37 protein-coding genes and 2 pseudogenes are annotated in these 43055 nt (G+C 63.6%); 23 read left to right on the plus strand and 16 right to left on the minus strand.

Annotation, left to right across the window (positions count from 1 at the left end; genetic code table 11):
- Nucleotides 1-282: 282 nt before the first annotated feature.
- Nucleotides 283-462 (plus strand): annotated as a pseudogene (locus tag ACIQ3Q_RS15890) (TOBE domain-containing protein); the annotation flags it as partial.
- Nucleotides 463-513: 51 nt separating this feature from the next.
- Here ACIQ3Q_RS15890 and ACIQ3Q_RS15895 read toward each other — a convergent pair.
- Nucleotides 514-1782 carry a methyltransferase gene (locus tag ACIQ3Q_RS15895; protein WP_396270148.1) on the minus strand — a complete coding sequence of 423 codons (1269 nt, stop codon included), beginning with the start codon at nt 1780-1782 and terminating at the stop codon, nt 514-516.
- Between the two features lie 388 nt (nt 1783-2170).
- Between ACIQ3Q_RS15895 and ACIQ3Q_RS15900 the strand changes: the two genes are divergently transcribed.
- The 5 genes from ACIQ3Q_RS15900 (at nt 2171) to ACIQ3Q_RS15920 (ending at nt 7401) form a co-directional block, all read left to right on the plus strand.
- Nucleotides 2171-3607 carry a S41 family peptidase gene (locus ACIQ3Q_RS15900; RefSeq protein ID WP_396270149.1) on the plus strand — a complete coding sequence of 479 codons (1437 nt, stop codon included), beginning with the start codon at nt 2171-2173 and terminating at the stop codon, nt 3605-3607.
- Nucleotides 3608-3627: 20 nt separating this feature from the next.
- Nucleotides 3628-4380 (plus strand): HesA/MoeB/ThiF family protein, encoded by a 753-nt coding sequence (locus tag ACIQ3Q_RS15905; protein ID WP_396270150.1) that lies wholly within the window; start codon nt 3628-3630, stop codon nt 4378-4380.
- Nucleotides 4381-4434: 54 nt separating this feature from the next.
- Nucleotides 4435-5334: an LOG family protein gene (locus ACIQ3Q_RS15910; RefSeq protein WP_396270151.1), complete on the plus strand. Its 900-nt coding sequence runs from the start codon at nt 4435-4437 to the stop codon at nt 5332-5334.
- A gap of 62 nt (nt 5335-5396) precedes the next feature.
- Nucleotides 5397-6311, plus strand: a complete 915-nt coding sequence (gene rocF, locus ACIQ3Q_RS15915) for an arginase (protein WP_396270152.1) — start codon at nt 5397-5399, stop codon at nt 6309-6311.
- Between the two features lie 121 nt (nt 6312-6432).
- Entirely contained in the window at nt 6433-7401 is a 969-nt protein-coding gene (locus ACIQ3Q_RS15920) for an alpha/beta hydrolase fold domain-containing protein (RefSeq protein WP_396270153.1), read from the plus strand.
- Here the strand turns inward: ACIQ3Q_RS15920 and ACIQ3Q_RS15925 are convergent, their stop codons facing one another.
- Together ACIQ3Q_RS15925 and ACIQ3Q_RS15930 are read right to left on the minus strand one after the other, a co-directional pair.
- A complete protein-coding gene (locus tag ACIQ3Q_RS15925) occupies nt 7402-7941 on the minus strand; it encodes a thermonuclease family protein (RefSeq protein WP_396270155.1) in 540 nt (179 codons plus the stop codon).
- Nucleotides 7938-8339 (minus strand): YkvA family protein, encoded by a 402-nt coding sequence (locus ACIQ3Q_RS15930; protein WP_396270156.1) that lies wholly within the window; start codon nt 8337-8339, stop codon nt 7938-7940. Before ACIQ3Q_RS15930 ends, ACIQ3Q_RS15925 begins: the two co-directional genes overlap by 4 nt.
- Before the next feature lie 160 nt (nt 8340-8499).
- Between ACIQ3Q_RS15930 and ACIQ3Q_RS15935 the strand changes: the two genes are divergently transcribed.
- Nucleotides 8500-8811: a c-type cytochrome gene (locus ACIQ3Q_RS15935; RefSeq protein WP_396270157.1), complete on the plus strand. Its 312-nt coding sequence runs from the start codon at nt 8500-8502 to the stop codon at nt 8809-8811.
- Between the two features lie 13 nt (nt 8812-8824).
- Here the strand turns inward: ACIQ3Q_RS15935 and ACIQ3Q_RS15940 are convergent, their stop codons facing one another.
- Nucleotides 8825-9676: a DUF429 domain-containing protein gene (locus ACIQ3Q_RS15940; protein ID WP_396270158.1), complete on the minus strand. Its 852-nt coding sequence runs from the start codon at nt 9674-9676 to the stop codon at nt 8825-8827.
- A 278-nt stretch (nt 9677-9954) separates the two neighbouring features.
- Between ACIQ3Q_RS15940 and ACIQ3Q_RS15945 the strand changes: the two genes are divergently transcribed.
- The 3 genes from ACIQ3Q_RS15945 to ACIQ3Q_RS15955 all read left to right on the plus strand — a co-directional run bounded on the left by ACIQ3Q_RS15945 (nt 9955) and on the right by ACIQ3Q_RS15955 (nt 14701).
- The gene (locus ACIQ3Q_RS15945; RefSeq protein ID WP_396270159.1) at nt 9955-12396 is read left to right on the plus strand and encodes a YgiQ family radical SAM protein; all 2442 of its coding nucleotides are present in this window, start codon (nt 9955-9957) and stop codon (nt 12394-12396) included.
- A gap of 218 nt (nt 12397-12614) precedes the next feature.
- The gene (locus ACIQ3Q_RS15950) at nt 12615-13424 is read left to right on the plus strand and encodes a S1 family peptidase (protein ID WP_396270160.1); all 810 of its coding nucleotides are present in this window, start codon (nt 12615-12617) and stop codon (nt 13422-13424) included.
- Nucleotides 13425-13801: 377 nt separating this feature from the next.
- Nucleotides 13802-14701 (plus strand): serine protease, encoded by a 900-nt coding sequence (locus ACIQ3Q_RS15955; protein ID WP_396270161.1) that lies wholly within the window; start codon nt 13802-13804, stop codon nt 14699-14701.
- 193 nt (nt 14702-14894) lie between these two features.
- Here ACIQ3Q_RS15955 and ACIQ3Q_RS15960 read toward each other — a convergent pair whose 3' ends face one another.
- The 7 genes from ACIQ3Q_RS15960 to paaG form a co-directional block, all read right to left on the minus strand.
- On the minus strand, nt 14895-16268 hold the full coding sequence (locus ACIQ3Q_RS15960) for a DUF1501 domain-containing protein (protein WP_396270162.1): 1374 nt from the start codon (nt 16266-16268) through the stop codon (nt 14895-14897).
- 8 nt (nt 16269-16276) lie between these two features.
- Complete coding sequence (locus tag ACIQ3Q_RS15965) at nt 16277-17995, minus strand: DUF1800 family protein (protein WP_396270163.1); 1719 nt, start codon at nt 17993-17995, stop codon at nt 16277-16279.
- 396 nt (nt 17996-18391) lie between these two features.
- Nucleotides 18392-19531 (minus strand): ABC transporter substrate-binding protein, encoded by a 1140-nt coding sequence (locus tag ACIQ3Q_RS15970; protein ID WP_396270189.1) that lies wholly within the window; start codon nt 19529-19531, stop codon nt 18392-18394.
- Between the two features lie 5 nt (nt 19532-19536).
- Nucleotides 19537-20175, minus strand: coding sequence for a TetR/AcrR family transcriptional regulator (locus ACIQ3Q_RS15975; RefSeq protein WP_396270164.1), 639 nt, complete (start codon nt 20173-20175; stop codon nt 19537-19539).
- A 40-nt stretch (nt 20176-20215) separates the two neighbouring features.
- Nucleotides 20216-21523: a phenylacetate--CoA ligase PaaK gene (gene paaK / locus ACIQ3Q_RS15980; protein ID WP_396270166.1), complete on the minus strand. Its 1308-nt coding sequence runs from the start codon at nt 21521-21523 to the stop codon at nt 20216-20218.
- Between the two features lie 23 nt (nt 21524-21546).
- A complete protein-coding gene (gene paaI, locus ACIQ3Q_RS15985; RefSeq protein ID WP_396270167.1) occupies nt 21547-21990 on the minus strand; it encodes a hydroxyphenylacetyl-CoA thioesterase PaaI in 444 nt (147 codons plus the stop codon).
- 1 nt (nt 21991) lies between these two features.
- On the minus strand, nt 21992-22786 hold the full coding sequence (paaG, locus tag ACIQ3Q_RS15990) for a 2-(1,2-epoxy-1,2-dihydrophenyl)acetyl-CoA isomerase PaaG (RefSeq protein ID WP_396270168.1): 795 nt from the start codon (nt 22784-22786) through the stop codon (nt 21992-21994).
- A 258-nt stretch (nt 22787-23044) separates the two neighbouring features.
- Between paaG and ACIQ3Q_RS15995 the strand changes: the two genes are divergently transcribed.
- Nucleotides 23045-24448 carry a YdgA family protein gene (locus ACIQ3Q_RS15995; protein ID WP_396270169.1) on the plus strand — a complete coding sequence of 468 codons (1404 nt, stop codon included), beginning with the start codon at nt 23045-23047 and terminating at the stop codon, nt 24446-24448.
- A 62-nt stretch (nt 24449-24510) separates the two neighbouring features.
- On the opposite strand, the gene ACIQ3Q_RS16000 is transcribed toward ACIQ3Q_RS15995, so the two are convergent.
- The gene (locus tag ACIQ3Q_RS16000; RefSeq protein WP_396270171.1) at nt 24511-25167 is read right to left on the minus strand and encodes a response regulator; all 657 of its coding nucleotides are present in this window, start codon (nt 25165-25167) and stop codon (nt 24511-24513) included.
- A gap of 138 nt (nt 25168-25305) precedes the next feature.
- Here ACIQ3Q_RS16000 and ACIQ3Q_RS16005 point away from each other — a divergent pair, with 138 nt between their 5' ends.
- Entirely contained in the window at nt 25306-27627 is a 2322-nt protein-coding gene (locus tag ACIQ3Q_RS16005; protein WP_396270172.1) for a TonB-dependent receptor, read from the plus strand.
- Between the two features lie 134 nt (nt 27628-27761).
- Nucleotides 27762-28874: an HD-GYP domain-containing protein gene (locus ACIQ3Q_RS16010; protein WP_396270174.1), complete on the plus strand. Its 1113-nt coding sequence runs from the start codon at nt 27762-27764 to the stop codon at nt 28872-28874.
- A gap of 17 nt (nt 28875-28891) precedes the next feature.
- Here the strand turns inward: ACIQ3Q_RS16010 and ACIQ3Q_RS16015 are convergent, their stop codons facing one another.
- Together ACIQ3Q_RS16015 and ACIQ3Q_RS16020 are read right to left on the minus strand one after the other, a co-directional pair.
- Entirely contained in the window at nt 28892-30427 is a 1536-nt protein-coding gene (locus tag ACIQ3Q_RS16015; RefSeq protein WP_396270175.1) for a sensor histidine kinase, read from the minus strand.
- Nucleotides 30424-31173 carry a response regulator transcription factor gene (locus ACIQ3Q_RS16020; RefSeq protein WP_396270176.1) on the minus strand — a complete coding sequence of 250 codons (750 nt, stop codon included), beginning with the start codon at nt 31171-31173 and terminating at the stop codon, nt 30424-30426. Before ACIQ3Q_RS16020 ends, ACIQ3Q_RS16015 begins: the two co-directional genes overlap by 4 nt.
- Nucleotides 31174-31484: 311 nt before the next feature.
- Between ACIQ3Q_RS16020 and ACIQ3Q_RS16025 the strand changes: the two genes are divergently transcribed.
- Genes ACIQ3Q_RS16025 through ACIQ3Q_RS16035 form a run of 3 tightly spaced genes read left to right on the plus strand, consistent with a single transcriptional unit; the run spans nt 31485 to nt 33745 of the window.
- On the plus strand, nt 31485-32459 hold the full coding sequence (locus ACIQ3Q_RS16025) for a YncE family protein (protein WP_396270177.1): 975 nt from the start codon (nt 31485-31487) through the stop codon (nt 32457-32459).
- Nucleotides 32460-32465: 6 nt separating this feature from the next.
- Nucleotides 32466-33056: a hypothetical protein gene (locus tag ACIQ3Q_RS16030; protein ID WP_396270178.1), complete on the plus strand. Its 591-nt coding sequence runs from the start codon at nt 32466-32468 to the stop codon at nt 33054-33056.
- Nucleotides 33056-33745 (plus strand): class I SAM-dependent methyltransferase, encoded by a 690-nt coding sequence (locus ACIQ3Q_RS16035; protein ID WP_396270179.1) that lies wholly within the window; start codon nt 33056-33058, stop codon nt 33743-33745. The genes ACIQ3Q_RS16030 and ACIQ3Q_RS16035 overlap by 1 nt, the downstream gene beginning before the upstream one ends.
- Here the strand turns inward: ACIQ3Q_RS16035 and ACIQ3Q_RS16040 are convergent.
- Nucleotides 33732-34592: a sterol desaturase family protein gene (locus ACIQ3Q_RS16040; protein ID WP_396270180.1), complete on the minus strand. Its 861-nt coding sequence runs from the start codon at nt 34590-34592 to the stop codon at nt 33732-33734. The two genes, ACIQ3Q_RS16035 and ACIQ3Q_RS16040, sit on opposite strands and share 14 nt — an antisense overlap.
- A gap of 246 nt (nt 34593-34838) precedes the next feature.
- Between ACIQ3Q_RS16040 and yidD the strand changes: the two genes are divergently transcribed.
- The 3 genes from yidD to ACIQ3Q_RS16055 all read left to right on the plus strand — a co-directional run bounded on the left by yidD (nt 34839) and on the right by ACIQ3Q_RS16055 (nt 37154).
- Entirely contained in the window at nt 34839-35351 is a 513-nt protein-coding gene (gene yidD, locus ACIQ3Q_RS16045) for a membrane protein insertion efficiency factor YidD (protein WP_396270181.1), read from the plus strand.
- 684 nt (nt 35352-36035) lie between these two features.
- Nucleotides 36036-36635, plus strand: coding sequence for a hypothetical protein (locus ACIQ3Q_RS16050; RefSeq protein ID WP_396270182.1), 600 nt, complete (start codon nt 36036-36038; stop codon nt 36633-36635).
- A gap of 126 nt (nt 36636-36761) precedes the next feature.
- On the plus strand, nt 36762-37154 hold the full coding sequence (locus ACIQ3Q_RS16055; RefSeq protein WP_396270183.1) for a VOC family protein: 393 nt from the start codon (nt 36762-36764) through the stop codon (nt 37152-37154).
- A 319-nt stretch (nt 37155-37473) separates the two neighbouring features.
- Here the strand turns inward: ACIQ3Q_RS16055 and ACIQ3Q_RS16060 are convergent, their stop codons facing one another.
- Entirely contained in the window at nt 37474-38328 is an 855-nt protein-coding gene (locus ACIQ3Q_RS16060; protein ID WP_396270185.1) for an endonuclease, read from the minus strand.
- A gap of 46 nt (nt 38329-38374) precedes the next feature.
- Here ACIQ3Q_RS16060 and ACIQ3Q_RS16065 point away from each other — a divergent pair, with 46 nt between their 5' ends.
- From ACIQ3Q_RS16065 to ACIQ3Q_RS16080, 4 genes and pseudogenes are all read left to right on the plus strand, one after another.
- Nucleotides 38375-38887: a hypothetical protein gene (locus tag ACIQ3Q_RS16065; RefSeq protein WP_396270186.1), complete on the plus strand. Its 513-nt coding sequence runs from the start codon at nt 38375-38377 to the stop codon at nt 38885-38887.
- A gap of 129 nt (nt 38888-39016) precedes the next feature.
- Complete coding sequence (locus tag ACIQ3Q_RS16070) at nt 39017-41974, plus strand: HD domain-containing phosphohydrolase (protein ID WP_396270187.1); 2958 nt, start codon at nt 39017-39019, stop codon at nt 41972-41974.
- Between the two features lie 105 nt (nt 41975-42079).
- A complete protein-coding gene (locus ACIQ3Q_RS16075; protein ID WP_396270188.1) occupies nt 42080-42637 on the plus strand; it encodes a GNAT family N-acetyltransferase in 558 nt (185 codons plus the stop codon).
- A gap of 108 nt (nt 42638-42745) precedes the next feature.
- Nucleotides 42746-43055: pseudogene (locus ACIQ3Q_RS16080) on the plus strand (ATP-binding protein); the annotation flags it as partial.

Here is a 43055-nt window from a genome sequence, read left to right on the forward strand (position 1 = left end):
CTACAACCATCGAATTCCTCAACGCGCCCTCAACCACCAGACCCCCATCGAGGCCCTGAAAAAATGGCACGCCTCACACCCCAAGCTCTTCACAAAACGTGTGAATGATCTCCCGGGGCTTGACACCAAAGCCTGAAAGGCCCTACTGGTGATTATTGGAGTCGCAAGTAGAGTGGATTTGATGAGTCCGATGCTTGCTTGGTTTCTCATCAGGAAGGCGGAAGCAAAGGCCTCGATCTTCAAAGTGCGTTGACGCAGTTTGATGCGGTGGCTTCAATTGCAGCCGTGAAGGCCCAGATCGAGCGCAAAGCCTTCCGGGGCTCCGAGTTTCTCTACACCTTGCGCTTGGCCAGCGGCGAGCAAGTGCTGGCCCATGTGCCCTCCCACCACGACCACCAAGTCGGCGAGAGGATCGGCATCCGGCCGCAGGTGGACCATGTGGTGACCTTCGCGCGGCAGTAGGGGCCTTGGGGCGCTGTGTGCGCCTCAGCCTGTGGCCTGGGGCGCCGCGTGCTAAGCCCGGCCCGCGAGCCGCCAGAGCGAGGTGACCTCCACGGAGCGCGCCGCATGCAGGGGGTCCGTGCTGTCTGTGGCCTTGCCATGCACGGGCGGTGTGTCCAGGCGCCCAATCACCTCCAGCCCGGCATCGGCAATGGCCGACAGCAGTTGTGGGCGGGTGCGCAGGCCCAGGTGCTCGGCCAGGTCGGAGAGGATGAGCCAGCCCTCACCCTGAGGGTTCAGGTGCGCGGGCAAGCCTTTCAAAAAGCCCAGCAGCATGGCGCTGCCTTCGTCGTACACCGCGTGCTCAATGGGGGAACTCGGGCGAGCCGGCAGCCAAGGCGGGTTGCAGACGATGAGGTCGGCACGCCCTTCTGGGAACAGGCTGACCTGCGCCAAACGCACACGGTCCGCCACGCCGAGTTGCTGTAGATTTGCCGCCGCGCAGGCCAGGGCGCGGGGGTCTGTATCGGTGGCCGTCACTTGGTGGACGCCACGGCGGGCCAGCACGGCACTGATCACGCCCGTGCCCACGCCGATGTCAAAGGCCGTCAGCGCCGCCGCTGGGCCGGGCAGAGGCGCCGCAGCGACCAAGCCCACGTACTCGCCACGCACAGGCGAAAACACGCCGTAGTGCGGGTAGATTCGGTTGTGCGGCGCAGCGCCCAGTGCGCTGATTTCCACACCATTTTTGCGCCATTCGTAAGCGCTGATGAGGCCCAGGAGTTCGCGCAGCGAGGCCACGCTTTCACCGTCGCCCGGCTGCGGCTCGCCCCACACTTGAGCGCAGGCGGCCCGCGCGTCGGGGCTGCGGCGCAGGGCCAGGCCATAGTCTTCACTGAACGAGAGCAGCACCATGCTGAGTACGCGAGCGCGTTGGGCTTGGGCCTGACGGTGCAGGTGAAAGCCTTTGAGTGCGGCTGCAGCCGCAGCTTCGGCATCTTGCTCACCCACAGCTGTCGTGGGTGCGGCAGCCGGTGCTTGCTTGCGCCCGCGCTTGCCAGAGCGGCCGCTTTGGTCGATGCGGCGGCCCAGGGCTTGTAGCAACTGGCGGGCGTTTTGAAAGTCCCCGCGCCACAGCAGCGCGGTGCCCTCACACGCCAATCGATAGGCGACATCTGCGCTCAGCGTGTCATCCGCCAGCACCACCTTCTTGGGCGCCGCCGCGCCGCGCTCAGAGCGCCAGCGGGCCTGGCAGTCTTGGCCGCCCTCTTGCCAGCGGATGATGGGGTGGCCATGGGGCGCGTTAGAGGGGGCGGCAGGGGCGGCGGGAGAGGGTGTCATGCAAAGCGGCTGGCTGCCGCACGGTTCGGGTATCGGGTAGAGGCGTAGGTGTGGGGTAGATGCGGCTTTGTCGCATCGCTCAGTTCAAGGGCGAACCGACACCAAGCCCAGACGAGGTTATGCCACAGGCTCGGGCACAGAGCCGCCACACCGTCAGTGAGTGGCGCGTAATTCGGCCCCAGGTGGACCCTGTAGTGACGTTCTCGCGGCAGTCGCAAGGTCGTAAAGATCCGCAAAGCGCACCCGCAGTAAGTGGCCGCTCGCGGCAAAAGCCCGTGTTTCGGGGCTTGCTTTGGGTTTGGCGGGATGGTGAGGGCCTCGGCGCGGTCCTATACTCGCGTGGCGGGCAGGACTGCCCGCGTTCACATGGCGAGAAGGCAGGAAAATCATGGGTGCCAAACTGAAAGTTGCGGGCTTGCTGACCCTAGGGGCAGTGGCCGGTGCGTTGACCACCATCCAGTTTCAAGCCATTGCAAGAGGTTCCCAGACGGCGCTGCCGCTGGAAGAAATGCAGCAGTTGGCGGCGGTGTTCGGCATGGTCAAGAACGACTATGTCGAGCCGGTGGATGAGAAAAAGCTCATCACGGACGCCATCAGCGGCATGGTCTCGGGGCTGGACCCGCACTCACAGTTCTTCGACAAGAAGAGTTTTAAAGAATTCCGCGAAGGCACCTCGGGCAAGTTCGTGGGCGTGGGCATTGAGATCGGCATGGAAGACGGCCTGGTCAAGGTGGTGTCCCCCATCGAAGGCTCACCGGCCTTCCGCGCCGGGCTCAAGAGCGGTGACTTGATCACCAAGATCGACGACACGGCCGTCAAGGGCTTGAGCATGGACCAGGCCGTCAAGCGCATGCGCGGCGACCCGGCCACCAAGGTGGTGCTGACGGTGTTCCGCAAGTCGGAGAGCCGCAGCTTCCCTGTCACCATCGTGCGTGAAGAGATCAAGGTCCAGAGCGTGCGGGCCAAGGTGGTGGAGCCGGGCTATGCCTGGCTGCGCGTGAGCCAGTTCCAAGATCAAACCGTCAACGACTTTGTCCGCAAGCTCGACGAGATCTATAAGCAAGAGCCCAACCTCAAGGGCTTGGTGCTTGATTTGCGCAATGACCCGGGTGGTTTGCTCGAAGGCGCGGTGGCGCTGTCGGCGGCCTTCTTGCCAGCGGGGGTCGAGGTGGTCAGCACCAACGGCCAGTTGGCAGACTCTAAAGCCAGCTACAAGGCGCGTCCTGAAGACTATATGCGCCGGGGCGGCCAAGACCCGCTGCGCAAGCTGCCTTCTGCACTGAAGAGCGTGCCGCTGGTGGTGCTGGTCAACGAAGGCTCGGCCTCGGCCAGCGAGATCGTGGCCGGTGCCTTGCAAGACCACAAGCGGGCCGTCATCATGGGTGCGCAAACTTTTGGCAAGGGCTCGGTGCAGACCGTGCGCCCGCTCTCGCCAGAGACGGCACTCAAGATCACCACCGCGCGCTACTACACGCCCAGCGGCCGCTCTATCCAGGCCAAGGGCATCGTGCCGGACATTTGGTTGGACGAGACTGCCGAGGGCAATGTCTTTGCCGCCCTGCGCACCCGCGAGGCTGACCTCGAAAAGCACCTGGGTAACGGTGCTGAAGAGAAGAAGGACGAAGCCCGCGAAAAGGCCCGCGAAGAAGCCCGCAAAAAGCTGGAAGAGCAACTGGCCAAGTCCAGAGACTCGATCAAGCCGTTGCCTGAGTTTGGCAGTGCGGAAGACTTCCAATTGGCGCAAGCGCTGAACAAGCTGCGCGGCCAGCCGGTGATGGTCAGCAAGTCTGTCACTGAGCGCAAGGCCGAGGCCAAGACCGAGTAAGTGACGCCAGTGCACGCGCTGTGACCGACGACGAACTGCTGCGCTATTCGCGCCACATCCTGCTCGACGAGATTGGCGTTGAAGGCCAGCAGCGCCTGCTGGATTCGCACGCGTTGGTCATTGGCGCTGGGGGCTTGGGCTCGCCCGTGGCCTTGTACCTGGCCACGGCGGGCGTGGGCCATATCACCCTGGTGGACCACGACACGGTGGACCTCACCAACCTGCAGCGCCAGATCGCCCACACCCAAGCCCGCGTGGGCCAGCCCAAGGCTGATTCGGCCCGCGAGAGCATGTTGGCCATCAACCCAGGCGCGAAGGTAGAGGTGGTGCGCCAGCGCGCAGACGCAGCCTTCTTGGACCATGCGGTGGCCCAAGCCGATGTGGTGCTGGACTGCAGCGACAACTTCCAAACCCGACATGCGGTGAATGCGGCCTGCGTGAAGCACCGCAAGCCCTTGGTGTCAGGCGCGGCGATTGGCTTTGACGGGCAGATTTCGGTCTACGACACCCGCACGCCAGGCCAGCCCTGCTATGCCTGCGTTTTCCCGCCCGAGAGCACCTTTGAAGAGGTGCGTTGCGCCACCCTGGGCGTGTTCGCGCCATTGGTCGGCATCATCGGCACCATGCAGGCGGCCGAGGCCCTGAAGCTGCTGATCGGCCTGGGCAGCTCGCTGGCTGGGCGGCTGCAAATGCTGGATGGCCGCCACATGCGCTGGGATGAAATTCGCCTGCCTGCGCAGGCGCGGTGCCCGGTGTGCGGTGGCGCTCACTGAGCCGACATCACCCTTTGATACCGCGCAGATTGGCGGTCAACGCTATAAAGACGCATGAGCAAAAAATCTTCTCTCACCGCGCCCAATTTCACTCCCGCTGGCGAAGAGGCTGCAGCCCTCAAGACCCCGCCGCGCTATGACGGCCCGGAAAGCAGCTACCAACTGGCCTTTACCGACAATGAGTTTTTGTTGCGCCCCGAGCTGCGGCCGGTGCGCATGCAGCTAGAGCTGTTGAAGCCCGAGCTGGTGCAGCAAGAGCAAGGCATTGAGCACACCATCGTGATCTTCGGCAGTGCCCGCATTCCGGCCCCTGAAGACGCGCGTGAACACTTGGCCCAGGCCAAAGCGGCCGGCCACGCGCAAGCGGTGGCACAGGCCGAGCAGCGCTTGGCCATGAGCCGCTATTACGACGAAGCCCGGCGCTTTGCCGCCATCGTCACCGAGCGCTCGCGGGCGCTGGCCACGCCCATTGTGGTGTGCACTGGTGGCGGCCCCGGCATCATGGAGGCGGGCAATCGCGGTGCGTTTGAGCAAGGCGGCAAAAGCCTGGGGCTCAACATCGTGCTGCCGCACGAGCAAGCGCCCAACCCCTACATCACGCCCGAGCTGTGCTTTCAGTTCCACTACTTTGCGCTGCGCAAGATGCACTTCTTGATGCGCTCGGTGGCGCTGGTGTGCTTCCCTGGAGGGTTCGGCACCCTCGATGAGCTGTTCGAGACCATGACGCTCATGCAAACCGGCAAGTGCCGCCGCCGGCCCATCTTGCTCTTCGGGCGCGAGTTCTGGACCAAGCTGATCAACTTCGACTGGCTGGTCGAGACCGGGATGATCAGCCCTGAAGACGTGCACCTGTTCCGCTTTGTCGAAAGTGCTGAAGAGGCTTGGCAGATCCTGGCGACGGACTATGGGCTGGAAGCGGAAACCGCCGAAGGCCAGCACGCCGAGGACATGTGAATAAGGGGGCTAGTGTTTTGCCCCTGACCAAAGCGCTGGGGCAGGCCGCACAATGCCACCCCATGCTGAAAACCGTTTCACTCATTGGCGCACCCACCGACATCGGTGCCGGTGCGCGGGGAGCCAGCATGGGGCCAGAAGCCCTGCGCGTGGCCAATATCGCCGCCATCCTGGAGAGCCACGGCCTGACCGTGCTGGACAGAGGCAATCTTTCCGGCCCGGCCAACCCCTGGCAACCCCCGGTGGAGGGCTACCGTCATCTGCCCGAGGTGGTGGCCTGGAACCGCTTGGTGCACGACGCCGTGTATGCCGAGCTGGGCCAAGGCCATTTGCCCATTTTGCTGGGCGGTGACCACTGCCTGGGGCTGGGCTCCATCAGCGCCGTGGCGCGCCATTGCCGCGATGTGGGCAAGAAGCTGCGCGTGCTGTGGCTGGACGCCCATGCCGACTTCAACACCAGCGCCTTGACGCCCAGCGGCAATGTGCACGGCATGCCGGTGGCTTGCCTGTGCGGGCATGGGCCGCAAGAGCTGATCGAGATCGGTGGCAAGGTTCCGGCCATCAGCCCCAAGTGGGTGCGGCAGATCGGCATTCGCAGTGTGGACCCGGGCGAAAAGCGCTTTGTGCATGAGCAAGGCCTGGAGGTCTTTGACATGCGCTACATCGACGAGATGGGCATGCGCCAAGCCATGGAGCTGGCGCTGGCCACCCTGGACGCCAACACCCACCTGCACGTCAGCTTTGATGTGGACTTCCTGGACCCCGACATCGCGCCGGGCGTGGGCACCACCGTGCCGGGCGGCCCCACCTACCGTGAGGCCCAGCTCTGCATGGAGATGATTGCCGACACCGGCCGCATGGCCAGCTTGGACGTGGTGGAGCTGAACCCCGCGCTGGACCTGCGCAACAAGACGGCCATGGTGGCGGTGGATTTGATCGAGAGCCTGTTCGGCAAGAGCACGTTGATGCGGCGTTGAGGCGCCAGCTGACAGGGCTTTATTGCTCAGTGTTGCTGTGTGTGGGGCAGGCGTAAAACACGCAGCCTTGTGCGCTGAATGCGGGCACACTCGCGCAGGGCAATTTGGCAAGGAAGATCACATGAAGTTCACTCACTCGGCCATCGTGGCGTCTGCCTTGGCGGCGCTCACGGCCTGCGGCGGCGGCGGTGGCGCAGAAAGCCCCACCCCACCGCCTACCGGCTTGCCGAGCACCGGCTTGTATGCCAGCACGCAATACAGCGTGGCCCAACTCAAAGAGTACAAAGACGTCAAGTACTCCACGCGGCCCAATGGCGGCGGGCAATTCACCTCGGATCGCACCCGCAGAGAGGAAAAAACCTCACCGACGCTCACCATGCTGATGGACATTTGGGTACCCCCCAATGCCACCGCCAACAAGCTGCAGCCTGCGGTCATCCTCATTCATGGCGGCGCCTTTGTGGCAGGTTCTAAAGAGGATCACCAAGCCAAGGCGCTCAGCTATGCCCAAGCGGGCTATGTGGCGGCCAGCATCAACTATCGCCTGACGCCAGATAACGAGACGGACGCGGCCACCAGGCTGCGTGCTATCACGCATGCGGCTGAAGACATGGCCAATGCAGTGCGTTATCTCAAGGCCAATGCGGCCACCTACCGCATTGACACCACGCGACTGGCCACCATTGGCAGCTCGGCCGGTGGTGCGCTGTCGCTGACGAACGCTATCACGGGTGATGAATTGGCCGGTACGGTCTCCGATTACCCAGGCGTGTCGGCCAAGGTGGCTGCCGCCGTCTCTACGGGGGCGACATTGATCGACAGCCTGGTAGACACCACACCCCTGCTGCGCTTTGATGCCACTGACAGTCCGGTTCAACTGTTCCACGCCAATCCCACCGATCCCGTGACCGGTGCCACCTGGAGCGGCAACGTGCTGCTGACTCAGCAGCGCATCAATGGCAGTGGCAACAGCTGTGTCGTGGTCGATCAAGGCACGGGGCATACCGTGGACCTCGAACTGGGCGGCACCTGGTGGCCCTCGGTGCAAAGCTTTTTGTGGCCCAAGCTGCGCTTGGACGCCTTGCGCTGATCAACGGCGGTCTGCGCGGCTTTCGTCGTCACAGGGCCCATGGCGGCGCCTGAAGTCGCGCGGGTGCAGGGCGCGGGCGTCGGCATGAACGCCCTTCTTGTCTTGGCGGGCCTGCCGCTCTTGCGCGGCATAAGGCCCTAAGTCTTCGCGGAAGCGGTAGCTCCAGGCTTGGCCCTCACGCACCAAGGCTTCACCCACGTCGGTCGGCCCGCTGTGTAGACGGGCCAGCACGCGGCCGTGTTGGTCGCGGCCTGTGACTGTCATGCTCAAGGGAGCGGCTTGCGTCCAGCGTTGCAGCGCTGCCTGGGCAGTGGGGCCGCCTGCTTGGCACAACTCCGGCGCGTCTATGCCTTGAATGCGGACTTTGGTCCGGCGGCCTTTGTCGGCCAAAGGTTTCACCCATAAGGTGTCGCCGTCGCTGATGCGCAGCACTTGCACCCGCACAGCAGGTTCTGCCGTTGCTTTGTAGGGCGTCGCCCAAGCACCCCAACAGGCGGCCGCCAAAGCGCCACCCAGGGCTAGCGCCCGCAGCGTGTTCATGCGCCCTCCGCCAGCGTGCCCACCAGCCACCAGACAAACAGGCCCAGCAGAGCCAGCCACAGGGCGACGATCAGCACGGCGCCCCACCATAAGCGTGGCAAAGTGAGTGCCTGCTCTTTGGCGGCACGCATGCAGTCTTGCCACAAGGCATCAGGCACCCAGCGAACGATCAGGGTGATGCCCAGCGGAATCAACACCAAGTCATCCAGCTGCCCCAACACTGGGATGAAGTCTGGGATCAGATCGATGGGGCTGAGCGCATAGGCCAGCACAAACACCGTCAGGGCGCGCGCGGCCCAGGGCGTTCGGGGGTCTTTGGCCAAGCGCCACAGTGCAATCAAGTACGTGGTCAGGCGGGCACTACTGGCTAAGCGAAGGATGCGTTTGGTGCGGCTCACGGGTGCAAGTGTCGCAGTGCGGAGCACCCGGTGTGCCGGAGCGCTCGGGTTAACCCAAGCAAAAGGCAGGGGCTGTGCTCGATTTGGAACTATTTCGGGGCAGGCACAGGCTTTGCGTAAGCGGGTCCACTTGATTCACTCACCTCGTTCTGGAGCCCTCATGACCTCGACCCTGCGCACCCTGTCTGCCCTTTCGCTGTTGGCTTTGGCCAGCGTCTCTGCCCAAGCCACGCCGGATGGCCTGAAGGTCTACAACCAGAACTGCGCCATGTGCCACACCCCCGGCTTGGCCAATTCCCCCAAGCTGGGCGACAAAGCGGCCTGGGCGCCTCGGGTGGCCACGGGCCGTGCTGCGTTGCTGGAGTCCACGATCAAGGGCAAAGGTGCCATGCCCCCACGGTCCGGCAACCCCAAGCTGACCGACGAAGAACTGGCGGCCGGGCTGGATTACATGCTGGCCTCGGTGAAGTAAGCCTGCGCGGCAGTCAGGCCGCCAAGATCCACCCTTCCAGCGGGTCCACACCTTCGGGCCAGCCCCAGCGCGGCTGGGTGCAGGCCCAGGCAGCTTGCAGCAGGCAGAGCACGGCGTCGAGCTTGTCGGCCTGCGGGTCGTCCACCAGGGCTTCGCGCTGGGCATGGCTGAGCTTGAGCCGCAGGCCCAGCCGGGTGCGGCCTTGTTCCAGCGCGTCGACCAAGTCTTTGCGGGCAATCAGGCGTTCGGGCGTCTGGCGGGCCGCGTCGTCGGCCTTGTAGGAGCGCTGGCCCAGCACTTCACGGGCCAAGAGGCCGGGGTAGGCTTCCAGCGCCACGTGCTGCGGGTCCCCGGTGGCCAAGCCGGGCAGGCTCACCCCCGCCGCGCGCAGCAGCGGCACCCCGGCATGCAGCATATAGGCCACCGGCGGGTTGACCCATTTCATCGACGGCGACGATCCAGCGGGCTTATCGCAGGCGCGGTGGGCAAATTTCTGCCCGACGGGCCGGGCGGCACAAAAGGCCGCAAACGTGTCACGAATCTGCGCCCGGCTGAGCTGGGCGTAATGGTCCATCAGCCCTGTCCAGTCGGTGGGCCAACCCAGGTGTTCCACCAACTCACGCGGCAGGCCGAAGGGCAGGTCAAACCCGCCCACCCAGGGCTCCGGGCGCTTCAGCCAAGTGCCAAAGTCGCTCAAAGAGGGCAGGGCCAACAGGCCGCCCAGCCGCACCACTGAGCCGATGCGCTCGCCCTGCGCCACGACGATGGGCTTGCGCGCCGTGGGGCTGCTGGAGAAATCCACCCCGATCAGAGGGGGCCAAGGGGCAGCCAGCGGGGGCAGAGGATGGGAGAAGGCAGGGGCCATGAGGAGGGGCATTCTGCCCAGGGTTTGGGGCCTAGTGTGGTGTTCGGCGCTGTCTGGCCCCATAAGCCGTGCCTTTTGCGCCAGGGCGGTGTTGCAAATCCTCGCGATACCAAGGGGTATCGCTGTGGTTTGCGCCTAGCCCTGACCCAAAAACCATCGGCTTGATGGGTGCCATCCAGCGCCGACCACCACACTTGCCGCCAACAAGGGACAATCAGGCCTTGCGATGCGCGGGTGCCTCCCCCGCTGCCGCCCCCGAACGCTGGTGTTTTTTGCTCATGTCTTCCCCCACTCTTGCTGCGGCCCGTCCTGCTGCGACCCTGCCCGAAAAGCCCAAAGCCCTGACGGCCTATCGGCCCTTCTGGGCCAAACGCTTTGGCACGGCGCCGTTTTTGCCCATGAGCCGCAAGGAGATGGACCAGCTTGGCTGGGACAGTTGCGACATCATCATCGTCAGCGGCGACGCCTATGTGGACCACCCCAGCTTCGGCATGGCCGTGATTGGCCGGGTGCTGGAGGCGCAAGGCTTTCGCGTGGGCATCATTGCCCAGCCCGACTGGAGCAGCGCGGACGCCTTCAAGGCCTTGGGCGCGCCCAACCTGTTCTTTGGCGTGGCCGCCGGGAACATGGACTCCATGATCAACCACTATACGGCCGACCGGAAAATCCGCTCGGACGATGCCTACACGCCCGGTGGCGTGGCGGGCAAGCGGCCCGACCGTGCGACCTTGGTCTACACCCAACGCTGCCGCGAAGCCTTCAAAGACGTGCCCGTCATCATTGGCGGCATCGAGGCCTCGCTGCGTCGCATTGCGCATTACGACTACTGGCAAGACAAGGTGCGTCGCTCGGTGCTGGTGGACAGCAAGGCCGACCTGCTGCTCTATGGCAATGCCGAGCGCGCCATCATTGAAGTGGCCCACCGCCTGGCCCGCAAAGAGCCGATTGAGGCCATCACCAATGTGCGCGGCACGGCCTTCATGCGCCGCTCAGACGACCCGAACCTGGCCGGCTGGTTTGAGGTGGACTCCACCGAGGTGGACACCCCGGGCCACATCGACGCGCTGCTGAGCCCCTACCAAACCACCGAAGAAACTGCGGCCGAGCAAGGCGTGGATTGCGCCAGCACCAAGGCTGAGGCCACGCCCCCCGCCCTGGACGCCCAGGGCGGTTCGGGCTTCAGCGAGCCCAGCGTCAAGCCCGTGATGCTGGTGCGCAGCCCCTTGCAAAAGAGCGACAGCCGCGCCCTGGTGACGCCGCGCGACCGCACGGTGATCCGCCTGCCTGCCTATGAGCAGGTCAAGAGCGACCCGGTGCTCTATGCCCATGCCAGCCGTGTGCTGCACCTGGAGACCAACCCCGGCAATGCCCGCGCCCTGGTGCAAAGCCATGGCGAAGGCCATGCCCAGCGCGATTTGTGGGTCAACCCGCCGCCGCTGCCGCTGAGCATGGCCGAGATGGACCATGTGTTTGACCTGCCCTATGCGCGCTCGCCGCACCCGGCCTATGCCGATGCCTCGGGCCGCCATGACGCCGAGACCAAGATCCCCGCGTGGGAGATGATCCGCTTCAGCGTCAACATCATGCGCGGCTGCTTTGGCGGCTGTACCTTCTGCTCCATCACCGAGCATGAGGGTCGCATCATCCAGAGCCGCAGTGAAGACTCGGTGATCCGCGAGGTTGAAGAGATCCGCGACAAGGTCAAGGGCTTCACCGGCGTGGTGAGTGACCTGGGCGGCCCCACCGCCAATATGTACCGCCTGGGCTGTAAAACCCCAGAGATCGAGGCAGCCTGCCGCAAACCCTCTTGTGTGTACCCGGGCATCTGCCCCAACCTCAAGACCGACCATGCGCCGCTGATCAAGATGTACCGCCGCGCACGCGCCTTGCCCGGCATCAAGAAGATTTTGATCGGCTCAGGTTTGCGTTATGACCTGGCGGTTGAATCGCCCGAGTATGTGAAAGAGCTGGTCACCCACCATGTGGGCGGCTATCTCAAGATCGCGCCCGAGCACACCGAGGGCGGGCCACTCACGAAGATGATGAAGCCGGGCATTGGCACCTATGACCGCTTCAAGGCCTTGTTCGAGCAGTTCAGCGCCGAGGCCGGCAAGAAGCAATTCCTGATTCCCTACTTCATCGCCGCCCACCCCGGCACCAGCGATGAAGACATGATGAACTTGGCCGTCTGGTTGAAGCACAACAGCTTCCGCGCAGACCAGGTGCAGACCTTCTACCCCAGCCCCATGGCCACGGCCACGGCCATGTACCACTCGGGGCTGAACCCACTCAAGGGCATCAGCCGCGATGCGCGCAAAGGCGAGAAGGTGGACATCGTCAAGGGCGACAAACGCCGCCGCCTGCACAAGGCCTTTTTGCGCTACCACGACCCCAACAACTGGCCGCTGCTGCGCGAGGCCTTGCAGACCATGGGCCGCGCCGACCTGATCGGCAATGGCAAGCATCACCTCATTCCCAACTGGCAGCCGGCCACTGAGGGGGCCTACGTCAGCCCACGCCGGGCCAACTCCACCCCAGCACCAGCGCCTACAGCGCGCAAGGCGGGCGGGCAGCCGGTCAAAGGCCAGGTGTTGACGCAACACACGGGCTTACCCCCGCGCCAAACGGGCGCAAGGCCCAGCGTGGGCAAGCCGCAGCGCGCTGCGGCGGCGCCGTCGGCTCGGCCCTCCGGCTCAGCCCGCAAAAAGACAGGCCGCTGAGCACCCCCGGAAGTTAGGGGCTCCCCCTTGAGTGAAGCGTGACAGCGTTGCTGCGCTGTTGCTCAATCGAGGTGTCCTGCATTGACGCAGTGCAGGGTCATTTCGATTCACTCACGTTGGAGATAGCTATGTTTCTTTCGGCACACTGGAAGTCCATTGGGCTCGCGATGGTCAGCACCTGCCTCGTTAGCTCAGCCTTGGCGGAAAGCGTAACCCCCATGCGTGCCAAGGTGGCTGCGCACCAGAAGGAGAGGGCCAAGCAGTTGGGCGTGAACTTGAAGCCCAATGGCGATGTTGCGCCCTTGGTCGTCGGTGGCACACCTGCAGAACCTGGCAGTTGGCCTTTCTTTGTGGCGCTGATGGACAGCAACGTAGCGACGAACTCTAAAGCGCAGTTCTGCGGCGGCTCGCTGATCAGCCCGCGCCATGTGCTCACCGCAGCACACTGCGTGGAAGGCAGCAGTCCCAGCGAGGTTCAGATCTTGGTCGGCACGCTCAGCCTTCTTGAAGGCGGGCGGCGTGTCAACACATCGGCCATCACCATTCACCCCAAGTACACCAGCCAAGATTTTGATGTCGCGGTGATTGAGCTGGCCGAGGCCGTCAATGACATCACCCCGGCCAAGTTTGTGGATTCACCACGGATCGAGCGGCAAGTGGCCCCTGCAGGCACGCCAACCATGGCCATGGGCTATGGCACGACCAAGTTCCTGGGCAAGTCGTCTAACGTGGTGTTGGAAGTGGAGATGCCGATTGTGGACCGTGCCACCTGCAATGGCCCGGGCTCGTACGACGGAGACATCGGCAAGCAAGAGATTTGCGCCGGCCTGATGGGCGTGGGCGGCAAGGACACCTGCCAAGGCGACTCTGGTGGCCCACTGTTCGCCAAGGGCAGCACCGGCGCCTTCGACACTCAAGTTGGGGTGGTGAGTTGGGGTAACGGCTGCGGCAAGGCCAACTATCCCGGTGTCTACGCGCGGCTGGGGACCCTAGGCGCCTGGGTGCGCGCGCAGATCAGCGCTCCTTGAGGAATCCACAAAACAGGCCGCCCATGAGGGCGGCCCTTTGCTGCTCAACCGAGATACTGAGCAGCATGCGACCTTTGCCAACCTCATCGGGCGCGCCCAGCGTATAAGAGCAACTGTCAGGGGTTGACGCAGCACGCGCGCTGCCACCGCGCGCCGTGAATGCTCGCCAAGCTGGGGTCAAGCTGCAACGTGGCAGTGCTGCGCCGTCGTCAAGGCGCACAGCGCCAAAGCGCAAAAAGACCACTCGCTCATCACCGTCAGAATTAGGGGCTCCCCCCAGAGTGATGCGTGACAGCGTGGCTTGGCTCCCGCCTAATTCCCACACCTTGCGATGAACCTCGCCGGGCATATGCACAAACAGATTTTTGGAGATCAAGATGTTTAAAGGTTTGAAGATTGAGCAGATCAGTCTGGCCGTTCTCAGTGTTGGCCTGATGGGCTCCGCCATGGCCGAAGGCGTCACTCCGTTCAGGGCCAAGGTGGCAGCACATCAACTGGAGCGGGCCAAGCAATTGGGGGTCGAGCTTGACCAAGCGGGTGACATCAACACCATGGTGGTGGGCGGAACCCCTGCGGCTGCTGGCACCTGGCCCTTCTTTGTGGCATTGGTGGACTCCAGGATCTCGAACAATCTGAACGCCCAGTTTTGTGGCGGCACTTTGGTGGGTCCGAGCCATGTGTTAACCGCTGCGCACTGCGTCTCCGGCACCAAGCCCAAGCAATTGCAGCTTTTGGTCGGAACCCTGAGCTTGCGCGAAGGAGGGCGGCGCATCAATACCAAGACCATCACCATTCATCCGAACTACAAAGGCGGCGATCATGATGTGGCGGTGATTGCACTGGCCACGCCTGTCAATGACATCACCCCGGTAAAGTTTGTGGACTCAGCCGCCACCGAAAAGGCCGTGGCACCCTCTGGCGCGCCGACCATGGGTGCCGGCTATGGTGCAACCAGTGAAGGCGGCCCGGGGTCAGATGTGGTGTTGGAAGTTGAGGTCCCCATCGTGGCCCGCAAAACTTGCAATGGTCCCCAGGCCTACGATGGTCGGGTCAGCAAGCAAGAGATTTGTGCTGGTGTGATGGCCACAGGCGGTAAGGACACCTGCCAAGGGGATTCTGGTGGGCCCTTGGTGGGCAAGGGATCGACGGGAGCCTGGGACACGCAAGTGGGCGTGACGAGCTGGGGTGATGGTTGTGCCCGCGCCAACAAGCCGGGCATCTACTCTCGCCTCGGTACTCTGGGCGCATGGGTGCGTTCGCAGATCACCGCACCTTGAGCCTGCACTGAAAAGGCCGCCCGAAGGGGCGGCCTTTTGCATTGAAGAAACAGCAGCCTAGTTCGGCAGCTTCCAAGTGCCGCCTTGGATCGGGACCAAAACGCGTGCGCGTTGGTCCAGGCCCAGGCGGGCGCGAGGCCAAAGGGCAGGAAATGCCTTGAATGTTCTTGCCGCCAACGCACAGGTCTTGGGTTCACCAGGCCGTTGTGCGCAGCAAGTCAAGCGTGGGTTCGTTGAACTCCCCGATGTTGGGGAAGATGGTGGGCAGGTCGCTGGCGGGCACGCCCATCCAGGTGGCCAAGGTGGCCCCAAGTTGGTCAACCGAGATACTGGGCAGCATGCGCCCTTGGCCTACCTCATCGGGCGCACCCAGCGTATAGGAGCAACTGTCCCCCACCCATTGCTGGGGTGCCACGGATTGCCCCATCACCAGATGATGTCCGCCCCATCCGTGATCCGTACCACTGCCATTGGTGGTCAAGGAGCGACCAAAGTCAGAAGCGGTGAAGGTGAGTACCTGGCGACCCAAGCCATGATGGTTCATCAAGTCCTGAAAGTAAGACATGGACTCTGCCACTTGCGCAAGCAGGTCTCCATGCAGCAGGTTGGCGTCGCTGTGAAGATCAAAGCCGCCTAAAGACACGAAAAAGGTCTGCCGTTTCAAGCCCAGGGTGCCGCGCGCCGCAATCAATCGAGCCACCATATTGAGCTGGTCCCCCAAGGCAGTGATGGGAAAGTCGAAACGACTGGGAATGCTGCTCAAGGCGCTTTCTAACTGGTCCGCGCCCGCCTGTGCTGTTTGCGTCCGGGTGGCAAGCTCTTGCATCATCAGGTGTGAGCTTGGGCGCGTCAACGAGGCCACAATGGCGGACTGCGCGCCCGAAGCACCAGGGATGGGCTCTACACGGATAGGCCCGGCCGATGTGACCACAAACTCTTGGGTCAGCTGGCCTACTGAATACACCGCACCTGAATCGACGGATATCGCGCTGAAGAGTGACTGCTGCTGACCAGAGCTCGCTTCCAACATGTCGGCAATGCGGCCGCCCCATCCGCTACTTGCCCCTTCAGTCACGAGGGACTGCCAGAGGCAGAACTGGTCGTTATGCGACATCAGTTTGGGCGGGAGGTTGCGTTGCGCAAAGTAGTCTTCGCGCGTGACTGGGCGACGCAAGGTGCCGACCCGCAAGGCCAACGCGAGCTCGCCGCGCTGATGTACCGCCTGCAAATTGTGCAGCCTAGGGTTGAGCGACAAGGATTGCCCATTGGGCAAAGGGCGGGCCAGGGACAGACGGTAGGGCAACAAGGCCTCAAGCGGCAAAGCCAAGGAGCCGCGCGTGAGGCTATAGGCACGGTGGTGGAGGGCGTCTGAGGGCACCAGTGTGTTGTAGCTGTCATTGCCGCCATACAAGAAGATGCACACCAGGGCCCGATAGTCGTTGGGCAGCGTGGCTGCCGAGGCCGCTGTCATGGCGGCCAAGTTCAGTCCCAAGGGGGCCGCCGCACCCAATGCAGCGAATCGAGCTGCGTGGCCTAGAAAGGCTCGCCGTGATACCGGGCTATTCATGGGTTTCCTTAGGCGCTTTGAATCAGGCAGGCTGAGCTTGATGCCACGAGCTGCAAGGCCACCTGGACCCGAAGCTCGCGGCGCTTAGAGGGCACCTGTTGGACAACACTCAGATAGGTGCTGGCATCCGCAGCCGACAAGGTCGCCCCCGTCAACAAGAGGCTGACTCTTTGCAGGAGCTTGCTGGGCTGGGCGGCCAGGTCGGTGAGATGACGAAGGTCGGTCAACAAGAAGTTGCCGCCCGTGCGCACAAACTCATTGATCTTGTTCACCGAGGCACCAATGACGGGGCCAACAAGGAGTTGAAACTCTGGGCCAACCAGGCCCAAGCGCGCCAAGTCTGATTGGGGAGGCACGTAGCCGGGGCGAAAGAAATTGAACACCGACGGCGCTCTGAGCGGCGACTGTCCAATGCCCGTCGATGCATTGCTGAGGTTGGCGACCGGAAACACCACCGTGCCAGGGTCACCGACCTCCATGGCGCGCGCCACAGCCACCAGGCGCAGCATGGGCTCACGTGGTTTGCCGAAAGTGCTTGAGCTGCCCACGGTGGGCGGTGTACGTGCTTCTGGATCCATGAAGATGGCACGAATCAGGGCCTTCATGTCGCCCCGAACACCCAAGCCGTTGTTGTTGAACGCTGCACTGACTCGCCCGATATAGGCGCTGCTCGGGTTGCTGGTCACCAGCCGCTGAATCAGTTGGCGCCCAATGAACGGTGCCACATTGGGGTGCAAGAAGATCGCATCGAGCGCTTGGGTAAGACTGGCCTGGGCTGGAGTCCCGGCGGGAATCGTGGTGCCTAAGAACTGCTTGACTTCGGGCGAATGCCGTTCGGGCCGGATCTGCATCGGCCTCGCCCAATGAGCCAGAGGGTGCTGACCAGCGATGGGCGTGGCAACGACCCATCCGGTGAACACGCGTGCGAGGTTGAAGACATCACTCTGGCTGTAGGTCTCTTCAGCTTGGCCGTCGCGGAGCTTCAAACTGCCGTCAGCTTGGAGCTGATACAGGCCGATGGAGAACAACTGCATCAGCTCACGCGCAAAGTTCTCGTCGGGAACACGCACTTCTTGGCCGGTGGCGTCGTACTCTGCTTTGGCGTTGTCTCGGTGCGAGAGAAAAACACCCATCGCCGCGCTGGTGGCCACGCCCTCTAACAAGGCGCGAAAGTTTCCGAACGCATGCTCGCCCAGCATGTCAACATAGCCTGCAGCAGTGACTTGATGAGGCCCAATACCGATCGTGCCCACCTTGGTGGTGATCACAAAGATCTCCAACAAGGCCGCAATGATCCGTTGCCTCAGCTGATCAGGGCCGGTCATCATCACCCGCCAAGCTTCATTGAGCATCAGCTCAGAGTTAGACGGGCCGAAAACGGGAATCGTGTACGTCCAGCTACCCAAAGCCAGGTTCTGCGCTAACACTCGGTCTGTATGGGGCTCTGTACGGGGGGCCGAAAACTGAGCTTCGAGCCATTGAGAGAAGCCCATGGTACGCACTGCGGCCAAGGAGGCCACGGTGGGTCCAAAGCTCGCTTGCGCCAAGAACCTGGCAGCGGCTTCAGCATCCGCCAGCCCTGTGCCTTTGGGTGCAAAGGCAGCGCTAAGTTGTTCGGGCGTGTAGGCCAGGTAGCGGGCCTGAGCGCCGGGCTCCGACCCATCGGCCTGTGCGGCAAGGCGTCTGGTGGGACTGGGTTCCTCAATGTCTTCTGTACAGCCGGACACTGACGCTGCTAGCAGCCCCGCTGCCACCAAAGTCTGAGTGCTGGGGCGTGCGGCTAGAGGGCCTGTGGAATCTATTTGGGGCATCACGAAGGTTGATGAAAGCTATAAGCTAACTTGATAATGAGATGGAAGTATCGTGAATAGTGTGTCGATTTCATCCCTCATCTTGGTATGTAAAGGTAAAACTTGGCGAAGGTGTGGCGCGAGCGTATCCACCGATGCCAGGGAGCAACGACTCAGGTGGACCGCTGCATGCCCCCAGACCAGCAGCGGAAGAGGCTTGCTCCTAAGGCCACCAAAAGAGCGGCAGGCCATTGGCCGATGTGCCTGACGCGGCGGCAAAAAAAGAGGCACCTTGCGGTGCCTCTGTGCGGGGAGCCGGAAGGCTGCGTCGCTTTAGTTCTGCAGCTTCCAGGTGCCGCCTTCAATCTTGACCATCACGCGAGCGCGCTGGTCCAAGCCCAGGTGGTCGCCGGGGCTCATGTTGAAGATGCCGTGGGCACCGGGCATCTCTTTGATTTGCTCCAGTGCGTCACGCAGTGCTGCGCGGAAGGCGGGCGTGCCGGGTTGGGCCTTCTTCAAGGCCGCAGGGACGGCAGTGGCCATCAGTTGGCCCGCGTCCCAAGCGTGAGCGCCAAAGGTAGAGATGATGCCTTTGCCATAGACCGCTTCATACTTGGTCACATACTCCGTGGCGCTCTTCTTGACTGGGTGGTTGGCAGGCAGTTGCGCAGCCACCAGCACCGGGCCGGAGGGCAGGAAGGTGCCTTCGACGTTCTTGCCGCCCACGCGCAGGAAGTCGTTATTGGCCACGCCGTGGGTCTGGTAGACCTTGCCCTTGTAGCCGCGCTCGACCAAGGCCACTTGGGGCAGGGCGGCGGGGGTGCCCGAGCCTGCGATCAGGATGGCGTCGGGGTTGGCGGCGACCAACTTCAAGATCTGCGCCGTCACCGAGGCGTCGGTACGGTTGTAGCGCTCGGAGCCCACCACTTGCAGGCCCTTCAGGCCAGCAGCCTTGCCGAACTCTTGGAACCAGCCTTCACCATAGGCATCCGCAAAGCCGATGAAGCCCACGGTCTTGACCTTATGGTCGGCCATGTGCGAGGCGATGGCGAGCGACATCATGATGTCGTTCTGTGGGGTCTTGAAAACCCAGCGGCGCTTGGCGTCCACCGGCTCGACGATGCGGGCCGAGGCCGCCATCGAGATCATCGGCACTTGGGCTTCAGCGACCACGTCGATCATGGCCAGCGAGTTGGGCGTGGTGGTGCTGCCCAGCACGATGTCGACCTTGTCATCAGTGATCAGGCGGCGGGTATTGGCCACGGCCTTGGTGGTGTCTGATGCATCGTCCAGCACGATGTAGGTGACCTTCTTGCCCGCGATGGTGGTGGGCAGCAGCGAGATGGTGTTCTTCTCGGGGATGCCCAGCGAGGCAGCAGGTCCGGTGGAGGAGACGGTGACTCCCACCTTAATCTCTGCGAATGTGGCGCCAGCGGCCATCAGGGTGGCCGTGGCCACCAGCGTCTTGATCATCTTCTTCACTGCGTTGTCTCCTTGACGTGAGGGGAAGGGGAAAAGGACTCGGGCTGCAGGGCCTGCAGCCCTCCCATGAACAGATCGGCCACCAGCGGCGCCATCTGTTCATGCGAAAGCGGCCCATCAGGGCGGAACCAGGTGAACATCCAATTGATCATGCCGAACAGCAACATGGTCAGCGGCTTGTGCAAGTCGGCCCCTTGCAGGGCCGGCCTGTAGCGTGCAACGGCTGAGGAGAAAGCGGCGACGACACGCCGCTGCACCCCCAGCACGCGGGCGCGCTCTTCTTCGGCCAATAAAGCGACGTCTTCAGTCAGCACGCGATGTTCGTTTTGCGCGTTGGCATATTCGTGCACAAAGGCCGAGATCAGGGCGCGCAGGTGATTGGCGGGTGGCAGTTGCTGCGCGGCGATCTCGTCGACCACCGCCTCTAGGCGCAAGACATGGGCCTCGGCCACATCGACCAGCAGTTCATTCTTGTCGCGCACATAGTGGTAGAGCGCGGCCTTAGAGACCCCACAGGCCGCAGCCACCTGGTTCATGGAGGTGGCTGCATAGCCCTGGGCGGCGAACAAAGCAGCGGCTTGCCGCAGGATGTGTTCGCGTTGGTCGTCGTAACCGGCAGAGCGAGGTCGAGCCATGGGGGCAGAGTGAGTCAGTGAGCGCGGAGTATCACCCGGCTCACTTAGGCCGCTGGTCGATCACGCGCCGGGCCTTGCCCACCAGCGTGCGTTCCACCGACTCCGGGTCGCCGATCTTGATGCGGGTGGACACGCCCACCAGCGTCTTGATGCGGTGCTGCAACTCTTTGGCCATGGCGTTGCGGTCAGCCTGGGCGTGGGTCGGCAGCACCTCGCAGCGCACCTCGACTTCGTCCAGCAGGCCTTGGCGGCTGACGACGATCTGATACTGGCCAGACAGGCCCTCGGTCTGCAGCACCAGCTCTTCAACCTGGGTCGGGAACATGTTCACGCCCCGGATGATCAGCATGTCGTCCGAGCGGCCCACGATCTTGCCGATGCGGCGCATGCTGCGCGAGGTGGGCGGCAGCAGCCGGGTCAGGTCGCGCGTGCGGTAGCGAATGACCGGGAAGGCCTCTTTGGTGAGGGTGGTGAAGACCAGCTCACCTTCTTCGCCGTCGGCCACGGGCTCGCCGGTCTCGGGGTTGATGATCTCGGGGTAGAAGTGGTCTTCCCAAATCACCGGGCCGTCTTTGCTCTCCACGCATTCGCTGGCCACACCCGGGCCCATCACTTCAGACAAACCGTAGATGTCCACGGCGTCGATGTCGGCATCGGCCTGGATCTGGCGGCGCATTTCGTCCGTCCAGGGCTCGGCCCCAAAGATGCCGACCTTGATGGACATCTCGCGCGGGTCGCGCCCTTGGCGGCGGAACTCCTCAATGATCACCTGCATATAGCTGGGCGTGACCATGATGATGTCGGGCTGGAAGTCGGTGATCAATTGCACCTGCTTCTCGGTTTGGCCACCCGACATGGGGATGACCGTGCAGCCCAATTTCTCGGCGCCGTAATGGGCACCCAAGCCGCCGGTGAAGAGGCCGTAGCCATAGGCGATGTGGATGATGTCGCCCGCTCGGCCACCAGCGGCGCGGATGGAGCGGGCCACCAAGCCTGCCCACATGTCGATGTCGTTTTGTGTGTAGCCGACCACCGTGGGCTTGCCGGTGGTGCCCGACGACGCATGCACCCGCACCACGCGCTCGCGCGGCACGGCAAACATGCCAAAGGGGTAGTTGGCGCGCAGGTCGTGCTTGGTGGTGAAGGGGAACTTGGCGATGTCAGCCAAAGTCTTCAAATCATCTGGGTGTACGCCTTTGGCGTCAAACGCTTGGCGGTAATGCGGCACATTGGCATACACATGCTGCAGCGTGGCCTTCAGGCGCTTGAGTTGCAGGGCTTGGATCTCGTCGCGGCTGGCGCGCTCGATGGGGTCCAAATCGCCAGGGGCAGGGTGCTTGACCGTCATGGGGCTAGTCTCTGATTCAGTAGTTAAGCAGTGGGCAGCAGCGGCTTGCCCTTGAGTGTGTAGGAGCGGCCACGAAAGATGGCCACGCGCACCCCAGCCTGGTTGGTCACGGTGATGTCGTACACCCCCGTGCGACCGGACTTGCTTTGCTCCACGGCGGTGGCCGTCAGCACATCGCCCTGGCGGGCGGGGGCCATGATGTTCACATCGAAGCCAGAGGCCACGGTGATCTCGTTATAGGCATTGCAGGCAAAGGCAAAGGCCGAATCCGCCAAGGTGGTGATCAGCCCGCCGTGGCAGGTGTCGTGTCCGTTGAGCATGTCCTCGCGCACCGTCATGCTCAGCACCGCGCCACCGGGGCTGATGGCCTGGATCTGCATGCCCAGGGCTTTGGAGGCGCGGTCATTGGCCCACATGGCATCACGGCAGGCTTCGGCCACGCGCTGGGCGTTCAGGGCATCACTCATCTCAGCGGTCCTTGAACTGCGGCGCCCGCTTTTGCTGGAAGGCCTGGACGCCCTCGCGGAAGTCATGGGCATGGCCTAACTCGCGCTGCCAATGCGCCTCCAGGCTCAGGGCCTGCTCCAGGGTCATTTGTGCGGCTTCATCCAAGGTGCGGCGCGTGGCGGCCAGGGCCTGAGAGGGCATGGCGGCCAAGCGGCTGGCCAGCGCTTGCACCGTGGCGCTGAGCTGATCGTCGTCCACGCATTGCCAGATCATGCCCATACGCTCGGCGGCCTCGGCGCTGAGCTTGTCGCCCGTCATCGCCAAGCCCAGCGCGCGGGCGCGGCCCACCACGCGGGGCAGCAGCCAGGTGCCGCCGCAGTCAGGGATCAGGCCGATCTTGGAGAAGGCCTGGATGAAGCTGGCCGAGCGTGCCGCAATAGCGATGTCGCAGCCCAGGGCCAAATTGGCGCCCGCACCGGCGGCCACGCCATTGACCATGGCAATCACCGGCACCGGCATGGCTTGGATGCGCAGGGCCAGCGGGCGGTAGTTGGCCTCGATGACGGCGCCAATGTCGACTTGGCCTTGGGCATCGGGCACCATGGCTGGGTCGTTCAAATCTTGTCCGGCGCAAAAGCCGCGGCCCGCACCCGTCAACACCACGGCGCGCACGCTCTCGGTGGCTGCGGCTTCGTCCAACGCCAGGCGCAATTGGGCATGCATCTCGGCCGTGAAGCTGTTCAGGGCTTGCGGGCGGTTCAGCGTCAGCGTGCGCACTGCGCCGCTGTCGTTCACCAACACCAAGGCGTCAGACATGGGGTCTCCTTCATTAATATACCGACCGGTCGGTTAATCATAGGGAGCCCCCCAGTTTGACGCAAGACAAAAGCGCCCCAGATTCACCTGGGGGTTTCCACTAGAGGCGGGCTGCGACAGCGTCTTAAAGCGCGAGGCCTGTGCAGGATTTGGCTGCGACGCCAGTGCGCTTCCAGGCTTTGCACAGAGGAAGCTAGACTGTCGGATTCGCCGGGCGTGGGCCTGGCGCTTCATTGCATTGATTCAGGGAGCTTTTGCATGAGCAAAGTGGGTTTGTGGGTCGCTGGCGGCGCCGTCGCCGTGGTGGCTGCGGGTGCGGCGGGCACGGTGATGTCCGGCAACAAGATCGAAGCCAAGATGACGACTGAGACCCGGCAGGTGCTGGACAAGCTCTCGCCCTTGGTGACGGTGCAGGAGTTGAAGTACGACAAAACCTTCACGGGCGCTACCCGCACACTCACGCTTAAGCTGGGCTGTGGCGACACCTCCTTCCCCCTGACTTGGCGCGACCGCATCCAGCACGGCCCCCTGCCGGGCTTTAACAGCGTGGGTGGCGCCGTCATCGACTCTGAGTTTGTGCTCGCCGACGACGTGAAGGCCAAGCTCAAAGAAGCCATCGGTCTAGATGCTGCACCGTTGACGATGCACAGCGTCGTCAGCTTGGGCGGCGACATCACCAGCGATTTGGCCATGCCCAGCGTCAAGGCCAAGCTGCCCGATGGCACGCAACTGACCTGGCAAGGCCTGACGGCACGCAGCGTGCAAAAGGGTGCCACCACGCACTACGACATGGCCATGCCCAGCCTGGAGATGGTGGACGCCGACAGCGGTGCGGTGGTGAAGATGGTGGGCTTCAAGTCCACCGGCGAGGCCAGCACCGGCAAGTACTGGTGGGCCTCTCCGGGCACCGCCACGGGCGAGATCGCCAGCATTGAAGTGGCCGGCAAGCCCGAGGACGGCGAAGCTGTGAAGCTGTTGATGAAGGGCGCGAAGTTCAGCTCCAAGGTCAGCGTTGACGGCGACTTGCTGAGCACCGCTGCCGAAGGCAGCACATCGCTGGAAATCAACGGTCACAAGGTCGACAAAGTGCTGTGGCAAGAGTCGGCCAAGCGCATTCACTTGCCCACCATCGAAGAGATCGCGCTGTCCTTCCTCAACAAGGAGAACATGGGCCTGATCTGCCAGGGCGAGGCCGGCAAGGCCGCCTTGGAGCAAAAGATGCAGCAAGCCGGGGCAGAGCTGCCCATGAAGCTGATGGCCCTGCTGCCGCACAACCCCGAGTACAGCGTCGACAAAGTGGCCGCGACCTACCAAGGCAAGGAAGGCGAAGTGGGCTACTCCCTGGGCACCCAAGGCGTGACCGCCGAAGAAGTCAAGCCCGGTGCGATGAACCCCATGGTGCTCCTCAAGAAGGTGGTGGCTTCTGCACAAGTGAAGGTGCCCACTGCGTGGCTGCGCGCCATTGCCGATGCCTCCAAGGGCGATGGTGAGGCCCCCACCGACGAAGCCATTAACGCCATGATTGAGCCGGCCATTGCCCAAGGCTTTGTGGTACGTGAAGGTGACTTCTTGGTGGCCAAGGCCAGCTTCAAGAACGGCGCCGCCACCTTGAACGGCAAGCCCATGCCCATCCCAGGTTTGCCACCGGTGGCGCCGCAATAAGCCCACTCAGCCCCGCTTAACGCAAGCCCCCCGCTCACTCCGGGGGGCTTTTTCTTGCGCGGTCAATGGCTAAACAGCCGGTGCATCTGGGCGTAGCGCAACAGCTCCACGTTGTTGTTCACGCCCAGCTTGCGGCGCAGCAGCGTTTGCAAATTGGCCACGGTCTTGGGGGAGTTGCACAGGCGCTGGGCGATGTCGTCCAGGCTCATGCCTTCCACCAAGAGCCGCATCACATCGAACTCGCGGCCGCTGAGTTGCGTGTGTGCGGGGGCGTCTTGAGGGGCCGTCGGCTCGGCGTCTGAGACCACGAAACGCCCGCTCATTACTTGGCGAACAGCCTCAATCAACTCATCCGGCGAGCGGCTCTTGGCCACAAAGCCATGCGCGCCTGCGGCCAGGGTTTGCTGGATCATGGCGGCGCTGTCGTGCATGGTGAACATCAGCACCCGCAGCGAGGGCCAGCGCAGGGCCACACGCCGCAGCAGGTCTAGGCCACTGCGGCCGGGCATGGACAAATCCAGCACCATCACCTCGGCCGCCGCGCCGGCTTGCGGGGCTTGGGCCTGCAGCCAGTCCAGCGCCGAGTCCGCGTCGCCAAATTCGCCCACCACGCGCAGGTCGGGCTCCAGCTCCATCAGGCGGCGGCAGCCGGTGCGCACCACCGCATGGTCGTCCACCAGCAGCACACGCAACACAGAGGGGAGAGTCGGCGCAGTCATGCCGCAAGCGTAGCAGGCAGGCTGCTCATCCTGGTGCGGGGCTGCAAGTCAGGAAGAATTCCCGACCGATCAGGACCAGAGATTGCTTTGACAGTGGCGTAACTCCCGTTGTACCCCTTCCAAGGCACGAGACAAGCCATGATCAAAACGACCACTCACTCACTGATTGCACGCACTACCCCCGCCCTCAAGCCTGTGGCCCTGGCCAGCCTGTTGCTATGTCAAGGCTGGGCGATGGCGCAGACGGCCGCCACGCCCACTGCGCCCACTGAAACGGTGGAAGTCATCGGCACCTCGCCCCTGCCCGGCCAAGGCGTGCCGCGTGAGGCCTTGCCCTACACCACCCATGTGATCAAGCGCAAAGCGCTGGAGGAAGGGCAGGCCGACAACCTCAGCGACCACCTGGCCCGCCGCGTGCCCGGTGTGCTGGTCAATGACATCCAAGGCAGCCCCTTCCAAGGTGACCTGAGCTTCCGGGGCTATCGCGCCTCGGGTCTGCTGGGCGCGCCTCAGGGTTTGTCCGTGTACCTGGATGGCGTGCGTGTCAACGAACCTTTTGGCGATGTGGTGAATTGGGACTTGATCCCTGAGTTCTCGGTAGATGCCCTGAGTTTGGTGCCTGGCGCCAACCCAGCGTTTGGCCTCAATAGCCTGGGCGGTGCCATCGCCATGACCACCGCCACCGGCCGCACGGCGCCGGGATTGCGGGCCGATCTGTCGCTGGGCAGTTTTGGCCGCAAGCGCTTGGATGCCTCGCATGGCGCGATGCACGAAGGCGGCTGGAACCACTATGTGGCCGTGGGCGGCTTTGACGAGGCGGGTTGGCGCGACTATTCCAAGGGTGACTTGGCGCATGTGAACGCCAAGCTGGGCCACAGCGGCGCCTTGGGCCAGTTCAGCCTGGGCCTCTTGCACGGCCAAAGCACCTTGATCGGCAACGGCCTGGTGCCCTGGGTGACCTTGGATGAAGACGGCCAGGGCACGGCGGACTTGGGCGCCTTGCGCCGCAGTGCTGTCTACACCCACCCTGACCTGACCCGCAATCGCCTCAGCCAGTTGACGGGTTCTTGGAGCCGCAGCCTGGACGGCGGCATGAACCTGGAGACCCTGGTGTGGTGGCGCGATTCCCGCCGCGAGACGGTGAACGGTGACGAGGCTGAAGAGGTGGTCGAAGGCTCGGACGTGAATGCCTCGCTGAACGGTACCTTGACGACGCAGCGCGGCGGCGGCCTCTCGTTGGCACTTTCGGGCCGCAGCGGTGCCCACCAGTGGCAGTTTGGCGGCACGTTGGAGTCTGCTCGCGTGCGCTATGAGCAAACCGAGCAAGAGGGCGAGTTTGACGACAGCCGTGGCGTGGTGCCCGAGGATGAACCGGCCGAGTTGAGCGCCAAGGTCGTGGGCAGCACGCGCACACTGGGGCTCTATGCCACGGACACCTTCAAGCTCGGCACACACACCCACATCACCGGCACATTGCGCTTCAACCAGACCCGCGTCAGCAACCAACTCGACACGGTCGACGACGACTCGGGCGAGTTGGAAGTGAAGCCCACCGAGACCTTCACCTACCGTACCTGGAACCCCGCCTTAGGCCTGGCACACCGCTTGGACGCGGGGCCAACCCTGTTTGCCAATGTGGCCCGCAACACCCGGGTGCCCACGGTGATCGAGTTGGGCTGTGCCGACCCCGAAGAGCCCTGCCGTCTGCCCGCAGGCCTGCAAGCCGACCCCTACCTCAAGCCGGTGGTGTCCACCTCGCTGGAGGTGGGCGCGCGGTTTGGCGGCCTGCAGGCCAAGCCCGGCCAGGCCCGGGGCAGCCTCACGCTCTATCGCACCGACAACCGTGACGACATCCTCTTTTCCAGCGTCAGCGTCACCGGCCAGTTGGGCTACTTCCGCAACTTTGACCGCACCCGTCACCAGGGCCTGGATGCCGAACTTCAACAGCGCTGGGGCGCGTGGACGGTGGGCTTGGGCTACAGCTACCTGGAAGCCACCTACCAGGCCGACGGTGTGCTGCGCCAGGGCGAGCGCAATGTCACCATCACACCGGGCACGCGTTTGGCCGGTCTGCCCAAGCATCAGTTCAAGCTGGCCCTAGACGGCGAGCTGAGCCCAGGCTGGACGGTGGGGCTCGATGCGCAACTGCTCTCCAGCCGCGGGGTGGCCGGCAATGAAGACGGCTTGCTCGAAGACGGCGATGACGACCAAGTTCGGCTCAAGCTGCCGGGCTATGGCCTGTTGAACCTGCGCACCAGCTGGAAGCCTGCTGGCCTCAAGGGCGTGGAGCTGTTTGCCAATGTGCGCAACGTCTTCAACCGCCAAAGCCAGAGCTTTGGCGCCCTGGCCGAGACCCAGTTTGACGCCCAAGGCCGCTACACCGGTGCGGGCACCGAAGCCCTGTTCGTGGCCCCGGGTGCGCCACGGGCCATTCAGGTGGGGGTGCGCGTGCGCCTCTGACAAAAGGGGGGGTATTTGACGGCACAAAGCCCGGCTTTTCGATGCTTTGTGCTGAGCCCGCGATGGGGACACTGTCACTCAACTCTGCAACATTGGGCGCAGGGTTGGGACCTATAACCATCGTTGGATTCATCATGCAATACACCCCTCTGGTCGCCGTTCAGCATCGCATCGTCTTGGGCCAAGCACTGCCCTTTAATGTGCTGGATACCTCTCATGCCCTGATGCTGGCCAAGGGCCAGGTGGTGCAAACAGCGCATCAATTGGAACTGCTGTTCGAGCGCGGGGCCTTGGTGGACCTCAACGAGCTGCTGACCCCTGCTGAGCGCATTCGCAATTCACCGCGTGAGGCCCTGCCGGGCTTGTGGCGCTATTGCATGGACGATCTCAACAAAGCCTTGGGGCATTGCGCCGACGAACACTTCCCCGAAGCCTTGGAGCAGGCCAGTCAGCCGGTCTTGGCCCTGGTCGAGCGCGACCCCGACCTGGCTATCTTCCAGGTGCTGCGCCAAGAGGCCAACCCCTTGATGCAGTACGGCATGGACCACGCGCTGCACGCTGGCATCACCTGCGCCTTGGTGGCTCGCCGCCTGGGCTGGAGCGACACCGAGCAAGAGCGCGCCATGAAGGTGGCGCTGACCATGAACATCTCGATGTTTGAGCTGCAAGGCCAGCTGGCGGCGCAAACCACCCCCATCACAGCTGAGCAGCGTGCTGCTGTGCAAGCGCACCCCGAGTTCAGCGCCCGCATGCTGATGCTGGCCGGAGTGACCGACACCGATTGGATCAAGGCCGTGCTGTGGCACCACGAGGTGCAGGACGGCAGCGGCTACCCTCGTGGCCTGCGTGACACCAGCGACTTGGCCAACCTGGTGCGCCAAGCCGACATCTACACCACCAAGCTCAGTCGCCGTGCGAACCGGCAAGCAGTGGCGCCGGACGAGGCCGCCCGCATGGTCTTCATGCAGGATCCCAAGAACAACATGATCAACGCCATCGTCAAAGAGTTTGGCCTCTACCCACCCGGTGCCTTCGTGCGCCTGATGAGTGGCGAGACCGGCGTGGTGGTGCAGCGCGGCGTTAGCGTCAAATTCCCCATCGTGGCCTTGCTCACCGATGAGCGTGGCCAGCCGCTGCCCAGCCCGGTGCGCTGTGACACCTCAGAGCCGGGCTACGGTGTGTCAGCCATCTTGGGGGAAGACCCGGGTGTGGGCCGCGTCAGCTTGGCGCAACTGCTGGCGGTGTGATCTGCTGCTGAGCGCCCCTAGGCCTTCTTCAGCGCAAAGCTGATGCGGGTGCCGGCGCCTTGGCTGGAGCGCACCTGAGGCTGGCTGCCATGCAGCGCCAAGATGCGCTGAACAATGGCTAAGCCTAGGCCTGTTCGGGCACGACTGCGCCGCTCTTGGCCCTTGTGCGGCAAGGCGGTGGGCATGCCCCGCGTCCAAAACAGGTTGAAGATGCAGGGCAGGTCCTCGGCGGCAATGCCTTCGCCGCTGTCGGCCACTTCCACGGTCACTTGGTCGGTCTCGGCCGCAATGCGCAAGGCCACCCGCCCGCCCGGTGGGGTGTGGCCGATGGCGTTATCAATCAGGTTTTGCAGCACCCGCTCGATCATGCCGATGTCGGCATGCACCTGCAGTTCACGCCCGCGTTCATCCGCAGGGGGTGGTGCCATCTCCAGCGTGACACCACGGCTTTGGGCCAGCAATTGCAAGCTCTGCACCACATCACTGGCCAACTCCGCCACCCCAAAGGGCTCAGGCTGGGCTTGCGTGTAGCCCGACTCCAGCTTGGAGAGTTCAAACAAGTCATTCACGCGCCGCTCCAGGCGGTGGCAGTTCTGCATCAGCGTGTGCAGGTGCTGGCTGCGCTGCTCGGGGGTCAGCGTGGCCTGCTGCAGCATCAAGGTTTCGGCATAGCCTTGGATGCTGGCCAGGGGCGTGTGCAGGTCGTGGGAGATGCTGGCAATCAGCTCGCGGCGCTGGCGCTCGTTGTCCTCAATCTGGTTGAGCTGTCGCTGCACGCGGGCGCGCAAGGCCTGGGCCGCCAGGGTGGCTTCTTCGATCTCGTCGCGGGGCGCGCGGCTGGGCTGGCCCGCCTCCTGGCCGTCGGCCCGGAACTCACTGAGCAAGGCCGTCAAGCGGCTCAGCGGCCGGGTGATGCGCAACTGCGCCAGCAGCATCAGCACGGCAGCGGCCAGCAGTACTGCCGGCACAAAGCGCCAAGCCGCAGCCCGCAGTGGGTCGGCCACGGCGTCCATGGTCAGGAGGCTGGCGCGGGTGCCGCGCAGCACCACGTAGACATAGCCTCGCGTTTGTCCTTCCACCTCCAGCCGTGCGGCAGAAATCAAGTTGGGGGTGTGGGGGGCGACAGGGTCGGTGCCATAGACGGGCAGCTCAGGCAGCGGCGTGCGGGCTAGCGCATGCACGGGGCCCAAGTCCACTTGTTGAAGTTGCGGCCGTGGGTCATTCGGGCCGTCTTGGGTGTGGTCCAGGATCACGCCTTGCGGGTCCAGCAGATAGACCTCGAGCGCGGGGTTGATCAGGCGCGCATACATGGCCAGGCTGCGCACCAGCTCCGAGCGGACTCTGCCCTGCTCGTCGATCAGTGGTTTGGGTTGCTGGCTGTTGATGTATTGCGCCAAGGCCAGGCCTTGCCACTGCCAGAGTGCGTCTTGTTGGCGGCGCAGGTTCATGTCCAGCCAAAAGGCCAGGCTGCCGCCCAGGGCCAGCAACACCAGCAACATGCTGACCGACAGCCGCATGTGCAGGCGCCGCCACCAGGGCACCCTTTGGGTCATGCGACGACCTCAAAGCGATAGCCCACGCCCCACACGGTGTTGATCCAGGAGTCTTCGCCCAGCTTGTTGCGCAGGCGGTTGATGTGGGTGTTGACGGTGTGGTCATAGCCGTCATGGCCATAGCCCCAGACGGCGGACAGCAATTCGGCCCGGCTGAAGGCCCGGCCGGGTTGCTGGGCAAAGAACCACAGCAAATCAAACTCGCGGGGGGTCAGCGTCAACTCGCCCTCTTTGAGCCACACGCGACGCTGTAAACGGTTCATGCGCAGCGTGTTCAAGACCAGTTCAGTGTCTTCAGCCACGTCCGGGCTGGCTGCGGCCTGGGCCAGGCGGGCCGTGTTGGCGCTGCGCCGCCACAAGGCCCGAATGCGGGCTTGCAGCTCCAGCACCCCGAAGGGCTTGGTCAGGTAGTCGTCGGCACCCAGCTCCAGGCCGAGCACTCGGTCCAACTCGGTGGCGCGGGCGGTCAGCATCAGGATGGGCACGTTGTCACCCGCTTGGCGCAGTTCTCGGCAGACATCCAAGCCGCCCAAGCCGGGCAGGCGCAGGTCCAGCACGATGGCGTCCCAGTCGCCTTGCTGGGCGGCTTCCAAACCGCTCAGGCCATTGTCGGCGGTGGTGACTTCCGCCAACTCACCCAGGTGCAGCTTGAGCAGGGCGGCAATGTCAGGTTCATCTTCAACCACCAAGATGCGGCGGTTGGCCAGCGCAGTCTCGCTGCTGGCTGGGGCGGTCAGGGTGCTCATGGGGCGGCTCAAAGCGGCGGAAGCAGCCATTGGGCGGGAGGGAGGGCGTCGAATCATCACGAAATCTTCAGCAATTGCTCACAAAGGGGTAGTCGCTGTGAGTTCCCATTCCTGACAACTTTCGGTGCTCGAATCGCCATCAATTGCTGAGAAGACCGTGACGTATTTGTGATCTTTGCTTCCTAAAGTGGCCAGCTATGTGTCCCGCCTTTGTGGAGAACCCATGGCACCCACCGAGATGCGGGCGCCATTGATTGGGCGTCGCCACGCCCGTCCCGTCGATCTCATCGACATTTTCAACAGGAAGCCTCATGAAAAAGACCTTGATCCTGGCCACTCTGCTGGCTGCTGCGGCCCACACCCAAGCCGGTGTGTTGCCCAGCGAAACCGTGGTGGTGGCCAACCGGGGCGGTGCCAGCCTGAGCGTCATCAACGCCAAGAACGACCGAATCAAGCGCACCGTCAGCATTGCGGGCTCCGAGCCCATGTACGTGGTGTACGTACCCAAGACGGACCGCTTGTATGTGGGCGACCGCAAGCAAAACAAGGTGCATGTGCTGCACCCGGCCACCTTCAAGGTCCAGCGCTCCATCGCTGTGGGCAATGGCGTGTTCCACATGTGGGCTGACGGCAAGGGCAAGCACCTGTGGGTGGGCAATGATGTGGACAACACCGTTTCGGTGATCAGCTTGGCCGACAACTCGGTGCGCACGATTGCGGTGGGTGCCAAGCCCCACGATGTCGTCCTCACCAAAGACGGCAAGACCGCCTATGTGTCAGTGTTGATCGATGGCGCACCTGACAAGGTCTATGCCTACGACACCGCCACCCTCAGCAAGACGGGCGAAGCCGTGGTGGGTGAAGACCCGCACCTGTTCTTCATCGAGCAAGCGCAGCAGCTCTATGTGCCGTGCCAAACGGGTGGCATCTATGTGCTCAACCGCAACCTGAGTGCGGCCGGCAACACCATCACTTTGGCAGGCACGCATGGCATCTTTGGCAGCCGTGATGGCCGCTTTGCCTATGTCACCAATCTGCCTGGAAACCAACTTTACAGCGTGGATGCCTCCAGCGCTTCTTTGGTGGGCAGTGCGCTGAACACCACGGTAGTAACACCACATAACGTGGTGATCAACAAGCAAGACAATAAGCTGTTCGTCACCCACTCTGGCCCGGTGGCCGACAAGGTCACGGTCTACAGCGTTTCGCCCGAAGGCGCATTGGCACAGACCAAGGTTTTGACGGCCGGTGTGAACCCCTTCGGAATCGCTTACTACAAGCGTTAACTTGCCATGACCAGACCTCACACTCGACCGTGGTCAACGCCCTTCAGAAGAGCATGGGCGGTGGCCTGGGTGAGCGTGGGGCTGGTGGCCAGCGCCCAAGCCTGGGAGCTGGCCGGCACCAAAACCATCACCGCCCACACCAATGACCAACAGCGCTTGGTGCTGGGCACGGTCAACTTCCAAGCCCAGGCCGATGGCAGCACCCGCTTTGTGGTGGACATCGCCCATCAAGGCTTCAGGGATCACTTCCTCTCCATGAAGGAGTTCAAGTGCCTGGAAGGCCCGACTGAGTTGGCCTGCCACGTGCCCTACCCCTATGCCCAGCCCGGCACGGTGCAGGGCAACGACTTTGCCTGGCTAGAGCACCAACTGCTGTTCCTCTACAAGCTGCCCAAGGAATTTGGCGCCAAGCTCTGGAACGGCCTGTACTTCAAGCTAGAACGCGGCGAGCGTGGCCTGGTAGGCAAGCCCCAGGCCATCGACCTGAACCTGATCAGCGCCCCGCCACAGCGCCTGGATATGCCGCCTTACCGTCCCGCATTGCGTGATGACATCACCCCCGGAGCCCGCTGGATCAGCGGAATGACCATCGAATGATGAACGACCTTCAAGCCCTGGATGCCCTGTTTGCCGACCGGCAAGACACGTGGTGGGACGGCTTCTACACCCAACGAGCCAAGCCAGTGCCCTTCTTCGTCGATGCGCCCGATGAGAGCTTGGTCGAGTGGGTCCAAGCCAGCGATGTGGCGCCCGGCCTGGCCTTAGATCTGGGCTGTGGCAATGGCCGCAACGCGGTGTTCTTGGCGCGGGCGGGGTTCGCCGTCCAGGCGCTGGATTTCTCCGCCACGGCCATCGCCTGGGCGCAGCAAAACGTGGCCAAGGCTGGGGTGGCGGTACAACTGCACCAGGCTTCGGTGTTTGAGTGGCCGGGGCCAGCGCAGCCGGTCGATTGGGTGTGTGATTCGGGTTTGTTCCACCACCTGCCGCCGCACCGCCGCGCTGGCTATGTGGAGCGCGTGGCAGCTTGGCTCAAGCCCGGGGGCTACTTGGCGCTGACCTGCTTCACCCCCGAGGGCGGCAGCGGCCTGAGCGACGACGAAGTCTATGCCCGCCAGACCCTGGGCGGTGGCCTGGGCTATACCGAGGCCCAACTGCGCACCATCTGGGGCACGGCCTTTGAGGTGCTGACCCTGCGGCCCATGCAAGCCCATCCCAAAGGGGCGAAGGTGTTTGGGCTGCCGTTTCTGTGGGTGATGTTGGCGCGCAAGCCTGTTACTGCGCCTTGACGGTCGTTTCCTCCAAGGACGCTGGGGCGGAAGGCTCGACGCGCGGCGCCTGCACCACCGGATACAACCACTGCTCCAACCAGCCCGCGCCGGTGTGTGCGTGGGTCTCAGGCAGGCCGTAGGCGCTGGGGTAGCGCCGGGTGAAATAGGCGCTACCCAGCAAGACGTCCCAAATGAAGAGCAGGTTGCCGTAGTTGCCCGTGTGTCGGCCAATGCCATCGTCCTCGCCCAAGGCGTGGTGGGCGGCATGGGTGGCGGGCGTGGAGATCAGGCGCTCCAGCACCCAGGCCAGCGGATGCAGGGCAGGGCGACTGAACAGATATTCATCCCAGCGCACGGCCGAGTGCGCAGCCATGATGACGGTGAGCTTGAGGGTGGTGTAGCCCACGTAGACCCAGCCCATGCCCGCATACACCAAGACGCCCGACAGCCACAGCCCCGGCAGGGTCAGGTAGTAAAAGGCGTTGTTGCGAAAGGCGATCCTCACATTCACGTAGGGCGCCGAGTGGTGGGGCCGATGCAAGGGCCATAAAAAAGAGGTGTGGCAGAGGCGGTGCCAGAGGTACTGCACCAAGTCGTCGGCCAAAAAGAAACACAGCAGCATCAACCAAACCGGCCAGTCGGCCAAGGCATCGCGCCCTTCTGGCCAAACGGCATGGGCCAGGGCTTTGGACAGGGCCAAGACGGTCAAGGAGCCCACCAGCAGCGCCGCCCCACCGGCGATGTCCAGCTTGGCGTCATCGCGGTTGCCACGGGGGTCGGCAAAGCGCCCCAGTCGCATCTCCGCCAGCGCAAAGACAATGAACACGCTGGCCAAAGCCAGCACCTGCATGGTTTGCGGCGCCATCTGGACTCCTTCCTCACCTGTTGTGGATGAGACCCGAGTACTGCAAGGTCTGTCGTGGCCGAAACTCTAGCGGCATCACCGCCAAGCCTGGGGATTACCCGCATCGTAAGATGCTGCGATTGACAACTGCCCCAATGCTTGTATGCCCTCTCTGGCTGCCCCTTTCTGTTGTTCTTCTTCATGGGGCACTTCGTTCGCAGTCCGCGCGCCATGGCCTGCATCTAAAGCCCAGGCCAAGGTCTCCTCATGATGCAGCGCCTGGTGCTCTGGGCCATTGAGGTCTATCAACGCCACCTCTCCCCGCGCAAGGGCTTCTCGTGCGCCTATCGCTGCCACACGGGGCATGCCAGTTGCTCGCAATTGGGTTGGCGGGCGGTGCGGCGCTGGGGCGCTGTGGGCGGCCTGCAGGTGCTGCGTCAGCGCCTGTTCATGTGCGGCGTGGCCTATCGGCGCTATGGGCCACTACAACCCGCGCGGCGTGGTGTCTACCGAGGGCCACGGGCGGCCCAGCAGGGCGAGTGCGACATCGGCTGCGATGCCCCTTGTGACAGCCCAGGTGGTAAGGACTGTGGAGGCGGCGGCGGACGTAGTGGATGCGGTTTTGGCGACGCCCTCCGGTGTGCGGATTGCTTCTCGTGCGACCTGTGGGAGCGCCGCAAAGATCGTCCTTCATCACGCCGCAAGGGCAAGGGTTGGGGAGATGAAAAGTACGTCTACATTCCGCCCGCGTCGGGAAGGCGGAAGGACGAGAAGCGCTGAGTTGGGGGGGCGGGGCTGGCTGCTGCTGCTGGCGCTGCGGCTGGTGCAGTGTCTGGCGGCGTTGTCTCGGCGCCGCGTGATGGTGTGGGGCGCAACGGTGTTCCGAGGCGTGCTGAGGTCGGTACGTGCGCTGCCACAGGCCGTGGCCCGGGGCTCATGTCCCGGTGGTCGGCTGGCGCCGACTTCCCTGCGGTGCTCGCGTTGCGGCGTGCGCCGTCAAACTCCCTCCGCTCGCCTGCGGCTCGCTGTGGTCAAACAGTGACGGCGAGCATGTTCTTGAAGCGCGTGAGTACACGCGCCACGCCCCAACCCTGCGCGCCTCGGCACCTCAAAATCGCCCCAGGCCACGGCCTGCGCCAGCGCATTTCGGTGTTGGGGGCCTTTCTAGAGGGAGCGAGAATGGCAGTGGCGCATATAGCTCTGACTTCGTGTAATCGCGCCTTGCATACGGCCACCGCCAGCCGCCAGAATCCGAACCGAGGAGGGGGCTGCTTTCAGCAGCCTAGAGTTCCACATGCAACCTCAACCAACTCACCGCAAGTCCTTGGCGCTTCGAGGATATTGGAGTCAACCCTGCTTGGAATCGCCCAGCCAGACATTGGTGGCCAGCGGCAGTCTTGGCGCTCCAAAACACGGTTGCTCTCTACGACACCACACTAAATTGGGAGTGTTTGGAGAGCAGCAATGCGATACACAGAGGTAAAGCAGCTACTCCAGGAGCATGCGCTCCGCTCACCCACCACTGGCACGCATGATCTGCGTGGCAAGTACGAAGTCATCCACACGCTTCGCGTGGACGGCGAGGTCTCGCTCAGGTTGCTGCTTGCTGCCGAACATGACCCAAAGCGTGGTCGGGTGTGGCTGAAATGGGATTCATTCTTGTATTCGCCGAGGCTGGTGACCCACCCAAACGACAAAGCCTTCTCGGCCTCAGTTGCCTCAATGCCGAACCATGTTCAAGTTGAGGTCCTGGCACTTCGCGACCGGCTTGACGGCAACATCTCCATAAGCGATCTGACCCCCTGGATTGGCCTATCCGATCGATATCCACCAGTTGTCAGCGTCGAAGACTGGGGCGATGCAGAGTTCTTTGATTGGCTCGTCGCTGTGCTGTCTTTCGCTCAGGGCGTCGCCTCTTCGAGGTTACCTGTGCGAACTGCGGAGCGTCTGCTCGTGTGGGCTAAGTCGCCCCGGCCTAGTGAATTGCCGTTCGAACGGGAGTTTCGCCTCGGCCTTTGTTCAGCTTGGAGAGTCAGACGAACTAAGGTTGTTTCTCGGCCGTGACGTTCGGCTGGGTGTCTGTGCTCAGATTTCGGGTGTATCGAGCCACCTTGTTGGTTGAGAGAGCTTGGATCGCTCAGTTCGTGGGTCTGGCCTTAAGCAAACAAGCACTTCGAAGGTAGTCCGTTCATGCTGCACCACATCGAGATCTACGTCAGTGATCTGGAACGCTCCATTGAATTCTGGACGCCGTTCATGGCCCTGCTCGGCTACAAGCCGGATCGGTGGGCGCAAGGCATGAACTACGTCAAAGACAGGGAGTCTTACTTTTGTTTTTTGCAAGCAGCGCCGGAGCACCTGTCCGCCGGCTACCACCGCAAGCGCGTCGGACTCAATCACCTGGCCTTCAAGGGCCAATCCCGAGGGCAGGTTGATGCGATCGCGGCTTGGGTTCGTTCATCTGGATACGCGATGCTGTACGACGACAGATACCCCTTTGCTGGTGGCCCAGGCTATTACGCGCTTTTCTGCGAAGACCCAGATCGAATCAAGGTTGAGGTCGCTGCCCCGAGTGAGGCCTAAGGCAAATGAGGCCGAACTGGAAGACCCCCACCTCAGCCCGTGCCACCCCACCAACCGCCCGGGCGCGGGGCAGGCCCTGGGGCGATTTGAGAGGTGCTGAGAAGCGCAGTGATGGGCTGGGGCGCGCGCAGCGCGCATCAATGTCTAGCTTGCCCCGCTTGTTTGAGTGCAGTGAGCGCGAGCGAACGCAGCGAGTTGTGCGGCACCCGGCCCAGCACGAGCATCGCAAGGGAGTCGGCGCAGCCGACCGCCTCTCCATGAGCCCTGGGGCCTGCCCCGCGCCAGGGCCGGCAGGCCGCAACATTCTTTTCGGCCACTTCTATCCCCACCTCACCACCTCATGCTCCCCCATCAACAGTGGCCGCATCAAGATGCGGTAGCTGTCCATGTCAAAGGCGGGTGAGGGCAAGGCCTTGGGGGCGCGTCGCTTGGGCGGGCCTTCGACGGTGCCCAGGTAACACCATTGGTCCAGCACATGGGTTTGCACCCAATCGCCGTCGCGCTCTACCAGGCCCACGGCGCCGTCAAAGGGCCAGTGGCGCACTTCCCATTCGAGCAGGGCGGTCAGCAGGCGTTGGTGGTGGGCTTCGGGGCTTTCTTGGCCGATGCAGGCACCTTGGCAGCGGCCCAGTTGCCGGGCAAAGCAGCCACGCCCCAGGTCTTGTTCCAGCCCCAGGCGCACTTGGCACAGGCCCAGCTCCTCAGCCCGGCTGCGCAAGGCCTGTTTGGCGGCGTGGGCAGAGGCAAACAAGCCAAACAAGCCAGGTGTCGCGGCAAAGTTGAACTGCCGGGAATTGACGAGGGCCGGGGCTTGCCGTGGGCTGGGCAGGTGCCAGGCGCAGAGCTGCTTGCTGCGGCGCAGGCGGATGTTGAATAGCGGCTGCTGGGTCTTGATGAGCTGAGATTCCAACAGCAGCGCGCCCACCTCACCGGCAGTGCGCTGCCAGCTCACGCGGCGGGTTTGGGCCATCATGTGGGCCTCTTCAGGCGCACGCAGGTGCTGCTGCACACGGGCGCGCAGGTTGATGCTCTTGCCGATGTACAGCGGCAAGCGCCCTTCGCCATGGAAAAAATACACGCCGGGTGCGGTGGGGATAGGGCTCAAGTCCTCCAGCGGGGTGGAGGGCAGGGCAGGCGCGGCAGGTGAAGAAACAGTGGCTTGGGGCATGGCCATGGCTGCCATTGTGCAGCGGCCCACCTGGGCCTCTACACTGGCTGCCATGAGCATTGAAGAACACGACGACCACACCCCGGACACCGCCGCCACCATTTTTGAGCCCGGCCTCTGGCGCGACAGAGGCTGGACAGCCAAAGTGCTGAAGAACGAAGACGGCGATGGCTGGGCCGTGGCCATGACCTTGGATGGCGAGGCCGAGCCCGCCCTGGTCGGCCCCTGGACCATGGGCCGCAACAAAAAAGATCCCAAGCCCCTGGATGTCAACGCCTTCAACACCTTGGTCAAGACAGCGTCTGAGGTGATCCGCCGCCACGAGCAGCAACTGCAAGCGCAGTTGCACAAGCAGATCACGGTGACGTGCACCCAAGGGCGCGTCACGGTGAGCCTGGACATCGAGCCCGATGAAGAGCAGCCCTGCGCCCGCTTGAGTGCGCACGACGAGGGCGGCGACCTGCTGGCCGACTGCGCCGCGCCGCTGAGCTTCAAGCTCGACCGCGCCAGTGCCACGGCCTGGGCGGATGGCGGTTTTCAGCGGCCAGAGGGTGTGGAGCGCTGAAGCTGCGCACAGCCAGCGCTTAGGAAACGGCGCGCTCAGCCGAAGACCCTCTGAGGTCTGGGTTCCTTGGGGCGCGCGTGGCAGCGCCAAAACGGGCGAAGACCGCTAGTTTCTGGGCACTAAGTCACTATGCAAACCGCTCCACAGCGCCGTTTCTCTCTGCACCTTTATCTCACCACGCTGTTTGTGGCCCTGCTGGCTTTGGTGGGTGGCACGCTGGCCTGGCTGGCGACCAGCCGCAGTGCCAGCATCATCGAAGCGGCAGCCCAGGATGTGAGCGTGCGCGTGGTGCGCGAGGCCCGCAGCGAATGGCAGCAGTTGCTGACGCCGGCTGAGTCCGCCGTGGCCATGATGGCCGAGCAGCCCTTGGTGCGCGCGGGCTCGCTGGAAGACCGCCTGCAACACCTGCGCTTGGCGGTGCAGACCTTGGCGTCGGCGCCGGCAGCGGCTTCGCTCTATGTGGCCTATGCCAATGGCGACTTCTTGCTGGTGCGCAATGTGCGCTCGGCCGAAGAAGCGGCCGTCCTCAAGGCCCCTGCGGGCACCCGCTATGCCGTGCAAAGCATCGAGCGTGATGCCGAGCGTGATGTGGGCACCTTTGTGTTCTTGGACGCCCAACAGCAAGAGATCCAACGCGAGATTCGCCCCGACTACACCCGCTACGACGCCCGCGAGCGCGACTGGTACACCCGCGCCGTGGCACAGGCGGGCGTGGTGCGCACCGAGCCCTATGTGTTCTTCACCAACCGCAAGCAGGGCCTGACCCTGGCCCAGCGCACCGCCGTGCAGGGCGTGGTGGTGGGCATAGACATCGAGTTGGACACGCTGTCTGAGGTGCTGCGCCGCCAAAAGCTCACGCCCAATACGCAGATGGTGCTGATGGACAGCCAGCGCCGGGTACTGGCCAGTGCCAGTTCAAGCACACTGCCGCTGCCTGTGGACGCCCAGGGCAAGCCGCGCTTGGCTACCTTGGCAGATCTGCCCTTGCCCGCACTCTCCAGCCTGGCGGCGGCGCCCCTGCCAAGCGTCAGCCAGCCGCAGTCGGTGCAGACGGACACCGGCCGCTGGCAAGTCGTGGTGATGCCGCTGCAAGAGCAGGCGGCCCAGGCGGTGATGCTGGCCTTGGCCGTGCCCGAAGACGAATTGCTGGCCGGCGCCCGCGCCCTGCGCAATGAGCTGCTGCTGGCCATCCTCGCCACCTTGGCCGTCGCTTTGCCCGCAGGCTGGTGGATGGCGCGCCAAATCTCGCGCCCGGTGCACCAACTGGCTCGCCATGCCCGCGCGGTGGAGCGCTTTGACGTGAGCACGCCAGTGGACGTGCATTCCATGGTCAAGGAAGTGGACGACTTGGCTCGCGCCATGCAGGGCATGAAGCGCACCATCCGCCGTTTCTTGGACATCAGCGCGGCCGTGGCCTCGGAAGAAAATTTTGACCGGCTGATGCCCCGCCTTCTCAACGAGATGATTGACGCGGGCGAGGCCGCTGGCGGCCTGCTTTTCTTGGCTGATGGCCAAGGTCGCACGCTAGAGCTGGTGGTGGCCGCCCACCTGGCCGAGACCCAAACCGTGGCCGAGCCCAGAGCCCTGGCGCCCGAGGCTTGGCCGCAAGTGCTGCGTCTGGCGGTGGCCAGCCCTGAAGCCGGCGCCCTGGCCGGGCGGGTGACGGCCGACGAGCTGCAGCGCGTGCTGGGCACTTTGCTGCCCCAGCGGCGCGGCGAGGCCGACCACGACGCCGTGGCCGTGCCGCTGTTCAACCGCCAGCACCAGTTGGTGGGCGCTTTGCTGCTGCTGGATGTGCGCCGCAGCGACCAAGCCATGCTGAGCTTTGTGAGCGCGCTGTCAGGCACGGCGGCGGTGTCACTGGAAACGCGAGAACTGATCCGGGCGCAAAAGGAGTTGTTCGAGTCCTTCATCCGCATGATCGCCTCGGCCATCGACGCCAAGAGCCCCTACACCGGCGGCCACTGCGCCCGCGTGCCCGAGCTGACCAAGATGCTGGCCCGTGCCGCCTGCGAGGCCCAAGATGGCGCCTTTGCCGACTTCCAGCTCAAGCCCCAAGACTGGGAGGCCGTGCATGTAGGCGCCTGGCTGCACGACTGCGGCAAGATGACCACGCCCGAGTTTGTGGTGGACAAAGCCACCAAGCTCGAAACCCTGTACGACCGCATCCATGAGATTCGCATGCGCTTTGAAGTGCTCAAGCGCGATGCCGAGATCCGCATGTGGAAGTCGGTGGTGGCCGGAGAGGTCAGCAGCACGGCCCATGCGCGCCTGATGCACGAGCTGGCCGAGCTGGATCATGAATTCCGTTATGTGGCCATGTGCAATGAAGGCGACGAGTTCGTCTCGCCTGAGCGCGCCGCCCGCCTGCGCGAGATCGGCAGCCGCACATGGATGCGCACGCTGGACGACCGCCTCGGCATCTCCCGTGAAGAACGCCAGCGCAAGGCCACGGCCCAGCCCGCACCCACCTTGCCCGTGGCCGAGCCCCTGCTGGCCGATAAGCCCGAGCATTTGATCCCGCATGACACGCCGCCCGTCACAGCCCCTGGCAACCGCTGGGGCTTCAACATGACCGCGCCCGAGTGGCAATACAACCGAGGTGAGCTGGCCAACCTCAGCGTGCCGCGCGGCACGCTCACGCCGGAAGAGCGCTTCAAAATCAACGACCACATCGCGCAGACCATCGTGATGCTCTCGCAACTGCCCTTCCCCAAGCACTTGCAACAAGTGCCCGAGATGGCCGGCAGCCACCACGAGAAGATGGACGGCAAGGGCTACCCGCGCGGCCTGAAAGGCCCCGAGATGAGCCCCGTGGCCCGGATGATGGCGCTGGCCGATGTCTTCGAAGCCCTGACCGCCGTGGACCGCCCTTACAAAGAGGGCAAAAAGTTGTCCGAGGCCATCCGCATCCTCTCCTTCATGAAGCGCGACGGCCACATCGACCCCGACGTCTTCGAGCTCTTCCTGCGCTCTGGCGTCTACCGCCTCTACGCCGCCCAGTTCATGAAGCCTGAGCTGATTGACGCAGTGGATGTGGACAGCTACTTGGTGAAGAGCAACACGGACTTTGCCGAGATGAGCTGAGGGTGACGGGCCGTCATTGAGACTGGCAAGCCAAGCCGCGTCACGTGTGCTTGGAAGTGTCCTTGACCCGAAGTTTGAACCCATCGGCACCAGCGATGCCTATGGATGCGCTACCCTTGGTGCCTTGCCCTGCGCGTCATCGCCGAAGCCCCCTATATGCACATCCGACCAGCCGACCCTGGCGACTGCCAAGGCCTTCTTGATCTGCGCAACCACTACATCGCGTCTTCGTTCGCTGTTTTCGACGAGGAGCCGCTTGCGGCGCAGGACATAGCTCGGTGGATGTCAACGTTTTCGCTGGCTGGACCGCATCTTCTGTTCGTCGCGCTCGACGGAGAGCATCTGATGGGGTTTGCAAGCAGTCAGCGCTACCGGGATCACCGGGCCTTCCGCAAGACTGTTGAAACCAGCATCTACATCGCTCCAGGGTATGCAAGCAAAGGTGTGGGTACTGCGCTTTACGCCAGGCTGTTTTCAGCACTCGCCGATGAGGACTTGCACCGCGCTGTGGTTGGTATTGCCCTCCCGAACGAAGCTTCAGTCAGGCTGCATCTCAGGTTTGGGTTCACAGAGGTTGGCGTATTCAACGAATGTGCAGTGAAGGCCGGTCAGTACATCAGTTCTGTATGGCTACAGCGGCAACTTGGGAGTGATCGCTGTTGAGATGATCTGAGCGCATGAAGATCACTTCAACAGCCTGTCCGCCTTGGGGTTTACAGACTTTTATCTCATGCCGATAATTATCATCTGCAGATAAAATTGGAGAAGCAGATGACGTCTGACGCTGTTTTTCACCGCCACCAGTACGCAGCGGACATGGCGCATCAGTTGCTCAAGCCCAGTGCGCTGCAAGTTCAGGTGCGCTCTGGCGTGTTTCTGTCGGGCATCCGTCGCCTCGGCAAAACCACCTTTTTACGGCAAGACCTGATTCCGGCGCTGGAGTCCATGGGCGCTTTGGTGATTTATGTGGACCTCTGGGCGGATCGCAGCAAGAGCCCGGCCTCGCTGGTGCATGAAGCGGTCAGGAGCACGCTGTCGGATCTATCGGCGCCCGGTACCCGGCTGCTGGAGCGTTTCAAGG

It is taken from the genome of Ideonella sp., from assembly GCF_044358605.1.
In the GTDB taxonomy this organism is placed as follows: Bacteria; Pseudomonadota; Gammaproteobacteria; order Burkholderiales; family Burkholderiaceae_C; genus Ideonella.

What these genes read in the sequence shown, in the direction of transcription:
- ACIQ3Q_RS15895 (WP_396270148.1), bottom strand. Translation starts at nt 1,782, where the DNA reads ATGACACCCTCTCCCGCCGCCCCTGCCGCCCCCTCTAACGCGCCCCAT.
- ACIQ3Q_RS15900 (WP_396270149.1), top strand. Translation starts at nt 2,171, where the DNA reads ATGGGTGCCAAACTGAAAGTTGCGGGCTTGCTGACCCTAGGGGCAGTG.
- ACIQ3Q_RS15910 (WP_396270151.1), top strand. Translation starts at nt 4,435, where the DNA reads ATGAGCAAAAAATCTTCTCTCACCGCGCCCAATTTCACTCCCGCTGGC.
- rocF (WP_396270152.1), top strand. Translation starts at nt 5,397, where the DNA reads ATGCTGAAAACCGTTTCACTCATTGGCGCACCCACCGACATCGGTGCC.
- ACIQ3Q_RS15920 (WP_396270153.1), top strand. Translation starts at nt 6,433, where the DNA reads ATGAAGTTCACTCACTCGGCCATCGTGGCGTCTGCCTTGGCGGCGCTC.
- ACIQ3Q_RS15925 (WP_396270155.1), bottom strand. Translation starts at nt 7,941, where the DNA reads ATGAACACGCTGCGGGCGCTAGCCCTGGGTGGCGCTTTGGCGGCCGCC.
- ACIQ3Q_RS15935 (WP_396270157.1), top strand. Translation starts at nt 8,500, where the DNA reads ATGACCTCGACCCTGCGCACCCTGTCTGCCCTTTCGCTGTTGGCTTTG.
- ACIQ3Q_RS15940 (WP_396270158.1), bottom strand. Translation starts at nt 9,676, where the DNA reads ATGGCCCCTGCCTTCTCCCATCCTCTGCCCCCGCTGGCTGCCCCTTGG.
- ACIQ3Q_RS15945 (WP_396270159.1), top strand. Translation starts at nt 9,955, where the DNA reads ATGTCTTCCCCCACTCTTGCTGCGGCCCGTCCTGCTGCGACCCTGCCC.
- ACIQ3Q_RS15950 (WP_396270160.1), top strand. Translation starts at nt 12,615, where the DNA reads ATGCGTGCCAAGGTGGCTGCGCACCAGAAGGAGAGGGCCAAGCAGTTG.
- ACIQ3Q_RS15955 (WP_396270161.1), top strand. Translation starts at nt 13,802, where the DNA reads ATGTTTAAAGGTTTGAAGATTGAGCAGATCAGTCTGGCCGTTCTCAGT.
- ACIQ3Q_RS15960 (WP_396270162.1), bottom strand. Translation starts at nt 16,268, where the DNA reads ATGAATAGCCCGGTATCACGGCGAGCCTTTCTAGGCCACGCAGCTCGA.
- ACIQ3Q_RS15970 (WP_396270189.1), bottom strand. Translation starts at nt 19,531, where the DNA reads ATGATCAAGACGCTGGTGGCCACGGCCACCCTGATGGCCGCTGGCGCC.
- ACIQ3Q_RS15975 (WP_396270164.1), bottom strand. Translation starts at nt 20,175, where the DNA reads ATGGCTCGACCTCGCTCTGCCGGTTACGACGACCAACGCGAACACATC.
- paaK (WP_396270166.1), bottom strand. Translation starts at nt 21,523, where the DNA reads ATGACGGTCAAGCACCCTGCCCCTGGCGATTTGGACCCCATCGAGCGC.
- paaI (WP_396270167.1), bottom strand. Translation starts at nt 21,990, where the DNA reads ATGAGTGATGCCCTGAACGCCCAGCGCGTGGCCGAAGCCTGCCGTGAT.
- paaG (WP_396270168.1), bottom strand. Translation starts at nt 22,786, where the DNA reads ATGTCTGACGCCTTGGTGTTGGTGAACGACAGCGGCGCAGTGCGCACG.
- ACIQ3Q_RS15995 (WP_396270169.1), top strand. Translation starts at nt 23,045, where the DNA reads ATGAGCAAAGTGGGTTTGTGGGTCGCTGGCGGCGCCGTCGCCGTGGTG.
- ACIQ3Q_RS16000 (WP_396270171.1), bottom strand. Translation starts at nt 25,167, where the DNA reads ATGACTGCGCCGACTCTCCCCTCTGTGTTGCGTGTGCTGCTGGTGGAC.
- ACIQ3Q_RS16005 (WP_396270172.1), top strand. Translation starts at nt 25,306, where the DNA reads ATGATCAAAACGACCACTCACTCACTGATTGCACGCACTACCCCCGCC.
- ACIQ3Q_RS16010 (WP_396270174.1), top strand. Translation starts at nt 27,762, where the DNA reads ATGCAATACACCCCTCTGGTCGCCGTTCAGCATCGCATCGTCTTGGGC.
- ACIQ3Q_RS16015 (WP_396270175.1), bottom strand. Translation starts at nt 30,427, where the DNA reads ATGACCCAAAGGGTGCCCTGGTGGCGGCGCCTGCACATGCGGCTGTCG.
- ACIQ3Q_RS16020 (WP_396270176.1), bottom strand. Translation starts at nt 31,173, where the DNA reads ATGAGCACCCTGACCGCCCCAGCCAGCAGCGAGACTGCGCTGGCCAAC.
- ACIQ3Q_RS16025 (WP_396270177.1), top strand. Translation starts at nt 31,485, where the DNA reads ATGAAAAAGACCTTGATCCTGGCCACTCTGCTGGCTGCTGCGGCCCAC.
- ACIQ3Q_RS16030 (WP_396270178.1), top strand. Translation starts at nt 32,466, where the DNA reads ATGACCAGACCTCACACTCGACCGTGGTCAACGCCCTTCAGAAGAGCA.
- ACIQ3Q_RS16035 (WP_396270179.1), top strand. Translation starts at nt 33,056, where the DNA reads ATGAACGACCTTCAAGCCCTGGATGCCCTGTTTGCCGACCGGCAAGAC.
- ACIQ3Q_RS16040 (WP_396270180.1), bottom strand. Translation starts at nt 34,592, where the DNA reads ATGGCGCCGCAAACCATGCAGGTGCTGGCTTTGGCCAGCGTGTTCATT.
- yidD (WP_396270181.1), top strand. Translation starts at nt 34,839, where the DNA reads ATGATGCAGCGCCTGGTGCTCTGGGCCATTGAGGTCTATCAACGCCAC.
- ACIQ3Q_RS16050 (WP_396270182.1), top strand. Translation starts at nt 36,036, where the DNA reads ATGCGATACACAGAGGTAAAGCAGCTACTCCAGGAGCATGCGCTCCGC.
- ACIQ3Q_RS16055 (WP_396270183.1), top strand. Translation starts at nt 36,762, where the DNA reads ATGCTGCACCACATCGAGATCTACGTCAGTGATCTGGAACGCTCCATT.
- ACIQ3Q_RS16060 (WP_396270185.1), bottom strand. Translation starts at nt 38,328, where the DNA reads ATGGCCATGCCCCAAGCCACTGTTTCTTCACCTGCCGCGCCTGCCCTG.
- ACIQ3Q_RS16065 (WP_396270186.1), top strand. Translation starts at nt 38,375, where the DNA reads ATGAGCATTGAAGAACACGACGACCACACCCCGGACACCGCCGCCACC.
- ACIQ3Q_RS16070 (WP_396270187.1), top strand. Translation starts at nt 39,017, where the DNA reads ATGCAAACCGCTCCACAGCGCCGTTTCTCTCTGCACCTTTATCTCACC.
- ACIQ3Q_RS16075 (WP_396270188.1), top strand. Translation starts at nt 42,080, where the DNA reads ATGCGCTACCCTTGGTGCCTTGCCCTGCGCGTCATCGCCGAAGCCCCC.